The organism is Kitasatospora sp. NPDC058243 (assembly GCF_042882025.1).
GTDB lineage: Bacteria > Actinomycetota > Actinomycetes > Streptomycetales > Streptomycetaceae > Kitasatospora.
The window spans coordinates 56,107-108,083 of record NZ_JBHVWW010000022.1; the positions used below are offsets into that span (position 1 = coordinate 56,107).

A 51,977-nucleotide genomic window follows, 5' to 3' on the forward strand; every position below is an offset into this window, starting at 1 on the left:
TCCCACTTTGGGGGTTTAGACTTCGCTTTTCTGGCTAGCTGGGGGTGACTTGGGGGTCCCCCCACCCGGGGGCCCAACCCCCTCTGGGGGTTCGCCCCACGGTCGTCTCCGGAGGCGGCTTTTGCACTGCGTACCGCTACCGGTACGGTCGGTCCCGCCGGGTGACGACCTCCCGGCGGGCGCACCCCGCGCACCCCGCGCACGCGCGGCACACCGGAAGGGTCAGCGATGGCGATCGCCAAGGCAGAGCGGCTGATGAATCTCGCCCTGTGCCTGATGAACACCAGACGTCCGCTCTCCAAGAAGGAGCTGCGGGAATCCATCGAGGCGTACCGCGAGGCCTGGCAGAACAGCAGCGAGGACGCCTTCAACCGGATGTTCGAGCGGGACAAGGACGACCTGCGCGAACTCGGCCTGGTGATCGACGTCGACGAGAGCGCCCTGGACGGCGAACTCGGCTACCTGGCCCGCGCCGACCGCAACCGGCTGCCCGAGATCGCGCTGGACGCCGAGGAGGCGGCCGCGCTGACCCTGGCCGCCCGGGTCTGGCAGCAGGCCAAGATGTCCGGCGCGGCCAGCGGCGCGCTGCAGAAGCTGCGCGCCGCCGGGGTGCCGTTCGCCGAGCCCGAGGGCCGGACCGCCCTGGAGCCGCGCATCCCCGCCCGGGAGGCCGCGTTCGAGCCGCTGCTCACCGCCGCCCGGGACCGCCGCCCGGTCGGCTTCGAGTACCGCAAGGCCGGCGCCGCCGTCGGCGAGCTGCGCACCGTCGAGCCGTGGGCGCTGGAGTGCTGGCGCGGGCACTGGTACCTGGCCGGGTGGGACCGCGACCGCGGCGACGCCCGGGTGTTCCGGCTCAGCCGGATCACCGGCAAGGTCCGGGCCAAGGTCGGCGCCTTCCTCGGCACCGTGCCCGAGCACGTCGACGTCCGCGCCACCGTCGCCAAGTTCGCGGGCGAGGGCGCCACCGCCACCGCCACCGTCCGGGTCCGCCGGGGAGCGGGCTTCCCGCTGCGCACCAAGGCGCTGAGCAGCGCGCGGGTGGACGACGGCTGGGACGAGCTGGAGATCCCGTACGGCAACGGGCTGGGCGCCGACCTCGCCGAGTTCGGGCCGGACGTGCTGGTGCTCGGGCCCGAGGAGCTGCGGGCCGACGTGATCGACCGGCTGCGGGCCGTGGCCGGGCTGGACGTGGTGAACGGAAGCGGAGGGGTTCAGGCGTGAGCAACGCGATCGACCAGACGCGGCGGATGCTGTCGCTGGTCACCTACCTGCGCGAGCGCCCCGGCGCCGAGGTGGCCGAGGTGGCCCGCGCGTTCGGGATCTCCGAGCGCGAGCTGATCGGGGACCTCAACGTGCTGCCGATGTGCGGCACCAGCTTCCGCGGCGGCGACCTGCTCGACATCGACACCGACGGCGAGCGGATCTGGTGGCACAACGTCGACGACGTGGCCCAGCCGCTGCGCCTCGCCGCCGACGAGGCCACCGCGCTGCTGGTCGCCGCCCGCGCGGTGGCCGGGCTGCCCGGCCTGCGGGCCGGCGACCGGGAGGCGCTCACCCGGGCCGTCGTCAAGATCGAGAACGCGGCGGGCGAGAGCGCCGCCGGCAGCGCCCGGGTCGGCGTGACCTTCGAGGCGGAGGGCCACGTGTTCGCCGACATCGACCGCGCGCTCAGCGAGGGGCGCCGCCTGTGGCTGCGTTACTACTCGCACGGGCGCGGCGGGATGACCGAGCGCGAGGTCGACCCGATCCGGCTGCTCACCGAGGGCCACACCTACCTCGAGGCCTGGTGCCGTACCTCCGAGGACCACCGGATGTTCCGGCTGGACCGGGTCGCCGAGATCCGGGTGCTGGACGTCCCCGCCGACCCGCCGCGACGCGAGCCGCGCGATCTGAGCGGCGGGCTGGTCAACCCGTCCGCGGACGACCCCGAGGTGGTCGTCGAGGTCTCCTCCGGCGGGCGCTGGGTGGCCGAGTACTACACCCACGACCGGGCCGAGGAACTGCCCGACGGCGGGCTGCGGATCACCCTGCGCAGCGCCGACCCCTCCCAGCTGCGCCCGCTGGCGCTGCGGCTGGGCCGGGACGGCCGGATCGTCTCGCCGCCCGGGCTGGCCGGGCAGGCCCGTGCGGCCGCCCTGGAGGCGCTGGCCGCGTACGGGGAGCAGACCGTTGCCGACGGGGAGGGGCGGGTCTGATCGGTGGAGCCCGGGACCAGATTCAAGGTGTACTGCTCCGAGTGCCGGGAGAAGGTCGAGCTCCCGGCGGAGGAGTTCCGGCTGACCCTCGGTCGCACCCCGGCCCAGGCGCACTACAGCTTCGGCTGCCCGCTCTGCGGGGCGGCGGTGCGCAAGCCGGCCGGGGAGAAGATCGTCGCGGCGCTCGTCGGGGCCGGGGTCCGCACCATGCGGCTCGTCCCGGCCGAGGGGTAGCGGGCGCTCTCCCGCGGACCGGGCCGGGGGGCCGGGCCCGATAGGGTGGGGCGCATGTCCTGGATGCTCGTCGCCGCCGTCCTGCTCGCCACCGCGGGCCTGCTGGTCCTCGGGGTGCTCGCGATCCGGCTCTGGCTGGACGTGCGGGCGCTGGCCAAGGGCGTGGGCGCGGCCTCGCGGGCGCTGGCCGAGGCGGCGGGGGAGCTGGCGGAGGCCGTACCGGGGCGGTAGGGCCGTCCGGTGGCCCGTCCGGTGGTGTCCGCCGGGTGAGGCCGTTCGGTGGTGCCCGTCCGGTTGTTCCCGTTCGGTAGCGCCTGTTCGGTAGCACAGGAGGGCCGTCGGTGGTACGGGGGCTGCTGCGCGGAGGCGGGGGCGGGTTACGCTCTCAGATGGCTCCTGCAGATGGCTCCTGAACTGCGAACCGGGGCCGCTGTCCTGTTCGGGCGGCCGTCGTCGTGGCGTCATCCGCAGCGGTTACCATCCGCGGCGGGGGGCCCGACGGGTCGCCATGAGTGAAGGTGGTCGCGCAATGCGCATCTCGATGACCGCGATCGTGGTGGTCGTGATTTTCGCCGTCCTGCTGTTCGGCGCCAAGCGGCTGCCCGACCTGGCTCGCTCGCTCGGGCAGTCGATGCGGATCCTGAAGAGCGAAACCAAGGCCATGCGCTCGGACGGCGCCGAGGAGGACGCCGCCGCGACGCCGCCTCCGGCGCCCCGGGTCGACGGCGGTTCGGCGACGACCGCGGCCAGGACCATCCAGGCGGCTCCGGGCGCCTCGGGCACCGCCCGCCCGGTGGCCGAGCCCGCCGCCGGGCCGTCCGCGGCCGACGGCGACCGCCCGCGCTGAGCGCGGCGCACGTGACGAACGCGACCACGGAGGCCCGTCGACCGGCGGGCCTCGACGCACGAGTTGAGGACCGGGGTTGAGCAAGCTCTCCAAGGCGTCGAAGGCGTCCAAGGATCCTGAGGGGCGGATGGCCCTCACCGACCACCTGCGGGAACTGCGCAACCGCGTGGTCAAGTCGGTCCTGGCGATCGTGGTGATCACCATCGTGGCGGCGATCTACCACAGGCAGATCGAGAACTTCCTGCTGGAGCCGCTGCCGCGCTGCACACCGGAGACCGCCAACCAGTTCAAGGGCAAGTGCGCCCAGGTCTCCAACATCGGTCTGACCGCCGGTTTCACCTGGATGCTCAAGGTGTCGCTGACGGCCGGTGTGGTCGCGACCGTGCCGATCTGGCTCTACCAGGTCTGGGCCTTCGTGGCACCCGGTCTGCACCGGCACGAGAAGAAGTACGCCGTCATCTTCATGCTGTGCGGGGCGCCGCTCTTCCTGGCCGGTGTGGGCTGCGCCATCCTGGTGCTGCCGACCACCGTCGACGTGCTGATCTCGTTCACCCCGGACAAGACCACGCCGATCCTGCCGCCCGAGGACTACCTCGACATCGCCACCCGGATGGTGCTGGTCTTCGGCTTGGCCTTCGAGTTCCCGCTGCTGCTGGTGATGATGAACATGGTCGGCATGGTCACCGGCAAGCGGCTGCTCGGCTGGTGGCGCGGCATGGTCATGGGCATCACGGTCTTCGCCGCCTTCGCCACCCCGAGCGCCGATCCGGTGAGCATGCTCACGCTGGCCGCGCCGATCTGGGCGTTCTACTTCCTCGCGGTGGGCATCGCGATCTTCAACGACAGGCGCAAGGAGCGCCGCAACCCCGACGCCGGGCTGAGCGACGAGGAGGCCTCGGAGCTGGACCTCTCGGTGCAGCCGGTGGCCGGTACGGAGATGGTCCAGGCCTCGGCCGCGCCGACGGCGGGCGCCCCGGTGCCGGCCGCCCGTCACGAGCAGATCGACGACATCACCTGAGCCGGTAGCGCACCCTGAGGCCCCGGCCCGCCGCACGACGCGGTGGGCCGGGGCCTTTGCGCTGCTCCGGCCCGGTGGGCCGGGGCTTTTGTACTGCTCCGGCCTGGTGCGGGATTCGGCGGGTGGTCTTGGCAGGGTGGATGGCATGTGACATATTACTGAAGTGCTCAAGACCCAGAGACCTCCCCTGGATGTCGTCGTGGTCGGCGCCGGCGTGGTCGGCGCCGCCTGCGCCTACTACGCGGCCCGCGCCGGGCTCACCGTCGCCGTCGTCGACCGCGGACCGGTGGCCGGCGGCACCACCGGCGCCGGCGAGGGCAACCTGCTGGTCTCCGACAAGGAGCCCGGGCCCGAACTCGACCTCGCCCTGCTCAGCACCCGGCTCTGGCACGACCTCGCCGAACACCTCGGCGCGGCCGTCGAGTACGAGCCCAAGGGCGGCGTGGTGATCGCCGCCACCCCGGCCGGGCAGGACGCCCTGCGGGCCTTCGCCGTCGGCCAGGCCGCCGCCGGCGTCACCGCCGAGGAAGTCCCCGCCGAGCGGCTGCACGAGCTGGAGCCGCACCTCGCCCCCGGCCTCGCCGGCGGCTTCCACTACCCGCAGGACGCCCAGGTCCAGCCCGCCCTCGCCGCCGCCCACCTGCTGCGCGAGGCCCGCCGGATGGGCGCCGAACTGATCACCGGCGAGACCGTGACCGCCGTGCACCGGGGGCCGGACGGCGCCGTGCGCGGAGTACGCACCGACCGCCGCCGCCTCGACGCCCCCGCCGTCGTCAACGCGACCGGCACCTGGGGCGGCGAACTGGCCCGGCTGGCCGGGGTGCACCTGCCGGTGATGCCCCGCCGCGGCTTCGTCCTGGTCACCGAGCCGCTGCCGCGGATCGTCCGGCACAAGGTCTACGCCGCCGACTACGTCGCCGACGTCGCCAGCGGCTCGGCCGGGCTGCAGACCTCCGCCGTGGTCGAGGGCACCCCCGGCGGGCCCGTGCTGATCGGCGCCAGCCGCGAACGGGTCGGCTTCGACCGCACCCTCTCCCAGGAGGTGCTGCGGCGGCTCGCCGCCCAGGCCGCGGCGCTCTTCCCGGTGCTCGCGGACGTCACCGTGATGCGCACCTACCGGGGCTTCCGCCCGTACCTGCCGGACCACCTGCCGGCCATCGGCGAGGACCCCAGGGCGCCCGGGCTCTACCACGCCTGCGGGCACGAGGGCGCCGGCATCGGGCTGGCCCCGGCGACCGGCCTGCTGATCAGCGAGCAGCTGACCGGCAAGCAGCCGGAACTGGACCTCGCGCCGTTCCGCCCGGACCGCTTCCCGGCGGACGCCGGGGCCTGAGCCCGGGGCTGCTGCCCGTCTGTCGACCTCCTGCCTTGCCGACCGCCCTCGTTCGTCGACCAACCCCGGAACGGAGAAGCCGCCGATGCGCCGCACCCCCGCCGACCTGGTCCGGGCCGAACCCGGCCCCGCCCACCACATCGAGTTCGACGGCCGACCCGTCCCGGCCCTGCCCGGACAGTCGATCGCCGCCGCGCTCTGGGCCGACGGCGTGCTCGCCTGGCGCACCACCCGGGTCGGCGGCCGGCCGCGCGGGGTGTTCTGCGGCATCGGCGCCTGCTTCGACTGCCTGGCCACCGTCGACGGCCGCCCCAACCAGCGCACCTGCCTGCTCCCCGCCGAACCCGGCACCACCGTCACCACCCAGGAGGGCAACGGCCGTGCCGACCTCGCCGTCTGACCGGACCGCCGCCGAAGCGGCCCGACGCCCCGACCTCGCGGTGATCGGCGCCGGCCCGGCCGGGCTCGCGGCCGCCGTGACCGCCGCCGACCTCGGGCTGCGCTGCGTCCTGCTGGACGCCGGCCGCAGCACCGGCGGGCAGTACTACCGGCACCCCGCGCCCGGCCTCGGCGCCGCCCGCCCGGACCGGCTCCACCACGGCTGGTCCGTCTACACCGGACTGGCCGACCGGCTCGCCGCGCACGAGCGGGCCGGGCGGGTCCGCTTCCTCGGCGGCCACCAGGTGTGGGCGCTGGAGCGGACCGGCGACGGCTTCGCCGTGCACGTCACGCGCGGACCGGAGGCCACCGACCGGGCCACCGTCACGGCCGCGTCCGTGCTGCTCGCCACCGGTGCGTACGAGCGCCAGCTGCCGTTCCCCGGCTGGACCCTGCCCGGGGTGGTCACCGCGGGCGGCGCCCAGGCGATGCTCAAGGCCGGGCTGGTGCTGCCCGGACGGCGGATCGTGGTGGCCGGCAGCGGGCCGCTGCTGCTCGCGGCGGCGTCCTCGCTGGTCACCGCCGGGGCCGAGGTGCCCGCGGTCGTCGAGGCCACCGACTACCTCGGCTACGCCCGGCGCCCCGGCGCCTTGGCGGCCGTCCCTGCCAAGCTCGTCGAGGGCGCCGGCCACGGGAGCACGCTGCTGCGGCACGGCGTGCGGCTGCGCCCGCGCAGTGCCGTCGTCGAGGCGCACGGGACCGAGCGGGTCACCGCCGTCACGGTGGCCCGGCTGGACGCCGACTGGCGGCCGGTGCCCGGCACCGAACGCCGGATCGCCTGCGACGCCGTCGCCGTGGGCCACGGGCTGCTGCCGCAGATCGACCTGGCCACCGAACTGGGCGCGGCCACCAGGACCGCCCCGGACGGCGCGGCCGGGCTCCAGGTCGACGCCCGGCTGCGCACCACCGTGCCCGGCCTCTGGTCGGCGGGGGAGACCAACGGCGTCGGCGGCGCGGACCTCGCGATCGTGGAGGGCGAACTGGCCGCGCACGCCGTGGCCGACCGGCTGCCGAAGCCCGCACTGCTGCGCCGCCGGGCCCGGCTGCGGAACTTCGCCGACCTGATGGCCGCGGCCCACCGGCCCGGCCCCGGCTGGACCGGCTGGCTGCGCCCGGACACCGACGTCTGCCGGTGCGAGGAGGTGCCGGTCTCGGCGATCCGGGAGGCCGTGGACGAGCTGGGTGCGGGCGATCCGCGCACCGTCAAGCTGCTCACCCGGGCCGGGATGGGCTGGTGCCAGGGCCGGATGTGCGGTCCGGCCGTGGCCTGCCTGGCCGGCTCGGGTGAGCCGGGGCCGGACCGGCGGCCGCTGGCCTGCCCGGTGCCGCTGTCGCAGCTGGCGGCCGGGCCAGCCGGCGAGGACGGCGACACGGCCTAAGGTCCGTCGAACATGCGGGCCGGGGACTCTTGTCTCCGGCCCGCCTCCTCTAATAAAATGTCACACCTCACCAAGGAGCTCATCGTGTCCAACACCCCACACGACACCGCCCGGCCCTGGCGCGGCATCATGGTCGCCACCACGATCCCGCTGCGCCCGGACCTCTCCGTCGACTACGACGCGTACGCCGAGCACGTCCGCTGGCTGATCGAGTCCGGCTGCGACGGCGTCGTCCCCAACGGCTCGCTGGGCGAGTACCAGACGCTCACCGCCGAGGAGCGCGCCCGCGTCGTCGAGGTGGCCGTCGAGGCGGCCGGCGACGGCTCCCGGGTGATGCCCGGCGTGGCCGCCTACGGCAGCGCCGAGTCCCGCCGCTGGGCCGAGCAGGCCGCCGAGGCCGGCGCCGGCTCCGTGCTCCTGCTGCCGCCGAACGCCTTCCGGGCCGACCACGCGTCCGTCCGGGCGCACTACGCCGACGTGGCCAAGGCCGGACTGCCCGTCGTCGCGTACAACAACCCGATCGACACCAAGGTCGACCTCGTCCCCGCGCTGCTCGCCCAACTGCACGGCGAGGGCTCGATCGTCGCGGTCAAGGAGTTCAGCGGCGACGTCCGCCGGGCCTACGAGATCGCCGAACTGGCCCCCGGGCTGGACCTGCTGATCGGCGCCGACGACGTGCTGCTGGAACTGGCGCTGGCCGGCGCGGTCGGCTGGATCGCCGGCTACCCGAACGCCCTGCCGGAGGCCAGCGTCGCGCTGTACCGGGCCGCCGTGGCGCACGAGCTGGACACCGCGCTGCCGCTGTACAAGTCGCTGCACTCGCTGCTGCGCTGGGACTCCAAGACCGAGTTCGTCCAGGCCATCAAGCTGTCCATGGACATCGCCGGGCGCCCCGGCGGCCCCGTCCGCCCGCCGCGCCAGCCGCTGACCCCGGACATCGAGGCGGCCGTCCGCGCGGCCACCGAGAAGGCGCTGGCCGAGGGCCTGGCCTAACCGGGAGACCTCGTCACCAGGGCCGGCTGAGGGGGCAGCCGGCCCGGCCCCACCCACCCGATCCGGCGTACGGTCACCACCTCCGTACGCCCACTCCGACGGGAGTCGTCAGAGCCATGCGCAGCCGTCACGTGTTCCACGCCGTCGACTCGCACACCGAGGGCATGCCGACCCGGGTCATCACCGGCGGCTTCGGCGTCATCCCCGGCGCCACCATGGCCGAGCGCCGGGTGCACTTCCAGCAGCACCTGGACCACTTCCGCACCCTGCTGATGTACGAGCCGCGCGGCCACGCAGCGATGAGCGGCGCCATCCTCCAGCCGCCGACCCGGCCCGACGCCGACTTCGGCGTGCTCTACATCGAGGTCTCCGGCCTGCTGCCGATGTGCGGCCACGGCACCATCGGCGTCGCCACCGTGCTGGTCGAGACCGGCATGGTGCCGGTGGTCGAGCCGGTCACCACGGTGCGGCTGGACACGCCCGCCGGACTGGTGATCGCCGAGGTGCGGGTCGAGGACGGCGCCGCCACCGCGGTGACCATCCGCAACGTGCCGTCATACTCGGCCGCGCTGGACGCCAAGATCGAGGTGCCCGGGTACGGCACGATCGGCTACGACCTGGCGTACGGCGGCAACTTCTACGCCATCCTGCCGCTCGCCGAGTTCGGGCTGCCCTTCGAGCGCGAGCGCAAGCAGGACATCCTGGAGGCCGGACTGGCCCTGATGGCCGCCATCAACGCGAGCCCCGACCGCCCGGTGCACCCGGAGGACCCGTCCATCCACGGCTGCCACCACGTCCAGCTGCTCGCCCCCGGCTCCACCGCCGAACACTCCCGGCACGCGATGGCCATCCACCCCGGCTGGTTCGACCGCTCGCCCTGCGGCACCGGCACCTCGGCCCGGATGGCGCAGTTGCACGCACGCGGCGAACTGCCGCTGGGGCGCGACTTCCGCAACGACTCCTTCATCGGGACGACCTTCATCGGGCGCCTGGTCGAGGAGACCGAGGTGGCCGGGCGGCCAGCCGTGGTGCCCACCGTCACCGGGCGGGCCTGGGTCACCGGCACCGCCCAGTACTTCCTCGACCCGCGTGACCCGTTCCCGGCCGGGTTCCTGCTGTAGAGCTGTCTGAAGCGGTTTGAAGCTGTTTGAAGCCGTTTGAAAGAGGAGCCGGCCTCGGGGGAGGGGCCCGCTCAGACGTCCGCTGAACCACCTTCGAAGGGCTGCTGGTCGTGACCATCACCTCGTACAACCCCGCCGACCCCGCGGACCTCGTCGTCGCCGTCGAGGAACCCGGCGCCGAAGCCGTCCGGGCCGCCGTCGCCCGGGCCCGGGCCGCCCAGCCCGGCTGGCTCGCGGCCGGCGCGGGCGCCCGGTCGGCGGCGCTCGGCCGGATCGCCGAAGCGGTCGAGGCGCACGCGGACGAACTGGCCGGGCTGATCGTGCGCGAGGTCGGCAAGCCGCTCGCCGAGGCACGCGGCGAAGTCGCCCGAACCGCGGCGATCTGGCGCTACTACGCGCAGGCGCCGTTCGCGCCGTCCGGGGCGGTGCACGAGACCGCCGCCGGGCCCGGGCTGCTGCTCACCCGGCGCCGCCCGTACGGCGTCGCCGGGCTGATCGCGCCGTGGAACTTCCCGCTGGCGATCCCCACCTGGAAGGCCGCGCCGGCGCTGGCGGTCGGCAACACCGCGGTGCTCAAGCCGGCGCCCGAGGCGACCGCCTGCGCGCTGCGGCTGGCCGAACTGGCCGCCGGGGCCGGGCTGCCGGAGGACGTGTTCACCGTGCTGCCGGGCGGCGCCGAGGAAGGCGCGGCGCTGGTCGACACGGCCGACGTGGTCTCCTTCACCGGCTCGACCGGCGTCGGCCGGGCCGTGGTGCGGGCCGCCACCGAGCGCGGCGTCCCGGTGCAGGCCGAACTCGGCGGGCTGAACGCCGCGCTGGTGCTGCCGGACGCCGACCTCGCGCAGGCCGCCGCCCACCTCGCCGCCGCCATCGCCGGGTACGCGGGGCAGAAGTGCACCGCCACCAGCCGGGTGATCGCGGTCGGCGCCGCGTACGAGCCGCTGCGCGACGCCCTGGTCAAGGCGCTGGAACTGGTCGACGACACGGCCTGCGGGCCGGTCATCAACGCCGCCGCCCGGGACCGGCTGACGGCCGCCGTCGACTCGGCCGTCGCCGCCGGGGCCACCCTGCTCACCGGCGGCCGGGCACCCGAGCGGGACGGCTGGTACCTCGAACCGGCCCTGCTCACCGACGTGCCGGCCGAACACCCGCTGGCCCGCGAGGAGTTCTTCGGCCCGATCGCGCTGCTGCACGCCGCCGCCGACCTCGACGAGGCGATCACGCTCGCCAACGACACCCCGCACAGCCTCTCCACCTCCGTGCACACCCGCAGCCTGGACGTGGCGCTCGCCGCCGCCGACCGGCTGGACGCGGGCATGATCCGGGTCAACGCGCCGTCCAGCGGCGTCGACTTCCACCTGCCGTTCGGCGGCGCCAAGGGCGCCGCCCACGGCGAGCGCGAACAGGGCCAGGCGGCGCTGGACTTCTACACCGTCAGCCGCACGGTCAGCCTGCTGCCGGGCGGGGGCGCCTGATGCTCGTCCGCACCGTCGACTACCACGCGGCCGGTGAGCCGTTCCGGATCGTGCTGGACGGCGTGCCCGCGATCCCCGGCGACAGTGTCGCCGAACGGCGGGCCATCGCACTCGGCGCCGGCGGCAGCGCGACCGCGCCCCGGCCGAGCGCGCTGGACGACGCCCGGCAGCTGCTCAGCCGCGAACCGCGCGGCCACGCCGGGATGTACGGCGGGTTCCTGGTGCCGCCGGACGACGACGAGGCGCACTTCGGGGTGCTGTTCTGGCACAAGGACGGCTACTCGACGGCCTGCGGGCACGGCACCATCGCGCTCGGCGCCTGGGCGGTGGACTCCGGGCGGGTCGCGGCCCCCGCCGACGGCGTGGCCCGGGTGCGGATCGACGTGCCGTCCGGCCGGGTCACCGCGCTGGTGCACCGGGCCGGCGGGCGGACCACCGGCGTCACCTTCCGCAACGTGCCCACCCGGGTCGCCGCCCTGAAGTTGCCGCTGGCCACTTCGCGGGGCGCCGTGGAGGTCGCGGTGGCGCACGCGGGCGCCTGCTACGCCTCCGTGCCGGCGGCCGCCCTCGGCCTCGCGGTCGAGCCCGCGCAGCTGCCCGAACTCACCGCCGCCGGGCGGGAGATCAGGGAGCTGCTGGCCGGCGCGGCGGCGGTGGCGCACCCGAGCGACCCGCTGCTGTCGGGCGTGTACGGGGTCATCCTGTTCGACGAACTCGTCTCGGAGGACGGCGTGTTGAACCAACGGAACGTCACCGTCTTCGCGGACGGGCAGATCGACCGCTCGCCCTGCGGCTCCGGGACCTCCGCCCGGCTCGCCGTCCTCGCCGCCGAGGGCCGGCTCGCGCCGGGGGAGGAACTGCGGCACGAATCCGTCATCGGGACGGTCTTCACCGGCCGCGTCCTGCCCGGCGGCGACCCGCTGGACGGCGGCGTCGTCACCGAGGTCACCGGCAGCGCCCACCGCACCGGCGAGCACGCGTTCGTCCTGGAACCGGACGACGACCTGGGGGCGGGGTTCCTGCTGTGACCGCTCCTGCGAACCCGCCTGCGGACCCTGCTGCGCCGCCTCATGCGTCGTCTCATGTGCCGCCTCTTGTGCCGCCCGGTACGGCGGCTGAGCCGCTCCAGTACGCCGTGCCGGGCGTTGGCGGGGTCGGCCCCGCGGCCGCGGTGGCGGCGATCGAGCGGGTGCTGCTCGACGGGTTCGACCCGGAGCCGGCACCGGCCCGCTCGGCCGTCCCCGTCCCGGCCGGCGAACTGCTGATGATGCCGGCCGCCGCCGGCCCGTACGCCGGGGTGAAGATCGCCGGGGTCGCGCCCGCCAACCCCGGCCGGGGCCTGCCCCGGATCACCGGCAGCTACCTGCTGCTCGACGGGCCCACCCTGCAACCGCTCGCCCTGCTCGACGGCGCCGCGCTCACCGCGCTGCGCACACCCGCCGTCACCGCCGTCGCGCTGCGCCGGCTGGCCGCGCCGGACGCCGAACACCTGGTGCTGTTCGGCTCCGGGCCGCAGGCGTACGGGCACCTGGACGCGCTGCTGGCCGTCCGGCCGCTGACCAAGCTCACCGTGGTGGCGCGGGACGCCGGACGGGCCGGGGCCCTCGCCGCGTACGGGCGCGGCCTCGGGCTGGCGGCCGGGGTCGGCGGGCCGGAGGCCGTCGCCGAAGCGGACCTGGTGGTCTGCTGCACCACCGCGCGCACGCCGCTGTTCGACGGCGCCCTGGTGCCCGAGCACGCCGCCGTCGCGGCCGTCGGCTCGCACGAGCCCGACGCGCGGGAGGTGGACGAGGTGCTGGTCGGGCGGGCCGAACTGTACGTGGAGGCGCGGACGGTGGCGGCGCGCGAGGCCGGCGACCTGATCATGGCGGGGGTATCCGGCCGGCAGCTGTGGAACCTGGCCGAGCTGGTGCGCGGCGACGCGCTGGTGCCGGCGGGGCGGCCGCGGTTCTTCAAGAGCGTCGGCATGGCGTGGGAGGACCTGGCGGTCGCGGCGGAGGTGTACCGGCGGGGGTAGGCGCCGGGCGCTCCCGGCTGCCAGGGGCGCTCAGCCGCCGAGGGGGCGGGGCCGGCTGTCCGGGTGGGTGTCCGAATCGCGAAATGTTGCGCACTCAACGTAACGTGACATTGTACGCTGGTGTTCTGCACCCACCCGGAGGAACACCATGGCCGACCTCAAACCCCGCACCCTGATCTCCGTACAGGAGCGGCTTCGCGACCAGGTCGCCCACGCGCTCCGGGCGGCCCTGATCTCCGGCGAACTGCGCCCCGGCGTCGTCTACTCCGCACCCGCGCTCGCCGCCGACTTCGGCGTCTCCGCCACCCCCGTCCGCGAGGCCATGCTCGACCTCGCCCGCGAAGGCCTCGTCGAGGCCGTCCGCAACAAGGGCTTCCGGGTCACCGAGCTCACCGAGCGTGACCTCGACGACTACACCGAGATCCGCGCCCTGATCGAGGTCCCCACCGTCGGCCGGGTGACGCGCACGGCGACCAAGGAGCAGCTGGAGCGGCTGCGCCCGCAGGCCGAGGAGATCGTCGCGGCCGCGCGCAAGCACGACCTCATCGGGTACCTGGAGGCCGACCGGCAGTTCCACCTGGACCTGCTGGGGCTGGCCGGCAACGCCCGGCTGGTCGACGTCGTCAGCGACCTGCGGAAGCGCTCGCGGCTGTACGGCCTCAACCGGCTCGACGAGCGCGGCGAGCTGACCTCCTCGGCGGAGGAGCACCTGGAACTGCTCGACCTCATGCTGGCCGGCGACGCCGAGGCGGCCGAGGCCTGCATGACCCGCCACCTCAGCCACGTCCGCTCGCTGTGGGCGGGGCAGGACGAGGCGGCGGAGGAGGCCCGCCCGGCGCTGAAGCTGCGGGCGCGGTAGGGGCAGCCGGGGCTAAACCGCCCGTTCGGGTGAAGACTGGGGATCGGGCGGCGGAATGTGTTCGCGCCCTACGATGATGTTCTCGACATCGGCAGCCAGGAGGAAATCCATGTCCGCCGCAGCAGTGGAAGAGCCCATCGAGCAGCCGACGCTGCTCGAAGTCGCCGAGCTGATCTCCAACCAGTTCGCCGGGCACCGGGTCGAGATCGTCGGGAGCCAGATCACCGTGACGCCGCCTCCGAATGCTTCGCACGGCAAGTCGCTGAGTCGCCTCATGCGTGCGCTGTTCGCCGCCGGCCTCGACGGGGATGAGGTCGACGTCATTCAGGGCGTTGGCATCTGGCTGCCGGATGGGCCGTCGGACTACGCCGTTCCCGACCTGGCGATCGTCGATGCCGACATCGATGACCACTTGATCGAGTACAACTGTTACGACCCGGCGGTCTTCCGGCTCGTGTTGGAGGTCACGTCGTCCAACATCAGCGACGACCTGAAGCGGAAGCCCTTCGTCTATGCCGCCGCTGGAGTACCCGTCTACGTGATCGTGGACCGGACGAACCAGCGGGTCATGGTGCTCACTGACCCACAGGAGGGCGAGTACCGCGTGCACGCCGTCCACCATCCGGGGCAGTCGTTCACCCTGCCGGAGTCGATCGGGGCGTCGGTGACGTTGTCGGTGGACGACGTGCTGGCGGCGAAGAAGTAGCTCAGGCCGCTGCCGGCACTGTCAGGCGGCCGTCGTGGACTTCGGCGATCTGGTCGACGGCCGTCAGGTGGGTGCGGTCGTGGGTGACCAGGACGGTGGCGGTGGCGCGGCGGTGGGTGAGGTCGGTGATGAGGTCGAGGACGGCGGCGCCGCGTTCGTGGTCGAGGGCGCTGGTGGGTTCGTCGATCAGCAGGACGGTGGGGTCGTTCATCAGCGCGCGGGCGATGTTGACGCGCTGGCGCTGACCGCCGGAGAGCTGGTGCGGGCGGCGGGCGGCCTGGTCGCGCAGGCCGACGGCGGCCAGCAGGTCCAGGGCCCGGGGGAGGGCGGTGCGCGGGGAGCGGCCGTCCAGGTGGGCCATCACCTGGAGCTGTTCGACGGCGGTGAGCGAGGGCAGCAGGTTGGCCTGCTGGAAGACGATGCCGATCCGGGTGCGGCGCAGCGCGGTCAGTTCGGCGCGGCCGAGGCCGGTGGTGTCGGTGCCGTCCACCACGACCTGGCCGGTGTCCGGGGTGATCAGGGTGGCGGCGACCGCCAGCAGGCTGGACTTGCCGGAGCCGGACGGGCCGACGACGGCCGTGATCGAGCCCTTGGGGACGGTCAGCGACACGTCGTCCAGCGCCGTGAGCCGGCCGTCGCCGTCCGGGTAGGTGAGGGTGATGCGGTCGAGGGTCAGGCTCATCGGGCACTCCCCAGGGCGGTCAGCGGGTCGACGGAGGTGATCCGGCGGATGGACAGGGCGGCGCCGACCGCGCCGAGCGCGATCATGACGGCGGCGGGCAGCAGCAGGGTCGGGGCGTCGAGGACGAAGGGGACGGCGGAGCCGATCAGCGCGCCGGCGCCCAGGGCGAGCGCGGTGCCGGCGGCGGTGCCGAGCACCAGCAGCAGGACGGCCTGGCCGAGGGCGTCGCGCAGCAGGTAGCGGGTGGAGGCGCCGAGGGCCTTGAGTACCGCGACGTCGCCGCTGCGCTGGATCGTCCAGACGGTGAAGAAGGCGCCGATCACCAGGGCCGAGATGGCGAACAGGAAGCCGCGCATCAGCTGGAGCGAGCCGTTCTCGGAGGTGTAGGAGCCGATCGCGGCGAGGGCGTCGTCGCGGGTGCGGGTCTCGGTGCCGTGGCGGGCGTCGGCGCCGTGCAGGTCGGCGCCCTTGGCGGTGGTGAGCGCGATGACGGTCGCGTGGCCGGCGCCGCCGGGGGCGGCCTGCTGCCAGTCGGTGAGGCTGGTCCAGATCACCGGGGTGTGGCTGTACGCGGCGTCGCCGTCGACGGCCGCGACCCGGAGGCGGTGGCCGGCCAGGGTGAGGTCGGCGCCGGGGGCGAGGTCGCCCAGGTTCTTGGCGGCGGTCTTCGACAGGACGGCCTGGCCGGGGGCGATCCGGGCGCCCTGCGGGGCCAGCGCGGAGCCGTCCGGGACGCCGAAGGCGGACAGCGCGGTGGTGCGGGTGCCGGCGGCGGCCTTGGTGGTGGTGATGCCCAGGGGCTGGGCGGAGGTGACGCCCGGCTCGGCCGCCCAGGCCTGCCACTGCTCGGGGGTGACCTGGGAGTCGGTGAAGGAGAGCTTCTGCCCGTCGGCGGGCTCACCGAACACCAGGTGGTCGGCGGGCAGGCCGGTGATCGCGGAGATGTTCTGCCGGCCGAGTCCGGCGGTCAGTCCGGACAGCAGACCGACCAGTACGGTGATCAGCACGATGACGGTCCCCATCAGGGCGAACCGCCCCTTGGCGAACCCCAGATCCCTCCAGGCGACGAACACGGTGGGCCTTCCTGCTGAACGAGTGCTTCCGACGCTTCCACCGTCCCGGAGAAGGGGCCCCGCGGGCATCGCACCGCGGATTGCATCCTCGGCATCAAAGGGCAGAAGCGGAGTTCAACCTTTTGATTGATGCCGGGGCCCGGTCCGGAACCTAGGCTGGACGGATGGCGACCGAACGATCCCGCACCACCCCCGTCGCCCGCGTCCTCCAGGTCTGCCTGCACCTGCTCGTGGCGGGCCTGCTCGCCCTGGCCGTCGCCCGCGCCGCCGTCGGCCGGGACGGCGACCCGCTGCCCGTCGCCGCCGCGGCCACCGCGATGGCCGCCGTGTACGCCGTCGGCCCCCGGCTGGCCGCCGTCCGCCGCTCGCGCCGGGCCGCCGCGCTGTGGCTGGCGCTGCTCGGCGTCACCTGGGTGGGCGTGCTGATCGCCACCCAGGACGGGGTGTGGCTGGCGTTCCCGCTGTACTTCCTGGAACTGCACCTGCTCGGGCGGCGCGGCGGCCTCGCCGCCGTCGGGCTGACCGCCGCCACCGCCATCGCCGCCTGGTCCTGGCACCAGCACACCTTCAGCCTGCCCGCCGCGATCGGACCCGCGCTCGGCGCGGCCGTCGCCACCGCCACCGTGCTCGGCTACCAGGCGCTGTACCGGGAGAGCGAGGAGCGCCGCCGGCTGATCGACGAACTCACCGCCGCCCGCGCCGACGCCGCGGCCGCCCACCACACCGCCGGGGTGCTCGCCGAACGCGAGCGCCTCGCCCGGGAGATCCACGACACCCTCGCGCAGAGCCTCAGCTCCATCCAGCTGCTGCTGCGGGCCGCCCAGCGGGCCCTGCCGGAACGCACCGAGGCCGCCTCCGGGTACGTCGAGCAGGCCCGGCAGGCCGCCCAGGACAACCTGGACGAGGCCCGGCGGTTCGTCCGCGCGCTCACCCCGCCCGCGCTCGACGGCGACCCGCTGCCGGTCGCGCTGGAACGGCTGTGCGCCACCACGGCGGCGCACAGCGGCCTGCCGGTGAAACTGCACGTCTCCGGGGACCCGGTACGGCTGCCGGTGCCGCAGGAGGTCGCGCTGCTGCGGATCGCGCAGTCCGCGCTCGGCAACACCGTCCGGCACGCGCACGCCTCGCACGCCGAGGTGACGCTCAGCTACATGGAGGGCGAGGTGGCGCTGGACGTGTTCGACGACGGGGCCGGATTCGACCCGGTGGCGGTCGCCGGGCGCAGCGGAGGGGACGGCGGGTTCGGGCTGCCGTCGATGCGGGCCCGGGCGCGGGCGCTCGGCGGCACCTTCACGGTGGAGTCGGCGCCCGGCGGGGGCACGGCGCTCGCGGTGCAGCTGCCGGTGACGGAGGTCGGGGAGTGAACGGGCGGAGTGACGACGGGCGGAACGAGGGAGGCCGGGGCGTGAACGAGCACAGTGACGGCGGGCGCGGGAGCGGCGCGGTGATCCGGCTGCTGCTGGCGGACGACCACCCGGTGGTGCGGGCCGGGCTGCGGGCCGTCCTGGAGGGCGAGCCGGACTTCACCATCGCCGCCGAGGCCGCGACCGCCGAACGGGCCGTCGAACTGGCCGCGGCGGGCGGGGTCGACGTGGTGCTGATGGACCTCCAGTTCGGGCCCGGCTCGGCCATGAACGGCGCCCAGGCGACCGCCGCGATCACCGCCCGGCCGGGCGCGCCCCGGGTCCTCGTCGTCACCACCTACGAAACCGACGCCGACACCCTGCCCGCGCTGGAGGCCGGCGCCACCGGCTACCTGCTCAAGGACGCCCCGCCGGAGGAACTGGCCCAAGCCGTCCGGGCGGCCGCCGCGGGCCGCTCGGCGCTGGCACCGAGCGTCGCCGACCGGCTGCTGGAACGGATGCGGACGCCGTCGGCGGCGCTCAGCGCGCGGGAGACCGAGGTGCTGGGGCTGGTCGCGGACGGGCTGACCAACCAGCAGATCAGCCAGCGGCTGCACCTGAGCCAGGCCACGGTGAAGTCCCATCTGGTGCACGTCTACACCAAGTTGGCGGTGGACTCGCGGACGGCGGCGGTGCGGGCGGCGCGCGGGCGGGGGCTGATCCGCTGAGCGTAGGGTGGGCCGGGTCCGAACCGTATCCCGGAGTGGAGGACCCCGATGGCCGTCCGTCTCGATGAACTTTCCGTGCCGGTGATCGGCGCGCCGATGGCGGGCGGGGCGTCCACCCCGGAACTGGTGGCGGCGGTGAACCGGGCCGGCGGGCTGGGGTTCCTCGCCGCCGGGTACCGGAGCGCCGCCGCGATGGCCGAACAGGTCGCGCTGGTCAGGGAGTTGACCGGTGGGCCGTTCGGCGTGAACCTGTTCGTCCCGGCCCCGCCCGGCGATCCGGCGGCCGTCGCCACCTACCGGGAGCGGCTGCGGCCCGAGGCCGAGCGGTGGGGCGTGGTGCTGCCCGAGGAGATCGGGCCGGACCGGGACGACTGGGAGGCCAAGCTCGCCGTGCTGCTGGCGGACCCGGTCCCGGTGGTCTCGTACACCTTCGGCCTGCCGACGCCGCAGGAGGCGGCGGCGGTCCGCGCGGCCGGGTCGTTCCAGGTCGGCACCGTCACCACGCCCGCGGAGGCGCGGGCGGCGGAGGCGGTCGGGATGGACGCGCTGTGCGTGCAGGGCCCGGAGGCCGGCGGGCACCGCGCCACCCACCGGATCGGGGACGAGCCCGGCGACGCCCCGCTGCTGGAGCTGCTGCCCGCCGTCCGGGCGGTGACGGCGCTGCCGCTGATCGCGGCCGGCGGGCTGGGCGACGGACCGGCGGTGGCGGCGGCGCTGCGGGCCGGGGCGGCGGCGGTGCAGCTCGGGACGGCCCTGCTGCGCGCCGACGAGTCCGGGACCTCGGCCGCGCACCGGGCGGCGCTCACCGAACTCCCGGAGACGGCCGTCACCCGGGCCTTCACCGGCCGCCCGGCCCGCGGTCTGCGCAACGCCTTCATCGACCGCCACGGCCCGTACGCCCCGCCCGCCTACCCCGAGGTGCACCACCTCACCCAGCCGCTGCGCGCCGCCGCGACCCGCCGCGCTGACCTCCAGTCCATGCACCTCTGGGCCGGCACCGCCCACCGGAAGACCCGCACGGGCCCGGCGGCGGACCTGATCGCGGAGCTGTGGCGGTCCGCGCGGGGGTAGTGCGCCCGGCGCGCGCGAGGTCGGGGCGTGTTGTCCCTCGCAGGGGTGGATTAGGTCGGAAAGCGCGCGGTAACGTATAAGGGACAACTTAATTTTGCCCCATGTGGGAGATCACACTAGTTGGTCCGGTGAACGACTGGTTCCTGGACATCTGCGTCAAGGATCCGGACACCGCCAACCAGATTGCTGACGCGGTCACGCTGCTCGCCCGGAGAGGGCCGCTGCTCAGGCGCCCGATGGTCGACAGGATCCAGGGGAGCAAACTGCACAACCTCAAGGAACTCAGGCCCGGCTCGGCCGGGCAGTCCGAGATTCGGATGCTCTTCGTCTTCGACACCGAGCGGGAGGCGATCATCCTGGTCGCCGGCGACAAGAACGGGGAGTGGTCCCGGTGGTACGACGTCAACATCCCGCTGGCAGAGGCCCGCTATGAGCAGTACGTCAACGAGAAGGACGAGGGAGCGCGCGCATGAAAGGCCGTAGTTGGACCGAGGTGTGGGCCGAGGCGCAGCGTCTCAACCCCGCGTTGGCGACGCCGGAGGCGGAGGCTGAGCGGGCGCGGATCCGGCAGGAGACGCTGGCGCGGATCCGTGGGTACGAGCTGGCTGAGCTGCGGAAGGGGGCCGGGCTGACGCAGAAGGAGGTGGCCGCGCTGATGGGCGTGAGCCAGGCGCGGGTGTCGCAGATCGAGCACGGGCAGGTGGACAGCCTGGACAACCTGAGGGCGTACGCCGCCGCGATCGGCGGGGAGGTCGAGGTGGCCGTTCGGCAGGGGGAGCGGACGATCAAGGTGGCTTGATCGTCCGCCCGGTTCGCACGGTTCAATCCAGCAGGCTCGCCATCCAGGATTCGATGGCGGGGGCGGTGCGGGGGAGGGCGTGGGACATGAGGTGGGCGCCGTCGGGGGTGATGACGAGGTCGTCCTCGATGCGGATGCCGAGGCCGCGGAGTTCGAGGGGGAGGGTTTCGTCGTCGGGCTGGAGGTAGAGGCCGGGTTCGACGGTGAGGACCATGCCGGCCTCCAGGGTGCCGTCGAGGTAGCGGTCGGCGCGGGCCCTGGCGCAGTCGTGGTAGTCGAGGCCGAGCATGTGGCCGCTGCCGCAGAGGGTGTAGCGGCGGTGGAGGCCGTTGTCCTCGGCGAGGGACTGTTCGGCGGGGATGCGCAGGACGCCCCAGTCGGCGAGGCCTTCGGCGATGACCCGCATGGCGGCGTTGTGGAAGTCGCGGAAGCGGGCGCCGGGTCGTAGCGCGGCGATGCCGGCGCTCTGGGCGGCGAGGACGAGGTCGTAGGCCTGCCGTTGGACGGGGGTGAAGGTGCCGCTGAGCGGGAGGGTGCGGGTGATGTCGGCGGCGTAGAGGGTGTCGGTTTCGACGCCGGCGTCCAGCAGGAGCAGGGAGTTCGGGTCGAGGGCGCCGTCGTTGCGGATCCAGTGCAGGACGCAGGCGTGGGCGCCGGAGGCGGCGATGGTGGTGTAGCTGGTGCCGTTGCCCTCGGCGCGGGCGCGCAGGTCGAAGACGCCCTCGATCCAGCGTTCGCCGCGGGGGTGGCGCAGGGCGGTGGGCAGGGCGCGGACGACGTCCTGGAAGCCGGTGACGGTGTGGTCGACGGCGAGTTGTAGCTGGTCGATCTCCCAGGTGTCCTTGACCAGGCGCAACTCGGCGAGGACGGCGTCGAGTTCGCCGTCCCGTGCGGTGTGGGCGCCGGGGCGTCCGGTGCTTTCGTCGACGAGGGGGTCGGTGCCGGCGAGGACGCGGGTGGGCGGCTGGGGGCCGGTGAGGAGTTTGTCGAGGTCGTCGAGGTGTTCGGTGCGCAGTCCGGTGAGCGCGGCGGCTTCGGCGAGGTCGGGGCGGCGGCCGACCCAGAACTCGCCGTAGCGGCGGTCGCGGTAGAACTCGGCGCCGTTGGCGTGCCCCCCGCGGGGGGAGCGGGGGCGCAGGTACAGGACCGGCTCGTGGCCGTGGGGGCCGGTCGGTTCGAGGACGAGGACGTGGTCGGCCTGGTCCTCGCCGGTGAGGCCGGTGAGCCAGGCGTAGGCGCTGTGCGGGCGGAAGCGGTGGTCGAGGTCGTTGCAGCGGACCTTGAGCCGGCCGGCGGGGACGATCAGCCGTTCGCCGGGGAAGGCGGCGGAGAGGCGGGCGTGGCGGCCGGGGAGGCGGTCGTGGCCGGGGGCGCGCTGGTCGGCGGGGAGGGGGGTGGCGGCCCAGCGGGTGCCCATGAAGGCGTCGAGGGCGGGGGAGACGGGGAGGTCGTGGCTCCCGGTGTTGAGGCCGGTCTGGCGGTGGGTCACCGGTGAACTCCTAGGAGGGGCGGGGGTGGTGTGGCCCGGACACAGCTCGGTAACGGGAGGCGTCACCTCTTGTGCAGTGCAATTTCACATTACTATGTTACGGGTCACACCGCGGAGCGGCCAGACCTCGAAGGTCGCCTCCCGGTCGGGTCCCGGATCACCTCCCGGGGCGGACCACGGGCTTCACGGCAGGCCCCCCACAGCGGAGTTGCACATGACCAGGCGCACCCACGCCGCCCTCGCGGCGGCCCTCGCGGCGACCCTCACCCTCGGCCTCGGGGCCTGCAAGAACGACAAGAGCGACAGCGGCGCCGACGCGGCGGCGGGCAGCACCAAGGGCCCGGGGGCGGCGTCCGGTTCGATCGTCGGCGGCACCCCGGTCAAGGGCGGCACCCTCACCGTCCTGTCCAACCAGGACTTCGCCCACCTCGACCCGGCCCGCAACTGGACCATGCCGAACATGGACTTCGGCATCCGGCTGCTCTACCGCACCCTGGTCACCTTCAAGGCCGAGCCGGGCGCCGCCGGCAGCGAGCTCGTCCCCGACCTCGCCACCGACCTCGGCCGCTCCTCCGACGGCGGGAAGACCTGGACCTTCACCCTCAAGGACGGCGTCAAGTACGAGGACGGGACGCCGATCAAGTCCGCCGACGTCAAGTACAACGTCGAGCGCTCCTTCGCCCCGGACCTCACCGGCGGCCCCGACTACGCCCAGCAGTACCTGGCCGGCGGCGAGAACTACAAGGGCCCGCTGAACGGCGAGCACCTGGCCAGCATCGAGACCCCGGACGAGAAGACCGTCGTCTTCCACCTGAAGCGCCCGGTCGCCGAGTTCTCCTCCACCGCGACGCTGCCGACCTTCGCCCCGGTGCCGCAAGCCCAGGACAAGGGCACCCAGTACGACCTGCGCCCGTTCTCCTCCGGCCCGTACAAGATCGAGACCTACGACCGCGGCAAGCAGCTGACGCTGGTCCGCAACACCAACTGGGACCAGTCCACCGACCCCGTCCGCAAGGCCTACCCGGACAGGATCGTCGTCGTCGAGGGGCTCAAGGCCGGTCAGATCGACGACCGGATCATCGCGAGCGAGGGCGAGGACGCCTCCACGATCGAGTGGGCGACGCTGCGCCCGGAGTCCATCTCCAAGGTGCTGCCGAAGCCGGACGTGAAAAGCCGGCTGATCGCCGAGCAGCAGGGCTGCACCGACATGCTCTACCCCAACACCTCCAAGGCGCCGTTCGACGACCCCAAGGTGCGCGAGGCCCTGATGTACGCGGTGGACCGGGACGCCCAGGTCACGGCGTTCGGCGGCCCGGCGACGGCCGACGTGGCCACCTCCTACCTGCCGCCCGCGCTGACCGGCGGCACCAAGCAGGACACCCTGAAGATCGCCCCGACCGGCGACCCGGAGAAGGCCAAGCAACTGCTCAAGGACGCCGGCAAGACCGACCTCAAGGTCTCGCTGACCGTCTCCTCCGGTGACAAGACCCGGGCCGAGGCGCTCCAGCAGTCGCTGGCCAAGGTCGGCATCCAGGTCACCATCACCACCGCCGACCCGTCGGTCTACTACGACACCATCGGCGACACCAAGAACGCGCCCGACCTCGCCATCCTCGGCTGGTGCCCGGACTACCCGTCGGGTGCCACCTTCCTGCCCCAGGTCTTCGACGGCCGCACCATCAAGGAGAAGGGCAACCAGGGCAACGTCGAGCAGTTCCGCGACCAGGCCACCTCGGACCGGATCGACCAGATCAACGCGATGAGCGACGTCGCCGAGGCCGACAAGGCCTGGATGCAGCTCAGCGACGACCTGCTGAAGAAGGCGCCCACCGTGCCGCTGCTCTGGCTGCGCCGCCCGCTGCTGGCCGGCACCAACGTGGCCGGCGCCTTCGGCCACCCGGTCTGGACCGGCCAGTGGGACTTCGCCACCATCGGCCTCAAGGACCCCTCGAAGAGCAAGGGCTGAGGGGCCGTCCGCGATGAGCACACGCACTGAGCCCGCCGCCGCGCCGGTCGCGGCGGCGGGCCCCGCGAAGGCCGCCGGCCGCGGGCCGTGGCGGCTGGTCTGGGACCAGCTGTGGGCCAGGGGCTCGGCCCGCTTCGGCCTGGTCACGGTCGCCCTCCTGGTCCTGCTGACCGCCCTGGCCGGACCGCTGAGCGCGCTCGGCGGCTGGACCCCCGACGAGTTCGACAAACGCGCGATCGACCCCTACCTCGGCGGCCTGCCGATCGGCGACTTCGGCGGGATCGGCACCCGGCACTGGCTGGGCGTCGAACCCGCGACCGGGCGCGACCTGTTCGCCCGGGTCCTGCACGGCGGCCAGACCTCGCTGCTGATCGCGTTCACCGCCACCGTGCTGGTCGTGGTCGCCGGCACCCTGACCGGCATCGCCGCCGGCTACTTCGGCGGCCGCACCGACGCCGTGCTCTCCCGGCTGATGGACCTCACCATGTCCTTCCCGTCCCTGATCTTCATGATCTCGATGATGTCGGTGGCCAAGGACGTCAACCGGATCCTGCTGATGACCCTGGTGATCGGCCTGTTCGGCTGGCCCGGCATCGCCCGCGTGGTCCGCGGCCAGACCCTCTCGCTCAAGCACCGCGAGTACGTCGACGCGGCCAAGGTCGGCGGCGCCCGCTCCTGGCGGATCCTCACCCGGGAGATCCTGCCGAACGTCTCCGGGCCGATCATCGCCTACACCACGCTGCTCGTCCCCGGCATGATCGCCACCGAGGCCGCGCTCAGCTACCTCGGCGTGGGCGTGCGCCCGCCGACCCCGTCCTGGGGTCAGATGATCGCCGAGAGCATCGTCCACTACGAGACCGACCCGACGTACTTCCTGATCCCGACGGTCTTCCTGTTCCTCGCCGTGCTCGCCTTCACCCTGCTCGGCGACGCGCTGCGCGACATCCTCGACCCCCGAGGAGGCCGGTCGTGATCCTCTCCCCCGACCCCCGAGGAGGCCGGCCGTGATCCTCTACCTCGGGCGCCGACTGCTCGCCGCGGCCGGCATCCTGCTGGCCGTCTGCGCGATCACCTTCACCATCTTCTACCTGCTGCCCTCCGACCCGGCGGTGGCCGCCTGCGGCAAGACCTGCAGCCCCGACCGGGTCGCCGAGGTCAAGGCGGCGATGGGCCTGGACAAGCCGGTCTGGGAGCAGTTCGCCACCTACCTCACCGGTATCTTCGCCGGGCGCGACTACGGCAGCGGCGCCAGCGCCACCCACTGCGGCTTCCCCTGCCTCGGCTACTCCTACGAGTACTCGCTGCCGGTCTGGGACCTGCTCACCGACCGCCTGCCGGTCTCCGTCTCGCTCGCCATCGGCGCGGCCGTGCTCTGGCTGGTCCTCGGCCTGGGCGCCGGCGTCACCTCGGCGCTGCGCAAGGGCGGGCTCACCGACCGGACGCTGATGGTGGCGTCGGTCGGCGCCGCGTCGCTGCCGGTCTACTTCACCTCGATCATGCTGATCTGGGGCGTCGTCCGGACGGCCGGCCTGCTGCCGTACCCCGCGTACCACGCGTTCACCGACGACCCGGTCGCCTGGGCCTCCAACCTGCTGCTGCCGTGGATCGCCCTGGCCCTGCTGTACGCGGCCATGTACGCCCGGCAGAGCCGCAACTCGATGATCGAGGCGATGGCCGAGCCGTACATCCGCACCGCCCGGGCCAAGGGCCTGCCGCCCGCCACCGTCGCCGTCAAGCACGGGCTGCGCTCCGGGATGACGCCGATCCTCACCATCTTCGGCATGGACCTCGGCGGCCTGCTGGCCGGCGCCGTCATCACCGAGTCCATCTTCGGCCTGCCCGGCGTCGGGCGGCTGTTCTACGACGCGCTGGTCCGCTCCGACCAGCCCGTCATCCTCGGCGTCACCCTGCTCGCGGCCTCCTTCATCGTCGCCGCGAACCTGCTGGTCGACCTGCTCTACGCGTACGTCGACCCGAGAGTGAGGTACTGATGACTCTGTTGGAGGTCGACGACCTCAGGGTCTCCTTCGACACGCCCCGGGGCGTCGTCCGGGCGGTGGACGGCATCTCCTTCGCCGTCGAGGCCGGGCGGACCCTCGGCCTGGTCGGCGAGTCCGGCAGCGGCAAGTCCGTCACCTCGCTCGCCGTCATGGGCCTGCACCGCGGCGCCGCCGTCACCGGCTCGATCCGGCTCGACGGGATGGAGCTCAACGGGCTCGGTGAACGGGCGTTGGGCGCCGTCCGGGGCCGCCGGATCGCGATGATCTTCCAGGACCCGCTGTCCAGCCTGCACCCCTTCTACACCGTCGGCGAGCAGATCGCCGAGCACTACCGGGTGCACTTCAAGGCCAACCGCAGGGCGGGCCGCGCGCGGGCGCTCGAAATGCTGGCCGAGGTCGGCATCCCGGAGCCGGCCCGGCGGGTCGACGAGTACCCGCACCAGTTCTCCGGCGGCATGCGCCAGCGCGTCATGATCGCCATGGCCCTCGCCTGCGAGCCCGAACTGCTGATCGCCGACGAACCCACCACGGCCCTCGACGTCACCGTCCAGGCGCAGATCCTCGACCTGATCGCCCGCATCCAGCAGGAGCGCGGCCTCGGCGTCGTCATGATCACCCACGACCTCGGCGTGGTCGCCCGGGTCGCCCACGAGGTGCTGGTCATGTACGGCGGCCGGGCCGCCGAACAGGCCTCGGTGGACCGGCTGTTCGCCGCCCCCGGGCACCCGTACACCCGCGGCCTGCTGGACTCGCTGCCGCGCCTGGACGACACCGACGACGCCCCGCTGCGGGCCATCCCCGGCAGCCCGCCGTCGCTGATCGCCCCCGCCCCCGGCTGCTCCTTCGCCCCGCGCTGCGCCCGCACCGACGCCGCCACCGCCGAGGAACACGCCCGCTGCCTGGCCGAACGACCAGAGCTCGGCCCGCTCGCCCCCGGCCACCAGGCCGCCTGCCACCTGCCGCTGGTGCCGGAAGGAGCCCGGCCATGACCGAAACCCTGTTGTCCGTAAGGGACTTGGTGAAGACCTTCCCCGGTCGACGCGGGCGCACCGGCCGCCCCGGCGCCCCGGTCCGCGCCGTCGACGGCGTCAGCTTCGACGTCGGCAAGGGCGAGACGCTCGGCCTGGTCGGCGAATCCGGCTGCGGCAAGTCCACCACCGGGCGGATGATCGTCCGCCTGCTCGACCCGACCTCCGGCACCGTCACCTTCGACGGCACCGAGATCGGCGGGCTCTCCCAGGCCCGGCTGCGACCGCACCGGCGGCACCTGCAGATGGTCTTCCAGGACCCGTACTCCTCGCTCAACCCCCGGCAGACGGTGGCCCGGATCATCTCCGAGCCGCTGCTGCTCCAGGGGTTCGGCGCGGCCGACGCGCGCCGGCGGGCCGGCGAGCTGATGGAACTGGTCGGGCTGATCCCCGAGCAGATCGACCGCTACCCGCACGAGTTCTCCGGCGGCCAGGCGCAGCGCATCGGCATCGCCCGCTCGCTCGCCACCTCGCCGAAGCTGGTCATCGCCGACGAGCCGGTCTCCGCGCTCGACGTCTCCATCCAGGCCCAGGTGGTCAACCTGATGGAGCGGCTCCAGCAGGAGCTCGGCCTGGCGTACGTGTTCATCGCGCACGACCTCTCGGTGGTCAAGCGGGTCTGCGACCGGGTGGCGGTGATGTACCTCGGGCGGATCGTCGAGATCGGCGACAAGGCCGAGGTGTACGGCAGCCCGGCGCACCCGTACACCAGGGCGCTGCTGTCCGCCGTTCCGCTGCCCGACCCGGCGGCTGAACGTGCGCGGGAGCGGATCGTGCTGCTCGGTGACCCGCCGAGCCCGGCGAACCCGCCGTCCGGCTGTTCCTTCCACCCGCGTTGCCCCAAGGCGCAGGAGATCTGCCGCACGGACCGTCCGCTGCTGCGGATCGCCGGGCCGGGCGGCCGGGAGGCGGCCTGCCACTTCCCGGAGGCCTGATTCCCGGAGGCCTTCGCGGGCCTTCGGGGGCCTTCGCTGGCCTTCGAGGGCCTTCATGAGCCGGCTGAGGCCGGCTGACCAGAGCCGCCGTACCGCCCAGTTGCCCCCACGCCGGGCGGTACGGCACCCAACGGGCGAGGGACGCGATCCCTCGCCGCAGACGCCCGGTCGGGCGCGGCGGGGAACCTCACGAGGGCCGCGTCCGACCGGGTTCCACCGTGTTCACGGTCCGGCCGTTCTCATGGTCCGACCGTGTTCACGGTTCGGTCGTTCTCAGGGCCCGGCCGTTTTCACGGTCCGGACGGCCCGCCCGCCTCGCTCGCCGTGCCCGGCAGCAGCCGACGCGGGCCGGGCCCCTCGGCGGCCAGTTCGTCCCCGGGGTTGAGCACCCGGCAGCGGCGCAGCGACACGCAGCCGCAGCCGATACAGCCGGTCAGCTCCTCCTCCAGCCGCTCCAACTCGGCCCGCCGGGAGCGCAGTTGTTCGGCCCAGCGCCGCGAGATGCGGTCCCAGTCGTGCTTGCCCGGCATCCGGTCCTCGGGGAGCCCGGTGAACACCTCGGCCACCTCGGAGAGCGGGATGCCGAGCCGTTTGGCGACCAGGATGAGCGAGATCCGGCGCAGCACGTGCCGCCGGTAGCGGCGCTGGTTGCCCGGCGACCGCTCGGAGGAGATCAGCCCCTGGTCCTCGTAGAAGCGCACCGCCGAGGTGGCGATCCCGGCCCGCCGGGCCACCTCGCCGACGCTCAGCAGGTCGACCGGTGCGGTGTCCATGCCTGCTCCTCGACTTCTTGACTTCTTGACTTCTTGACTTCAAGTCCTGTTGAAGATCCAGCGTACCGGACGTGGTCGTACCAGTCGCTGCGCAGAGCGTTACTGCCCTTTCTGAGCAGGACAGTTACCCACTGGAGTCGGTGCCGAACGGCCTCGTCGGAGGTCGGCGTGAACCGTCCTCCGGGCGCGGTGAGGCCCATGAGCCGGCCCCGGGCCCCTTTTCGTCGGGGGGCCCGGGGCCTTCGCTGGGGGTTCCTACGAGGCCGGGCCGACCCGGACGGTGGTGATCCGCCCGCCCTGGGACTCCCGGACGACCTCGATCCTGGTGTTGGTGTCCGGCACCTTCACCGCGAGCTGCGGGAGGGCCGGGTCGGTGTACGTGCCGGTGTGGTCGTTGAAGACCGGGACGGCCGGCTCGGACGGGATCCGCACCGCGACGCCGCCCTTGTGCAGCGTGAACGCCGTGGTCGGCCTGAGCGAGAACGGCGCGTCGTAGGTCTGCGCCCGCCCGTTGACCAGGGTGCCGTCGGCGAAGCGGACCGCCGCCGGGTGGGCGTCGATCGGCAGGATCAGCCCGCCGCCGGGGTGGTCCTTGGTGTTGTTGTCGCCGTACGCGGTGTCCCACAGCCAGAGCAGGACGCCCTCCTGGTACGGGTAGGTGTCGACGACGTCGGCCTTGCCCGCGACGCCGCTGTACCCGAAGTTGTACGGGCCGGTCTTCAGGAACGCGCCGTAGCCGGTGTAGCGGCGGTTCTCGGCGAGGTAGGCGCGCGGGTGCTGCTTGACGGCGGTGCGGCCGGTGATGACGGTGAAGCCGGTGGCGGTCCAGCCGTTGGCGCCGTTCTCGGCGCCGTCGGCGAAGAGCTCGGTGCCGCCGGCGGTGATCTTCACGGCGTCGACGAGCACGCCCCGGCCGTGGGTGTTGCCGTCGGAGGTGGCGTGGAAGCGCAGCCGGACCTGCTGGCCGAGGTAGCCGTCCAGCGGGAGGTGCAGCTTCCGGTAGGTGCCCGAACTGCCGCTGAGCCCCGGAGTGTTTGCGCTGGTGTTGCCGATCGGCGCGCCGTCGACGGTGCCGCCCAGGGCCGTCCAGTGCTTGCCCTGGTCGGTGGAGGCCTCGACGGTGAGGAAGTCGTAGTCCTGCTCGGTGTCGTACCAGGCGGCGGCGTCCAGGGCGGCCGGGCCGGTGGCGGTGCGCAGGTCGACGTCCCGGCTGAGGGAGTTGTCGAGGTTGTCGCCGGTGTCGCTCCACCACTGCCTGGCGCCCTCGTACGGGTCGGCGAGGTCGGTGCTGGTGGTGCTGTCCGGCAGGTGGACGAGCAGCGCCTGGGCCTGGTCGGTGTTGTAGCCGCTCACCCCGAGGGCGTGGCTGGAGCGGGTGGCGGCCTGCGCCTCGTCGTAGTCGAGCCAGCCGAACTGGAGCTTGCTCCAGGCGTCGAGGTCGCCGGGGTAGCCGCCGGTGGTGTTCGGCCCCTTGCCGAGGTAGGAGCCGGAGGACATCAGCGACCAGAAGTTGACGCTGTTGTCGCCGCCGTTGGTGCTGTACAGGTCGGGCAGGCCGAGGTTGTGGCCGTACTCGTGGGCGAACAGGCCGACGCCGCTGTTCTCGCCGGCCTGGACGTAGTCGTAGACGTAGAGGCCGGTGTCGCCGACCGGCGCGCCGCCGATCTTGTTGCCCTCCGGGCCGGTCCGGCCGGTCGCGTCGGGGAAGGTCCAACTGCGGTGCGCCCACAGCGCGTCGGCCCCCTGGGCGCCGCCGCCCCAGGTCTCGTCGACGCCGGCGTGCACCACGATGACGTTGTCGAGGTAGCCGTCGGGCTGGTTGAACTCGCCGGTCTTGGTGTGGTCGTAGCGGTCGTAGACGTCGTACTGGGCGAGCTGCGCCTTGATGTCGGCCACGCTGCGGCCCTTGGCGATCTCGCCGTCGTACCAGGCCTTGACGGCGTCCCGGATGAACTCCTGGCCCTGGGTCCAGGCGCCGGAGCCCTGCGGGCCCTTGTTGCTGCCGTAGCGGGCCTCGTTGTACGGGACGGTGACCCAGTCGCTGACGGTGCCCTGGACGTCGTAGCGGCCGGAGGACTGGGTGCGGTAGTAGTTGCGCATGGACACGGTGCCGGGCGTGTCGTCGAAGAACATCTTCTGGTAGTAGTCGCGGCCGAAGTCCGGCTCCCACAGCGTGTGGTTGTCGCCCTTGCCCGGCTTGGGGATCTGGTCGTGGCGCGGGCCGGGGGTGCCGCCGTAGCGGGGCTGGCCGTTGTACTGGGTGGTGTTGTCGACCTCGTCGCCGAACTGGGCGAGGATCACGAAGACCTTGTCCGTGCGCTGGTGCGCCAGTTGGACGTAGTCGTTGCCGACCTTCACCTTGGCGGGGGCCCGCTTGCCGGCGGTCTTGGCGACGGCGCCCTGGTTGAGCTGTTCCAGGGCCTTGGTGCGGAGCGCCTGGCGCTCGCGCTCCTGGGGGGCGAGCGGTGCGGGCGGGGCTTCGGCGCCCTGCTCCGCAGGGGCGGCGGCGATCGTGGTGGGGGCGGTCGCGGCCGGAGCGGCCTGGGCGGGGGTGCCCAGCAGGGTGGCGGCTATCGCGCTCGTGGTGAGCGCGGCCGCAAGAGCGGCGGACAGTCTGCGCAACTGACCGGTCCTTTCCGGGGGATGGGGTTTGGGGGTGGAGTAATCGTTCAGTGAAGCGCAGGTAATATTTCACATGTCACGGGTCACGTGGAAGAGGCGAGGGCAAGGCGAAGGGCGCCGCACCACCGGTGCGACGCCCCTGTCCGGAATCCGGCGAATCAGCCCAAGGATGCCCGCAGGAAGGCGAGTTCAGCCTGGGTGACCTGCTCGTTCACCCCGCCCGGGGTCATGTGGGTGACGCCCGGCAGCGGCAGCACGCTGTGCGGGCGGCCGGCCTTGGTGAGCGCCTCGGAGAGCAGCAGGGTGTGCGAGGGGTGGACGTTGTCGTCGGCCAGCCCGTGGATCAGCAGCAGCGGCCTGGTCAGCCCGGGCGCGTCGGTGACCAGGCAGTCGTCGGCGTAGCCCTCCGGGTTGTCCTGCGGCAGCGCGAGGTAGCGCTCGGTGTACGCGGTGTCGTAGTGCCGGAAGTCGGTGGGCGGGGCGCCCGCGCAGGCGGCGTGGAAGACGTCCGGGCGGCGCAGCACGGCGAGCGCCGCGAAGTACCCGCCGTACGACCAGCCGCGCACGCCGACCCGGTCGAGGTCGAGGTCGGGGTGCTGTCCGGCGAGCGCCCGCAGGGCGTTCACCTGGTCGTCCAGCGCCACCTGGGAGAAGCGGCGGAAGATCGCCCGGGTGAACTCCGGCGAGACGAACGGGGTGCCGCGGTTGTCGGTGGTGACGACGGCGTAGCCCTGGTCGGCCCACCACTGGCGGAGCTGCCAGCGGCGCGGCTCGGCCGCCACGGCCTGGAAGCCGGGCCCGCCGTAGACGTCCAGTAGCACCGGCAGCCGGCGGCCGGGGACGTGGTTGCGCGGGTACACCACGGCGGTGGGCAGGCCGAGTTCGGTGACTCGGGCGAGCCGTGGCCGCACCTGGTAGGGCAGGGCGGCGCTCAGGTCGGTGAGCGGCAGCGCGGGGCCGTCGGGCGAGGCGTCGAACGAGCCGTCGCGCAGCAGTCGGCGCCGGATGCCGTCGGCGTCGGCGGTGGTGAGCAGCAGGGTGCGGCCGGCGGCGAGTGCGGAGTGCACGCCGGGGCCGGTGGTGACGGGTTCGGGTGCGCCGCCGTCCGGGTCGATCAGGTGGACGTACTGGTCGGCCGGGTCGCCCTGGCCGGTCTCGCAGAGCAGCCGGCCGTCCAGGTGCCCGACCACCCGGCGGATCTGGAGCCCGGTGGTGTCCAGCGGCTTGCCGTCCAGGGCGAGGCCGCGGGCCTGCGGGGTGTCGTGGGCGGTGAGCAGTCGGCCGTCGGCCAGCCGGGCGGGGGTGCCGGGCAGGTCGTCGACCCAGAACTCGTCGGTGGTGCGGGAGAGTTCGCGGGTCTCGCCGGTGGCCGGGTCGGCGGTCAGCAGCAGGACGTGCTGCTGGAGCCGGTCGGCGACGGTGAGCAGCAGCTCCTGGTCGGAGGCCCAGGCGGCGGCGCAGAGGTACGGGAACGCGGCGGCGTCCCAGCGGAGCCGTACCCGGCTGCGGTCGAGGCCGAGCACCCAGAGCTGGACGTCCGCGTTGGGGCCGCCGGCCTGCGGGTAGGCGAAGTCCTCGGCGGGCTCGTCGGGGTGGGCGGGGTCGGCGAAGTAGCGCCGGGGGAGGGCGGATTCGTCCACCCGGGCGGCCAGCAGCGCGCCGCCGTCGGGGCGCCACCAGTGGCCGCGGGAGCGGCCGAGCTCCTCGGCGGCGGCGAACTCGGCGACGCCCCAGCGGGCGCCGTCGGCGGGGGAGAGCGGTTCGAGGTCGGGGGTGACGTACAGGGCGTCGTCGGCGACGTAGGCGACGCGTTCGCCGGCGGCGTCCGGCCGGGGGTCGAACGCGGGCCCGGCGACGGGCAGTTCGGTGCCGGCGCCGGTGGCGGTGTCGATCCGGAACAGCCGGCCGTCGAGGACGAGGACGGCGGTCGCGAGGTCGGCGGTGGCCGCGTACGTGCCGATGCCGGCGGCGACCAGACGGGTGCGTTCGCGCAGCCGTCGTTCGACGGTGGGCAGGTCGTCGCGGCGGCCGGTGCGCCCGGGGGCGAGGACGGCCGGGTCGGCGACCAGTCGTTCCTCGCCGGTGGCGGCGTCGAGCAGGTGCAGGCGGTCGACCGGATCCTCGGAACCGGTCGAGCGGAGCAGCAGCAGCCGGGTACCGTCCTCGGCGAGGGTGAACGCGCGCGGCGCACCGAAGGTGAACCGGCCGGTGCGGGCGCTGAGCGACAGGAAGGGGTCGGTGATGGTCACGGCCCGATCGTCGTATCGGAGCGCGCCACCCGACCAGTACCCTGTCATGTGAAATGTCACACACCACAATGGGGAGGATGCCGTGATCGAGGACCTGTGGACCGTCGAACCCCCGGCCCCGCTGCCCGCGGCCGACGGGCTGTTCGGCATCTCGCCGGACGCGGCGCACCTGAACCACGGTTCGTACGGCGCGGTGCCCGTCCCCGTGCAGCGCGCGCAGCAGCGGCTGCGCGCCGAACACGAGCTGGACCCGGACGGCTTCTTCGCCGACCTGCCTGCCCGGGTCGGCGCGGCGCGCACCAGGATCGCCGCCGACCTGGCCGTCGACCCGGACCGGCTCGCCCTGGTCTCCAACGTCACCGAGGCGGTCGCGATCGCCCTGGACACCATCCCGTTCGCGCCCGGCGACCGGATCCTGGTCACCGACCACGGTTACGGCGTGGTCACCCGGGCCGCCGAGCGCCGGGCCGCCGAGACCGGCGCCGAGGTGGTCGAGGTCGAACTGCCGCTGGACACCCCCGACGAGCAGGCCGTCCGGGAGGCGGTGCTCGCCGCCGTCGACGAGCGCGTCACCGTCGCGGTGCTGGACCAGATCACCTCGCCCACCGCCCGCCTGATCGCAGGCCCGGGCCTGCTCGCCGACCTGCGCGAACGCGGCGTGACCACCGTCGTGGACGGCGCCCACGCCCCCGGCATGCTGCCCGCCCCGGCCGACCCGAACGCCGACTTCTGGTTCGGCAACCTGCACAAGTGGGCCTTCGCCCCGCGCGGCACCGGCGTGCTCGCCGTCCGCCCGGAGTGGGTGGACCGGGTGCGCCCGCTGACCTTCTCCTGGGAGCACGACCGGGGCTTCCCGTGGAACGTCGAATGGCGCGGCACCTGCGACTACACGGGCTGGCTCGCCGCCCCGGCCGGCTTCGAGCTGCTGCGCGAGCTCGGCCCCGAGGCGGTGGCCGCGCACAACGCCGCACTCGCCGGGTACGGCCAGCGGGTGCTCGCCGAGCGGGCCGGCCTGTCGCCGCTGCCCGCGACGCCCGGGGTCTGGATGCGCTCCGTCCGGCTGCCGGCCGGGTGCGTCGAGGCGGAGCAGGACGTGAAACCGCTGCGGGACGAGGTGTGGCAGCGGCTCGGCACCCGGATCGCGATCCGGCCGTGGGCCGGCGGCGGGGTGCTGCGGGTCAGCGCGCAGCTGTACAACCGGCCGCGGGAGTACGAGCGGCTGGCGGACGGGCTGGCCGACCTGCTGAAGGGCTGACCGGCGCGCGGGGGCCGGCCTGCGCGCGCGGTTATTCCGGGCCGGCTCCGGGCGGTTCCCGGTCCGCACGCGGCTACTCCGGGCCGGCCCGCTCGGAGCTGCCTCGGTCGGATCCGGCTCGCTCGGAGCCGGCCCGTTCGGAGCTGGCCCGCAGCTCGGCGAGCAGCAGGTTCTGGTCGGCGAGCAGCCCGGTGAGGATCCGCCGGGCCGCTCGCAGCAGGTCGGCGACGTCGCCGCCGGCCAGCGCGTACACCACCGTGCTGCCCTCCCGGGTGGCGGTGACGATGCCGGACCGGCGCAGCACCGCGAGCTGCTGGGAGAGGCTGGAGGGTTCGACCTCCAGCTCGGCGAGCAGCCCGCGGACGGGCGTCGGTCCGGCCTGGAGCAGTTCCAGCACCCGGATCCGGACGGGATGGCCGAGCATCCGGAAGAACTCGGCCTTGGCCTGGTAGAGCGCTACCGCCACGAGTCCCCCCTTCCCTGGGGTCGGTCCGCTCAGATCTCCAGCGAGAGTTCGATCCGCTTGAGCTGGTGGCGGGCCATCGCGAGGTTGGAGCGGCCGCGGTTGAGCGCCAGGAAGAGGAAGAGGCCGCGCCCGGTGGGCGTGGTGATCGGTCGGACCAGGTGGTACTGGTTGGTGAGGCTGATCAGGATGTCCTCGATCTCGTTGTCGTGCAGGTTGAGCATCTCCATCGCCCGCATCTTGGCGCGGACCACGTCGGTGTTCCCGGCGGCGGCGACGTTGAGGTCCAGTTCGCCGCCGTCGCCGAGGCTGCCGAGCGCCATGCCGCTGCCGTAGTCGACCAGGGCGACGCCGATCGCGCCGTCGATCCCCATGGCCTCTTTGAGGGACGTCTCCAGGTTCGCCATCGTCGGTGTCCTCCCGTGAGTTGGTGGCGGTGGCTCCGCCGTGGCAACGACGGTAGGGAGACCGGCGGCCGTCCACCGGGGATGACCGGAGACGTCCGAAGCTGGTCGGACTCTGATCACTTGAAGATGTTTGCAACTATGGATGTGAGAGGGAAGCGATCCCGGAATGATCCAGTGGCCGATCCTGCGGCCGATCCCGTCCCATGGAAGCCGTGCGGAAGCCGTACGGAAAGTCGCACGGAAAAACGGTGCTATCGATGTCAGTGCCGCCGGGTAACCTCTCGCTGAGATGCGAGATCACACCAACCACACCCGGACGGCGATGAACACCCCTGAGCCCCAGCCCCACGACGACCAGGAGCTCAGCCCCGCCGAGGCGTACGCGGCCAGCCGCCGCCGGGCCAAGGAGCAGGCGACCGCGCTCCACGGCTTCCAGCAGCTGTACGACTTCCCGCTGGACGATTTCCAGCTGGAGGCCTGCGAGGCGCTGGAGGCCGGCTCGGGCGTCCTGGTCGCCGCGCCCACCGGCTCGGGCAAGACCATCGTCGGCGAGTTCGCCGTGCACCTGGCCCTCCTGGGCGGCCGCAAGTGCTTCTACACCACGCCCATCAAGGCGCTGTCCAACCAGAAGTACGGCGACCTGGTCAAGCGCTACGGCGCCGCCAAGGTCGGCCTGCTCACCGGCGACAACACCGTCAACGGCGACGCCCCCGTGGTGGTCATGACCACCGAGGTGCTGCGCAACATGCTCTACGCGGGCTCCAGCACCCTCGACGGCCTCGGCTACGTCGTCATGGACGAGGTGCACTACCTCGCCGACCGCTTCCGCGGCGCCGTCTGGGAGGAGGTCATCATCCACCTCCCCGAGTCGGTCACCCTCGTCTCGCTCTCCGCGACCGTCTCCAACGCCGAGGAGTTCGGCGACTGGCTGGACACCGTGCGCGGCGGCACCCGGGTGATCGTCTCCGAGACCAGGCCCGTGCCGCTGTGGCAGCACGTGATGGCCGGCAACCGGATGTACGACCTGTTCGCCAACCCCGACCGGGACGGCCGCCCCAAGGACGGCCCGCGCAACCCGGGCAAGGCCGTCAACCCCGAGCTGGTCCGGCTCGCCCGCTCCGAGCTGGACCGCAACCCGCGCGACCGGTTCGGCCGCGGCCGGGGCCGCAGCATGCCCAACGGGCGCCCCGGCCGGGTCTGGACGCCGGGCCGGGTGGACGTCATCGACCGGCTCGACGCCGAGGGCCTGCTGCCCGCGATCACCTTCATCTTCAGCCGGGCCGGCTGCGAGGCCGCCGTCCAGCAGTGCCTCAGCTCCGGCCTGCGGCTCAACAAGGACGCCGACCGCGCCGTCGTCCGGGCCTTCGTCGAGGAGCGCTGCGCCGACATCCCCGACGAGGACCTGCACGTCCTCGGCTACTTCGAGTGGCTGGACGGGCTGGAGCGCGGCATCGCCGCCCACCACGCCGGGATGCTGCCGCGGTTCAAGGAGGTGGTCGAGGAGCTGTTCGTGAAGGGCCTGGTCAAGGCCGTCTTCGCGACCGAGACCCTGGCGCTCGGCATCAACATGCCCGCCCGCTCGGTGGTCATGGAGAAGCTGGTCAAGTGGAACGGCGAGACCCACGCCGACATCACCCCCGGCGAGTACACCCAGCTCACCGGCCGGGCCGGGCGCCGAGGCATCGACGTCGAGGGCCACGCCGTGGTGCTCTGGCAGCGCGGCCTCGACCCGGAGGCGCTGGCCGGCCTGGCCGGCACCCGCACCTACCCGCTCAAGTCCTCGTTCCGGCCGTCCTACAACATGGCCGTCAACCTGGTCTCCCAGTTCGGCCGGCACCGCTCGCGCGAACTGCTGGAAACCTCCTTCGCCCAGTTCCAGGCCGACCGCTCGGTGGTCGGCATCGCCCGCCAGGTCCAGCGCAACGAAGAGGGGCTGGAGGGCTACCGCGAGTCGATGACCTGCCACCTCGGCGACTTCGACGCGTACATGGACCTGCGCCGCCGACTCAAGGACCGGGAGAACGAACTCGCCCGCGAGGGCAGCGGCCAGCGCCGCGCGGCCGCCGTCGAGTCGATCGAGCAGCTCAAGCCGGGCGACGTCATCCACGTCCCCACCGGCAAGTTCGCCGGCCTCGCACTGGTCCTCGACCCGGGCCTGCCGCCGGTCAGCCGCAACGGCCGGGTCGGCCGCCACCCCGACTTCCAGGACGGGCCCCGCCCGGTGGTGCTCACCGCCGAGCGGCAGGTCAAGCGGCTCGCCATGATCGACTTCCCGTACCCGGTCGCCGCCGTCGAGCGGGTGCGCATCCCCAAGTCCTTCAACCCGCGCAGCCCGCAGTCCCGCCGGGACCTCGCCTCCGCGCTGCGCACCAAGGCCGGCCACCTCGAACCCGAGCGGTTCCGCCGGGGCCGCGCGGCCGCCGCCGACGACCAGGAGATCACTCGGCTGCGCACCGAACTGCGCCAGCACCCCTGCCACGGCTGCGACGAGCGCGAGGACCACGCCCGCTGGGCCGAGCGCTACCACCGCCTGCACCGCGACACCGAGGCGCTGGAACGCCGGATGCGCTCCCGCACCCACACCATCGCCCGCACCTTCGACCGCGTCTGCGGGCTGCTCACCGACCTCGGCTACCTGAGCGGCGACACCGTCACCGACGACGGCAAGCGCCTCGGCCGGCTCTACGGCGAACTCGACCTGCTCGCCTCCGAGTGCATCCGCGAAGGCGTCTGGAGCGGCCTGGACGCCGCCGAACTCGCCGCCTGCGCCTCGGCGCTGGTCTACGAGGCGCGCCAGTCCGACGACGCCACCGCCCCCCGGGTGCCGGAGGGCGGGGCCAAGGAGGCGCTCGGCCAGATGGTCCGGATCTGGGGCCACCTGGACGCCCTGGAGGAGCAGCACCGGATCAACACCGCCGAGGGCGTCGGCCAGCGCGAGCCCGACCTCGGCTTCGCCTGGGCCGCCCACCGCTGGGCCCTCGGCCACAGCCTGGACCAGGTGTTGCGCGACGCCGACATGCCGGCCGGCGACTTCGTCCGCTGGACCAAGCAACTGATCGACGTCCTCGGCCAGATCCAGGACGCGGCCGGCGAGGACGCCGAACTGCGCCGGACGGCCCGCAAGGCCGTCGACGGCCTGCGCCGCGGCATCATCGCCTACTCCTCGGTGGGCTGACCGCCGAACGCCAGGGGCCCGCCCGTTCACCCCGAACGTGCGGGCCCCTGGCGTACCCGGCGGCTTCCTACCCCCCACCCCCGTGCGGCTTCGGCGGGCCGGAGCGGCACCGGAATTGTGAGCGGCTGCACGAGAAGTCGATCAGGTCGACTTCTCGTGGAGAAGGGGCAGCCGAAACGGGCGAGGCGATGCCGATGGTCAGGGCGTGGGAGGCGCCGGGGCGAAGTAGTCGCGGAGCATCTCCGTGGTCCACGTGGGCTGGCGCACTTCTCCGCGCGGTCCGAACTCCTCGAACCAGGGCTTCACTTCGAGGACCGGGGTGCCGTCGATGGCGTCCAGGTCCTCGACGTGCAGGTCCAGGCCGTCGACCTTGAGGAGGCGGCAGCGGGAGGACCCGAGCCAGTTGATGCGCCGCATGTTCCGGTGGCCGAACACGCCGACCTCGGGCCAGTCCGGGTTGTCCCGGGGGCGGCGGGCACCGAAGTTCAGATCGGCCGGGTCGGTCCTGTGGAACCGGAAGATCACGTCGAGGTGGGAGAACTCCTCCAGTCCCTTCGTCGCGTCGGGCGGAAACCTGTCGCCGTCCAGCCGGATGATGGCGCGGGTCCCTCCCCAGCGGTCGTCGGTCGGTTCCGTACGGCCTCCCACAACATGGCCCAGTGCTTCCACGCTGAAGACGTCACCCACGTGTTTCCCCTCCTGAGAACGGACCGCGCCAGAACGGCGGGTCAGATGGTGGCTGCCAGATAGTCGGCGGCGCGCCTGTCGACGGCGTCGATGTGCTGCACCTTCCGTCCGCGATAGGGCGAAAGCGCACTGCGAATTTGTAGAGCGACCTCGCGGGTGCGGGCGGAGCGGACGGTCTGCATGGCGTCGAGCGACCGGGACCAGATCGTGCAGGCTTCCTCGATGGAGTGCTGCCCGGCCTTCACGAGGCCCAGGTGGCCGAGGGTGACCGCGTGGGTCCTGGTGAACGTGGAAGCCTTACGGGTCGCGACGCTGCGCTCGAACTCCTTCGCTGCGCCTTCCAGGTCGCCGAGGTCGCGGAGCGCCGACGCGGTCTCGTGCGCCAAGGAAGCCTCGCCGAAGAAGAACACCCGGGGTGGTTCGTCGTCACCGGGCGAGGCTGCCGACAGATCGCGTTCGGCCTGGAGCAGCGCGGCGTTCGCCTCAGCAGTGCGCCCCGCAGAGGCCAGGGTACGTGCATGGACGACGCCGAGCAGGGACCGTTCGCGAGGGCCGGCGAGCCGGTACCGGTCGCCGGCCATCGATGCCTCGGCGACCCTGACGGCATGGTGCGGTTTCCGGAGGTCGACCGCTTGGTGAGCCATGGCGCGCAGAATGTGCCCGGCCATCGCGGGGTCGTCGGCCTCGGCCGCCAGTTTCACGGCGACGGTGTAGTAGTGCTGGGCGGCGGGGTGCTCGCCGTTGTCGAACGCCGTCCACCCGGCCAGGTAGGCGAGTTCGGATGCTGCGGAGAACATGTCCCGCCGAATCAGGTCGGAGGAGAAGGTTCCTTGGAGGAACTCTCCGACATCCGTGAGGAGGTACTGCGCGACCGCCGTACGCCCGTGCCCGCCGCCACGGCGCTGGTCGACCTGGGAGAACAGCCTTGCCATCTCCCGGACGGCGTCCACATCGGCCTGACCGGCACGGCGTTGCGTGATGCCGCGACTCTCCGTTCGGGCCATCTGCTCCCACCAATGGTCGGGAGGGATGCTCAGCGTCCCGAGCGAGTACGTGAGCGTGCGGAGGAGCTGTCTGCGTTCCACGTCAACGCTGATCCGTCCGAGAGCCGCCAGGGCTTTCAGCGTATCCAAACCCCAGTCACACAAGTCCGGTTGCTCGTCCCCGAGCCCCGTCGCCGCCAGGGTGATGTCCTGGTTCAGCCAGTTGGTGAGTACCGCGGCGAGGTACTGCGGGATGTTCCCGGAAGGCTTCACGCCCTGGCGGACCCACTGCGCGTGGCGGTCGAATTCGCCAGCCTCGATTGTCTGAAGCGGGTCGGCGACGGCGGAAACCCACGCAGAGGTCACAGGGCCCGATGCTGTTCTTCGAGGACCTCGAAGAACGGCATCACCCGCCAGACCGAGTCGGGGAGTAGGCCGTGCGGGATGTGCCAGTCGCGCATTTCGTTCGCCCCGAACTCTCGGCAGGGGGAATCGGCTCGACCATTGCGGAGCTGGCAGTCGGGTTCTTGTGGTCAGCGGCGCTGCAACGGGCACGGTGGGGGTGTCTCGTTGGTCGGGTTGAAGGTTCGGGGGCACGACACGGCCGAGACCGCTCGGAGTTGCTGGCCTGGGGTCCAGTACGTCCACACCACGTCGTGTGGGAACGTGTCGAGCGAGGTCCGGGCTCGTTCCAGCCGGGTCGTCGGGTCAAGGTCGGTCTCCAGCGCCGGGGAGTCGGCGAGTTGCTGGCCCAGCCACTCCAGCGCCTCGGCCGGGTCGTTCGTCGTGAGCTTGATCTGTGCCGTCGACTTGGCGAGCCAGTGCATGACCTCCAACGGCGGAAGGGGGCTCGACCACTCGGGTCTCACGCCGTTCTGCCCTGTGGCGGGTCGTCGTTCGGAGTCGTCCGGTCGTTTGTTGCCTGCCCAGGCGTAGCAATGCCAGTGCAGGCCGGGCCTGTTCCAGTGATCCATGAGCGCCCTGCCATGATGAGGAGCGGGCCCCGTTCCCAGTTGCGTTGGGAGCGGGGCCCGCCTGTTCGGTGTGCGTCAGGCGGCGGTGGTGGTGAAGCGGGCCGGGTCGATGCCCGCCGCGCCCAACTCCGCCGTGGTGAAGCGGAGCTCCCGGTTGGGGGCCTTGGTGTCGCCCATGATCCAGAGGCCGCCGGCCACGCCGGGCACTTCGCGGAGGGTCATGCACGACTCGCCGTCGTCGCCCCCGCCCTGGTTCCCACCGCAGGCTTTGTGGGTGGCGGATCCGACCGGGATGTCGATCTCGTACAGGTCGCTCATGGCGCTGCCTTCCTGTTCGACGTTTGTGGGGAATCCGTCCCCGCGCGGTGGTGCACCCGCAACCGGCCGGACTCCGAACGGCCGGCTGTGGGGGTCTCGGGCCCGCCCTGCGTCAGCGGTACGGGGGGTTGGTCGCGCACGCCCGGGCCGTCAGCCCCGTTCGCTGACGACGATTCCCGGGGCGTCACTCAGCACCCGGCACCATCCGGGTTCAGGCACTCTCCGGATGCCTCGTGCCGTAGGCGCAGGACCCGCGCGTTCGTCAGCTTGGAGCGGTCCACGCTCTCCGGAGCTTTGCAGGCCTCCCGCTCCATGGCGTCGAACCACTGGCAGGACGGGCACTTGTCTGCATCAACGGTGGGTTGGCCGGGCCCGCGCCGAGCGATTTCACGCAAGGACATCGCCGACCGCCTTCCAGTGCTGCTGGTCGGTATCGACGCTCACGCCGAGGTGTGGACCAGCCGTCAACCGCTGCGAGTTCGTGATCATCGCTCAACTCCCGTGCCGATCGGAGCCATCGGCAGGACGTTAAGCGGCCGAGATTCGCCGGCGGGAGCATGATTCTCGAATATTCCAGCTCCGGCAGCTGGGGGCGTGGGAATTCTCAGGCAGAACCGAGTGCCCTGCGGCACCGCGTGATGATGCGGTGGGCGTCCGGTCCGTAGACGGCCGCGCCGGCCAGCGTCTCCCACACACGCAGGTACAGCGTCACGTTGTCGGGCTGGTCCAACCACAGCTCCGCGTGCCAGTCCTCGACGATGACGAGCCGTTCGTCGTGAATCCAAAATCCGTTGGCAGGAGGCAACCCGAGTGAGGCTTCGAACGGCACGATGCCCAAGGAGACGGTATCCAGTCCGACCACACCGCTGAGTCGGTCAAGTTGCGCGGCTAGCACGGCCGGTGGGCACACCAGGGCGCGTAGTGCGGATTCCCACATGACGATGTGGTATCGCTTGCCTGGCCGGTACAGGCTTTCCTGTCGCTGGACGCGGGCTCGAACGGCGTCCTCTACATCGCGCGGCGACTGGTGGAGGCTGACGTACGCGCTGAAGATGTGCCGGGCGTAGTCGGCCGTCTGGAGCATGCCGACGATCATGGAATTCTGCCACGCGCGCATGACGCGTGAACGCTCGTGCTCGGCGGTCAGCGTGTCCTGCACCGGTTTGTGTCCGGCGGCCAACTGCCGTCGCCAGGTGCGGGTCCCCGACTCGAAGGCCCGTAGCCTGGCCGACAGTTCGGGCGCTGTGTGGGGTTGTCCGACGCCCTCGGCCCAGGCCTTGAGGTCCTCGTGGGTGGCCGTCTGTCGGCCGGTCTCCAGCTTGCTGACCTTGGATTGCGTCCAGCCCAGACGGTCGGCCAGTTGCCTGCCTGTGAGACCGCCCTCGGTGCGCAGCTCACGGAGCCGCAGACCGAGGGCGATTCGTGCTTGTTGGAAGTCGGTGCTCACATGGCGGACGGTACCTCAGCGCCGAATTCGCGGCTCGGCGTGGCGAAGTGCCAGGCAGCGTCCCGTACCTGGCAGGCGCGGGCCACCTGCACCGGGTCGGTGATCAGTTCGATGTCGGTCAGGTCGTCGTCGGTGTCGAAGTGCAGCAGGGCGATGACGCGCGAGTCGAACAGCCAGGCGTCCTCCTGCGGAAGACCCAGGCGTTCGGCGTCGGCCCGCCAGAGGTACCGGGTGTCCTCGCCGACGGCGTTGTTCCGTTCGGCGTTGTCGAGCAGGTACCGCTGCCCCAGGGTGGGCGGGTTGTCCATGATCCGCACCCGCTCGAACCGTTTGCCCAGGGCCGCCTGTTCGCGGCGCGAGCGGCACCAGGGGTCGTCCAGGTCCCATCCGGGCGCCATCCCGGCAGCGAACCGGCGGTAGGTTTCGGTCTGCTCGTCGGAGCGGTACCGGCGGCGGGTCTCCAGCCGGAAGGCCGTGTGCTGGAGGGTCCTGAACATGTTCTCGAACTTGTCGTAGCCGATCAGCACGCGTTCCCGGTCCACGTCGCGCGGCGCGAAGTCGGCGAGCAGCGCGCGGGGCACGATCACGAACCCTTCGCCGGGCTTGATGTTGCGGAGTTGGGCGATCTCGTCGGGGTCGGTCACGACATCGCCCTGCACCAGCACCTCCCCGGTGTCGACGTCCTCGTAGAGCGTCGGGCATCCGTCGCTCCCTGAGGTGCTTCCGATGTACCGCAGTCGTCGGCTCACAGCCGCTCCCCTCGCCGTCGGTCAGGCGGAATCAGGATGCCCGGGGACCGACCCGAGGGGAGTGCCGATTCGCGAATATTCTCCTGGCGCGGCGGAAAGGCCCCACCGGGTGGTGCTCAGCGGGTGGCGAGGGATTCCAGGAGGCGTTTGAGGGAGGTGCCGAGGCCCCAGCGGGTGGCGAGGTCTTCGAGGGTCATCGGGTCGAGCGGCTCGTGGGGGAGGGCCGGGTCGAAGGTGGGGAGGGGGGCGTCGGGGGCGACGCGGACGACGGTGGGGGCGACGTCGAGGTAGGCGGCGCCTTCGACGAGGTTGCGGCGGCGGGCCGGGGTGAGCTTGGAGGAGAGGTCGAGGGCGGCGGCGCGGATCGCGGTGAGGTCGCCGTACTCGTTGATCAGCTGGGCGGCGGTCTTCTCGCCGATGCCCTTGACGCCGGGCAGGCCGTCGCTCGGGTCCCCGCGCAGGGCGGCCATGTCGGCGTACTGGGCGCCGCGCACGCCGTACTTCTCCAGGAGCAGCGCGTCGTCGGTGATCTGCAGGTTGCCCATGCCCTTGACCGGGTAGAGCACGGTGATCTCGCGGGCGTCGTCGACCAGTTGGAACAGGTCGCGGTCGCCGGTGACGATCTGTACGGGCCCCTGGGCGCGGGCGGTGAGGGTGCCGATCACGTCGTCGGCCTCGTAGCCGGGGGAGCCGACGCGGGCGATGCCGAGCGCGTCCAGCACCTGTTCGATCACCGGGACCTGCGGGGCCAGCGTGTCCGGCACCTCCTCCTCGCCGTCCTGGGCCGCCTCGGCGACCCGGTGGGTCTTGTACGAGGGGAGGAGGTCCACCCGCCACTGCGGGCGCCAGTCGGCGTCCATGCAGGCGACGAGCTGGTCGGGGCGGTGGTCGTGGACCAGCCGGGCGATGAAGTCCAGCAGGCCGCGGACGGCGTTGACCGGTTCGCCCTGCGGGGAGCGCAGGGTGTCCGGCACGCCGTAGTAGGCCCGGAAGTACAGGCTGGCGGAGTCGAGGAGCATCAGTCGCGGTGCGGTCACGTGTCAGATCATGCCGCACCGCGACGACAGGAGGGCGGCTTCAGTGCTCGTGCGGGCCGGCGCGGTGGACCGGGCCGTGCGCGTCGGCGCAGTGTTCGGTGGACTGTTCGCCGGGGGCGGCGATCTGGAGCAGGGCGCCGGCCGCGTCTTCGCCGACGTGGTCGACCTGGAGCGTGCTGTGGGTGATGCCGTACTCGTCGGCCAGTCCGCGCTGGAGCTCGCGCCGGACGGCGTGGCAGTCGCCGCCGGGGGTGACGAGGATGTGTGCGGACAGGGCCGGCTGGTTGGAGGTGATCTCCCAGATGTGCAGGTCGTGGATCTCCTCGACCAGCGGCTGGGCGACCATCCGGTCGGCCACCGCGTCCGGGTCGATGCCGGCCGGGGCGGCCTCCAGGAAGATCCGCCCGGAGTCGCGGACCAGGCCGATGCCGGCCTTGAGCATCAGCGCGACCACGACCAGCGAGGCGATCGCGTCGGCCCGGACGAAGCCGGTGGTCAGCATGACGGCGCCGGCGACGGCGGTGGCGATGAACGCGTACAGGTCGGTGAGCACGTGCTGGAAGGCGCCCTCGACGTTGAGCGAGCTGCGGTTGGCCTTCGACATGCACCAGGCGGCGGCCAGGTTGACGACGATCCCGATCAGCGCGGTGACCAGCACCAGCGAGCCGGCGACCTCCGGCGGTTCGAACAGCCGGGTGACGGCCTCGTAGCCCAGCCAGGCGGACAGCACCAGCAGGGTGACGCCGTTGGCCTGGGCGGACAGGATCTCGGCGCGCTTGAGGCCGTACGTGTAGCCGCCGCGGGCCGGGCGGGCGGCGAGGCGCATCGCGACCAGCGCGAGGACGATCGAGGCGGCGTCGGTGAGCATGTGCGCCGCGTCGGAGATCAGGGCCAGTGATTTCGCGGCGAAGCCGACGACGACCTCGCCGGCCATGAAGACGACGATGAGCGTGAGGGCGCTGAGCAGCCAGCGGCGGTCGGCGTCGGCGGCGACACCGTGCGAGTGGCCGCCGTGGCCGCCGAGTCCGCCGTGCCGGTGTCCGCCGTGGTCGTGCGCGTGCTTGTGGTCATGCGCATGATCAGTGTGGGAATGCTCGTGCCCGGCCATCGAAGTCCTCTCTGGACGCACGGGTGGGGAGGGGAGGGGCGCGATCGCCCTGCACCCGAAGTGAACCGCAGAACGGACAAAGATCCAAAGGCTGTACTGGTGACCGTTGTCGTTGCCGTTGAGCGGTCCGTTCCGCCCGGGCGGGCGGGCCCCGGCTACCCGATCAGCGCGGTGTCCAACTGCGCCGCGGTGGCCGCCCGCACCAGGGCCCGCATCACCCGCAGGTCCTCCCCCTGCTCCGGGTGCCACTGCACGCCCAGGGCGAACCCCGGGCCCTCGACCGCCTCGACCGTCCCGTCCGGCGCGTGGGCCGAGACCCGCAGGCCCGCCCCGACCCGGTCGACGGCCTGGTGGTGGAAGGTCGGCACCTCCACCTCGCTCTCCGGGAGCAGCCCGCCGAGCAGCGTCCCCGGCACCGGCCGCACCAGGTGTGTCCCGTAGCCGCCGTCCGCGCCGCCGTGGACGTCCACCGGCACGACGTCCGGCAGGTGCTGGACGAGGGTCCCGCCGCAGACGACGTTGAGCACCTGCATGCCCCGGCAGATCCCCAGCAGCGGCATCCCGGCCGCCAGGGCCGCCCGCAGCAGGGCCGACTCCCACCGGTCCCGTTCGGGGGAGTCGACCTCGGTGCGCGGGTGGGCGGGCTGACCGTAGTAGGCGGGGTCGATGTCGGGCCCGCCCGCGATGACGAGGGCGTCGAGCCGGGCGAGCACCTCGGGTGCGCGGTCGGGGGAGTCGGGCGGGAGCAGCACCGCGATCCCGCCGGACTCCTGGACGTATGCGGTGTACCGCTCGGGCACCAGGGCCACCCGGCGGCCCTGCCAGTTGCTCCAACTCGCGTCGACCAGGTAGGTGCTGACGCCGATGAAAGGCCTGCGATCCATGGCGGGCATTCTCCCCCCGCACCGCCTGATCCCCCGTCAACCACGCATGTCGGCGCGCCACACCTGTCCGCCCTCTTCCGCGCCGTCCGCCGCAGGCCGTACGGTTCGCTGTGACCGCTTGAACTCGAAGAGTGATCGTGGAGGGTTCCGTCATGCCCGAGAACGCCGCCGCGGGCGTGCCGCCCCGGGCGCCGCTGACCCTGGACGAACTGCGCACGCTGGTGGACACCGGCGAGGTCCACACCGTGGCGCTGGCGTTCACGGACATGCAGGGGCGCCTGCAGGGCAAGCGCTTCGCCGCCCGCTTCTTCCTGGACGAGGTGGTCGAGCACGGCGCCGAGGCCTGCGACTACCTGCTCGCCGTGGACGTCGACCTGAACACCGTCGACGGCTACGCCTTCTCCTCCTGGGCCACCGGCTACGGCGACTTCGCGATGCGCCCCGACCTCGGCACCCTGCGGCTGACCCCCTGGCAGCCGGGCACCGCGCAGGTGACCGCGGACCTGGCCCGGCACGGCGGCCACCCGGTGGACGCGGCCCCCCGCCAACTGCTGCGCCGCCAGATCGCGCGCCTGGCGGAGTACGGGCTGGCGGCCGACATCGGGACCGAGCTGGAGTTCCTGGTGTTCCGGGACACCTACGAGCAGGCCTGGCTGGGCGGTTACCGCGGCCTGACGCCGGCGAACCTGTACAACGTGGACTACTCGATGCTGGGCACCGCCCGGGTCGAGCCGCTGCTGTCCCGGATCCGCAACGAGATGGCGGGCGCCGGGCTGGTGGTGGAGTCGGCCAAGGGCGAGTGCAACCTCGGCCAGCACGAGATCGCCTTCCGCTACGCGGACGCGCTGACCACCTGCGACCAGCACAGCGTCTACAAGACGGGCGCGAAGGAGATCGCCGCGCAGCAGGGGTGCGCGCTGACCTTCATGGCCAAGTACAACGAGCGCGAGGGCAACAGCTGCCACATCCACCTGTCGCTGCGGGACGCGGTGGGCGCGCCGGCCTTCGCCGACCGGGACGGCCGGATGACCGACACCATGCGGCACTTCCTGGCCGGCCAGCTGACGGCGCTGCGCGAGTTCAGCCTGCTGTACGCGCCGAACATCAACTCCTACAAGCGCTACCGCCAGGGCTCGTTCGCCCCGACGGCGGTGGCCTGGGGCCGGGACAACCGGACCTGCGCCTACCGGGTGGTCGGCCACGGCCAGGGCCTGCGGATGGAGAACCGGGTGCCGGGCGGGGACGTCAACCCGTACCTGGCGGTGGCCGGGATGATCGCGGCCGGCCTGCACGGGCTGCAGCGGAAACTGGAGCTGCCGGCGCCGTGCCTGGGCAACGCCTACGCCGTCGAGGAGTACGCCCGGGTGCCCGGTTCGCTGCGCGAGGCCGCGGAGTTGTGGGGCGACAGCGAGCTGGCCCGGGTGGCCTTCGGCGACGACGTGGTCGAGCACTACCTGAACATGGCCCGGGTGGAGCAGTGCGCCTTCGACGGCACCGTCACCGACTGGGAGCGCTACCGATCCTTCGAACGGATGTGAGGCCGATGACCGACCCCACCGACCCCACCGACCCCACCGTCAGCACCGTCCGCAATCCCGCCACCGGCGAGGTGCTCGCCACCGTCCCGGACACCACCGCGGGGCAGGTGGACGCGGCGGTCCAGCGCGCGTCGAAGGCCCAGCCGGCCTGGGCGGCGCTGGCACCGGGCGAACGGGCCCGACTGCTGCGCCGGTTCGCCGACCAGGTCGAGGTGCACGTGCCGGAACTGGCCGCACTGGAGGTGCGCGAGGCCGGCCACACCGTGGGCAACGCCCGCTGGGAGGCCGGCAACGTCCGGGACCTGCTGGAGTACGCGGCCGGGGGAGTGGAACGCCTGACTGGCCGCCAGATCCCGGTGGCCGGCGGCCTGGACGTGACCTTCCACGAGCCGGTCGGCGTGGTCGGGGTGATCGCGCCGTGGAACTTCCCGATGCCGATCGCCGCCTGGGGCTTCGCGCCGGCCCTGGCGGCGGGCAACGCCGTCCTGCTCAAGCCCGCCGAGGCGACCCCGCTCACCGCGCTGCGGCTGGCCGAACTCGCCCTGGCGGCAGGGCTGCCGGAGGGCCTGTTCCAGGTGCTGCCGGGCCCGGGCACGACGACCGGCCGGGCCCTGGTGGACCACCCGGCGGTCCGCAAGATCGTCTTCACCGGCTCGACCGTGGTCGGCAAGGAGGTGTCCGCCCGCTGCGCGGCCCGGGCCAAGCGGGTCACCCTGGAGCTGGGCGGCAAGAGCCCCAGCATCGTCTTCGCCGACGCCGACCTGGCCCGCGCCGCGGACCCGATGTCCTTCGCCGACAACAGCGGCCAGGACTGCTGCGCCCGCAGCCGGATCCTGGTCCAACGCGAGGCGTACGACGACTTCCTGGCGCTGCTGCTGCCCGCCGTCGAGGCGCTGCGCACCGGCGACCCGGCGGACCCGGAGACCCGGCTGGGCCCGCTGATCTCGGCCGCCCAGGTGCGCCGGGTCGCCTCCTACGTCACCCCGGACCTGCCGGTGCTGGCCCGCGGCGCGGTGCCGGACGGGCCCGGCTACTGGTACCCGCCGACGGTGATCGCGCCGGCCGACCCGGAGGTGCCGGCCGTCACCGAGGAGATCTTCGGCCCGGTCGCCGCCGTCCTGCCGTTCACCGACGAGGCGGACGCGCTGCGGCTGGCCAACGCCACCCGCTACGGCCTGTCCGGCTCGATCTGGACCAGGGACCTCGGCCGGGCGCTGCGGCTGGCCCGCGGCGTCGCGGCGGGCAACCTGTCGGTCAACTCGCACTCCTCGGTGCGGTACTGGACGCCGTTCGGCGGCTACGGCGAGTCCGGGGTCGGCCGGGAGCTGGGGCCGGACGCGCTGCGCCACTTCACCGAGACCAAGAACGTCTTCATCCACAGCGAGGAGTAGCAGCCGATGACGGAGAACGACGCCCCGGTGTGCCGCCGCCTGGTCGGCCGCACCGCCGTGATCACCGGCGCCGGCAGCGGGATCGGCCTGGCGGCCGCCCGCCGGCTCGCCTCGGAGGGCGCGAAGGTGGTCTGCGCGGACCTGGACGAGCAGTCCGGGCGGGCGGCCGCCAAGGAGGTCGGCGGCCTGTTCGTGCACACCGACGTCACCGACCCGTACATGGTCGAGGCGCTGTTCGACGAGGCGTACGAGACGTACGGGAGCGTGGACGTCGCGTTCAACAACGCGGGCATCTCGCCGCCGGAGGACGACTCGATCCTGACCACCGGCCTGGACGCCTGGCGCAAGGTCCAGGAGGTCAACCTGACCTCGGTGTACCTGTGCTGCAAGGCCGCGCTGCCGTACATGCGGCGGCACGGGCGGGGCTCGATCATCAACACGGCCAGCTTCGTGGCCCGGATGGGCGCGGCCACCTCGCAGATCTCGTACACCGCCTCCAAGGGCGGGGTGCTGGCGATGTCCCGGGAACTGGGCGTGCAGTTCGCCCGGGAGGGGATCCGGGTGAACGCGCTGTCGCCGGGGCCGGTGGACACCCCGCTGCTGCGGGAGCTGTTCGCCACGGACCCGGAGCGGGCGGCCCGCCGACTGGTGCACATCCCGCTGGGCCGGTTCGCCCGGGCCGAGGAGATCGCCGCCGCGGTGGCCTTCCTGGCGAGCGACGACTCGTCCTTCATCACGGCGAGCGAGTTCCTGGTGGACGGCGGCATCTCGGGCGCCTACGTGACCCCGCTGTAGCCCCGGGCGTGCCCGACGGTCCTGAGCGTGCCCGTCGCGCCCCTTCTCACCGTAATCTCATCGAAAACCACCGGAATTCGAGGCCGCGCTGATTTCGCGCTTATCCGCGTGCCTTTAGATTCTCTGTTGTGAGCGAGCAGATTCCCGCCGGGTGGTACCCGGACCCGAAGGACACCGGCGGCGACCCGAGGCCGCAGCGCTGGTGGGACGGCAGGGGTTGGACGGCCAGCACCCGGCCCGCACCCTCGGACGCCCCGGAGCCGGTGCCCCCGGCGACCGGGGCTCCGGGGCCGGGGCCGGCCGACGAGCCCACGGTGCTGCAGGGGGAGGTGCTGGACAGCGGGCCGACCGTCCGCTACCCGGAGCCGCCGCCCTTCGGCACCGCCTACGGCTCCGAGGCACCGCCGCCGCGCAAGCCCCGGCGCCGGCCGTCCCCGATGATGATCGCCGCCACCGTCGCGGCGCTGCTCGGCCTGGGCACCGGCTCCGGGATCACCTTCCTGGCGATGGACGGCCAGAGCGACAACCGCCCGCAGCGCAGTGCCCGGCAGGCCGTGCCGAACGGCGAGAACGGCCCCTGGAACGGCTTCCCGGGCCTCGGCGGCAACGGGAACGGCGGCAGCGGGAACGGCGGGAACGGGAACGGCAACAACGGCAACGGCGGGAACAACAACGGCGGTAGCGGCGACGGCAGCAACGGGACCGGTGGCAACGGCGGGCCCGGTGGAAACGGCGGGAGCGGCGGGAACGGGAACGGCGGCAGCGGCAAGGCCAGGCCCGGCGCCGGCAACGCGATCGACCTGGTGAACGGGCTCACCCTGCCCGTCCCCTCCGGCTGGCAGGGCGGCTACACCAACGACGGCTACGCCTCGGTCGTCGTCGGCTCGTACCAGTGTCCGGACGGCAACGGCTCGTGCAGCCTCGGCGGGGTGACCACCGGCCGGATCGACGGCGGCGGCACCGACGCCCAGGCGGCCGCCAAGGCCGACATCGAGAAGGCGGCCAAGGACTCGTACGGCGCCATCACCGGGCACCAGGAGCTGAAGTCCGAGGCGGTCAAGGTCAACGGCCAGGACGGCTACCTGGTCCGCTGGAAGGTCGACGCGCCCAAGGGCAACAACGGCTACGTGCAGACGGTGGTCTTCCCGTCCACCGACGGCAAGTCGCTGATCTCCGTGCACTTCGGCTTCGACATCGCCGACAAGGCGCCGGACGTCGGCCTGATGGACACCATCGTCAACGGCATCGCCGACTTCAAGGGCAAGCTGCCGTCCCTCCCGGGCGGCGGGCTCCCCGGCGGCGCCACCGGTGGCACCGGAGGCACCAGCACCTGAGCGGCACCAGCACCTGAGCCACCCGCTCCTCACACGGCGGCGGCCCACCCGGAGAGCAC

Annotated in this window: 49 protein-coding genes; 32 read left to right on the plus strand and 17 right to left on the minus strand. The window is 73.0% G+C overall.

What is annotated here, in order from left to right; translation table 11 throughout:
- The first annotated feature begins 228 nt into the window (after positions 1-228).
- From ACFVX9_RS17075 to ACFVX9_RS17150, 16 genes are all read left to right on the plus strand, one after another.
- On the plus strand, positions 229-1,221 hold the full coding sequence (locus ACFVX9_RS17075; RefSeq protein ID WP_380376189.1) for a helix-turn-helix transcriptional regulator: 993 nt from the start codon (positions 229-231) through the stop codon (positions 1,219-1,221).
- Between the two features lie 26 nt (positions 1,222-1,247).
- The gene (locus tag ACFVX9_RS17080; RefSeq protein WP_350878052.1) at positions 1,248-2,195 is read left to right on the plus strand and encodes a WYL domain-containing protein; all 948 of its coding nucleotides are present in this window, start codon (positions 1,248-1,250) and stop codon (positions 2,193-2,195) included.
- A gap of 3 nt (positions 2,196-2,198) precedes the next feature.
- Positions 2,199-2,429 carry a hypothetical protein gene (locus ACFVX9_RS17085; RefSeq protein WP_063346907.1) on the plus strand — a complete coding sequence of 77 codons (231 nt, stop codon included), beginning with the start codon at positions 2,199-2,201 and terminating at the stop codon, positions 2,427-2,429.
- Between the two features lie 54 nt (positions 2,430-2,483).
- Positions 2,484-2,660, plus strand: a complete 177-nt coding sequence (locus ACFVX9_RS17090) for a hypothetical protein (RefSeq protein WP_380482191.1) — start codon at positions 2,484-2,486, stop codon at positions 2,658-2,660.
- Between the two features lie 298 nt (positions 2,661-2,958).
- Complete coding sequence (tatA, locus tag ACFVX9_RS17095) at positions 2,959-3,276, plus strand: Sec-independent protein translocase subunit TatA (protein WP_063346906.1); 318 nt, start codon at positions 2,959-2,961, stop codon at positions 3,274-3,276.
- 127 nt (positions 3,277-3,403) lie between these two features.
- Complete coding sequence (gene tatC, locus ACFVX9_RS17100; protein ID WP_380345068.1) at positions 3,404-4,294, plus strand: twin-arginine translocase subunit TatC; 891 nt, start codon at positions 3,404-3,406, stop codon at positions 4,292-4,294.
- 163 nt (positions 4,295-4,457) lie between these two features.
- The gene (locus tag ACFVX9_RS17105; protein ID WP_387982275.1) at positions 4,458-5,627 is read left to right on the plus strand and encodes an NAD(P)/FAD-dependent oxidoreductase; all 1,170 of its coding nucleotides are present in this window, start codon (positions 4,458-4,460) and stop codon (positions 5,625-5,627) included.
- 85 nt (positions 5,628-5,712) lie between these two features.
- A complete protein-coding gene (locus ACFVX9_RS17110) occupies positions 5,713-6,027 on the plus strand; it encodes a (2Fe-2S)-binding protein (protein ID WP_063346903.1) in 315 nt (104 codons plus the stop codon).
- Positions 6,008-7,444, plus strand: a complete 1,437-nt coding sequence (locus ACFVX9_RS17115) for an NAD(P)/FAD-dependent oxidoreductase (protein ID WP_387982276.1) — start codon at positions 6,008-6,010, stop codon at positions 7,442-7,444. Before ACFVX9_RS17110 ends, ACFVX9_RS17115 begins: the two co-directional genes overlap by 20 nt.
- A gap of 129 nt (positions 7,445-7,573) precedes the next feature.
- A complete protein-coding gene (locus ACFVX9_RS17120) occupies positions 7,574-8,437 on the plus strand; it encodes a dihydrodipicolinate synthase family protein (protein ID WP_380345070.1) in 864 nt (287 codons plus the stop codon).
- A 116-nt stretch (positions 8,438-8,553) separates the two neighbouring features.
- Entirely contained in the window at positions 8,554-9,558 is a 1,005-nt protein-coding gene (locus ACFVX9_RS17125; protein ID WP_063346900.1) for a proline racemase family protein, read from the plus strand.
- A 104-nt stretch (positions 9,559-9,662) separates the two neighbouring features.
- On the plus strand, positions 9,663-11,033 hold the full coding sequence (locus tag ACFVX9_RS17130; protein WP_363377977.1) for an aldehyde dehydrogenase family protein: 1,371 nt from the start codon (positions 9,663-9,665) through the stop codon (positions 11,031-11,033).
- A complete protein-coding gene (locus tag ACFVX9_RS17135; RefSeq protein WP_387982278.1) occupies positions 11,033-12,061 on the plus strand; it encodes a proline racemase family protein in 1,029 nt (342 codons plus the stop codon). The genes ACFVX9_RS17130 and ACFVX9_RS17135 overlap by 1 nt, the downstream gene beginning before the upstream one ends.
- A 68-nt stretch (positions 12,062-12,129) precedes the next feature.
- Entirely contained in the window at positions 12,130-13,050 is a 921-nt protein-coding gene (locus tag ACFVX9_RS17140) for an ornithine cyclodeaminase family protein (RefSeq protein WP_387982279.1), read from the plus strand.
- A gap of 148 nt (positions 13,051-13,198) precedes the next feature.
- Positions 13,199-13,909: a GntR family transcriptional regulator gene (locus ACFVX9_RS17145; RefSeq protein WP_063346897.1), complete on the plus strand. Its 711-nt coding sequence runs from the start codon at positions 13,199-13,201 to the stop codon at positions 13,907-13,909.
- A gap of 109 nt (positions 13,910-14,018) precedes the next feature.
- On the plus strand, positions 14,019-14,615 hold the full coding sequence (locus ACFVX9_RS17150) for a Uma2 family endonuclease (RefSeq protein WP_380345042.1): 597 nt from the start codon (positions 14,019-14,021) through the stop codon (positions 14,613-14,615).
- A gap of 1 nt (position 14,616) precedes the next feature.
- On the opposite strand, the gene ACFVX9_RS17155 is transcribed toward ACFVX9_RS17150, so the two are convergent.
- The gene (locus ACFVX9_RS17155; protein WP_380482201.1) at positions 14,617-15,297 is read right to left on the minus strand and encodes an ABC transporter ATP-binding protein; all 681 of its coding nucleotides are present in this window, start codon (positions 15,295-15,297) and stop codon (positions 14,617-14,619) included.
- Positions 15,294-16,370 carry an ABC transporter permease gene (locus tag ACFVX9_RS17160; protein WP_380345045.1) on the minus strand — a complete coding sequence of 359 codons (1,077 nt, stop codon included), beginning with the start codon at positions 16,368-16,370 and terminating at the stop codon, positions 15,294-15,296. Before ACFVX9_RS17160 ends, ACFVX9_RS17155 begins: the two co-directional genes overlap by 4 nt.
- Before the next feature lie 164 nt (positions 16,371-16,534).
- Between ACFVX9_RS17160 and ACFVX9_RS17165 the strand changes: the two genes are divergently transcribed.
- From ACFVX9_RS17165 to ACFVX9_RS17185, 5 genes are all read left to right on the plus strand, one after another.
- Complete coding sequence (locus ACFVX9_RS17165; protein WP_380482205.1) at positions 16,535-17,734, plus strand: sensor histidine kinase; 1,200 nt, start codon at positions 16,535-16,537, stop codon at positions 17,732-17,734.
- Positions 17,735-17,775: 41 nt separating this feature from the next.
- The gene (locus tag ACFVX9_RS17170; RefSeq protein ID WP_380482207.1) at positions 17,776-18,441 is read left to right on the plus strand and encodes a response regulator; all 666 of its coding nucleotides are present in this window, start codon (positions 17,776-17,778) and stop codon (positions 18,439-18,441) included.
- Between the two features lie 48 nt (positions 18,442-18,489).
- Positions 18,490-19,512 carry a nitronate monooxygenase gene (locus ACFVX9_RS17175; protein ID WP_387982282.1) on the plus strand — a complete coding sequence of 341 codons (1,023 nt, stop codon included), beginning with the start codon at positions 18,490-18,492 and terminating at the stop codon, positions 19,510-19,512.
- A 128-nt stretch (positions 19,513-19,640) separates the two neighbouring features.
- Positions 19,641-19,985, plus strand: a complete 345-nt coding sequence (locus tag ACFVX9_RS17180; RefSeq protein ID WP_363377945.1) for a type II toxin-antitoxin system RelE/ParE family toxin — start codon at positions 19,641-19,643, stop codon at positions 19,983-19,985.
- On the plus strand, positions 19,982-20,311 hold the full coding sequence (locus ACFVX9_RS17185) for an XRE family transcriptional regulator (protein ID WP_371516288.1): 330 nt from the start codon (positions 19,982-19,984) through the stop codon (positions 20,309-20,311). Before ACFVX9_RS17180 ends, ACFVX9_RS17185 begins: the two co-directional genes overlap by 4 nt.
- A gap of 22 nt (positions 20,312-20,333) precedes the next feature.
- Here ACFVX9_RS17185 and ACFVX9_RS17190 read toward each other — a convergent pair whose 3' ends face one another.
- Complete coding sequence (locus ACFVX9_RS17190; RefSeq protein ID WP_380491683.1) at positions 20,334-21,800, minus strand: aminopeptidase P family protein; 1,467 nt, start codon at positions 21,798-21,800, stop codon at positions 20,334-20,336.
- A gap of 214 nt (positions 21,801-22,014) precedes the next feature.
- Here ACFVX9_RS17190 and ACFVX9_RS17195 point away from each other — a divergent pair, with 214 nt between their 5' ends.
- From ACFVX9_RS17195 to ACFVX9_RS17215, 5 genes are read left to right on the plus strand one after another with little or no spacing between them, the layout of a single operon-like run.
- Entirely contained in the window at positions 22,015-23,766 is a 1,752-nt protein-coding gene (locus ACFVX9_RS17195) for an ABC transporter substrate-binding protein (protein WP_387982285.1), read from the plus strand.
- Positions 23,767-23,779: 13 nt separating this feature from the next.
- Entirely contained in the window at positions 23,780-24,739 is a 960-nt protein-coding gene (locus tag ACFVX9_RS17200) for an ABC transporter permease (RefSeq protein WP_063346889.1), read from the plus strand.
- A gap of 31 nt (positions 24,740-24,770) precedes the next feature.
- Positions 24,771-25,757: an ABC transporter permease gene (locus tag ACFVX9_RS17205; protein WP_387982286.1), complete on the plus strand. Its 987-nt coding sequence runs from the start codon at positions 24,771-24,773 to the stop codon at positions 25,755-25,757.
- Positions 25,757-26,755 (plus strand): ABC transporter ATP-binding protein, encoded by a 999-nt coding sequence (locus ACFVX9_RS17210; RefSeq protein WP_380376160.1) that lies wholly within the window; start codon positions 25,757-25,759, stop codon positions 26,753-26,755. Before ACFVX9_RS17205 ends, ACFVX9_RS17210 begins: the two co-directional genes overlap by 1 nt.
- Positions 26,752-27,729 carry an ABC transporter ATP-binding protein gene (locus ACFVX9_RS17215; RefSeq protein ID WP_380345059.1) on the plus strand — a complete coding sequence of 326 codons (978 nt, stop codon included), beginning with the start codon at positions 26,752-26,754 and terminating at the stop codon, positions 27,727-27,729. The genes ACFVX9_RS17210 and ACFVX9_RS17215 overlap by 4 nt, the downstream gene beginning before the upstream one ends.
- Positions 27,730-28,019: 290 nt before the next feature.
- Here ACFVX9_RS17215 and soxR read toward each other — a convergent pair whose 3' ends face one another.
- From soxR to ACFVX9_RS17230, 3 genes are all read right to left on the minus strand, one after another.
- On the minus strand, positions 28,020-28,502 hold the full coding sequence (soxR, locus tag ACFVX9_RS17220) for a redox-sensitive transcriptional activator SoxR (protein ID WP_387982288.1): 483 nt from the start codon (positions 28,500-28,502) through the stop codon (positions 28,020-28,022).
- A 255-nt stretch (positions 28,503-28,757) separates the two neighbouring features.
- The gene (locus ACFVX9_RS17225) at positions 28,758-31,124 is read right to left on the minus strand and encodes an immune inhibitor A domain-containing protein (RefSeq protein ID WP_387982290.1); all 2,367 of its coding nucleotides are present in this window, start codon (positions 31,122-31,124) and stop codon (positions 28,758-28,760) included.
- Positions 31,125-31,282: 158 nt separating this feature from the next.
- Entirely contained in the window at positions 31,283-33,373 is a 2,091-nt protein-coding gene (locus tag ACFVX9_RS17230; protein ID WP_387982292.1) for a prolyl oligopeptidase family serine peptidase, read from the minus strand.
- A gap of 82 nt (positions 33,374-33,455) precedes the next feature.
- Between ACFVX9_RS17230 and ACFVX9_RS17235 the strand changes: the two genes are divergently transcribed.
- Positions 33,456-34,628, plus strand: coding sequence for an aminotransferase class V-fold PLP-dependent enzyme (locus tag ACFVX9_RS17235; protein ID WP_387982293.1), 1,173 nt, complete (start codon positions 33,456-33,458; stop codon positions 34,626-34,628).
- 73 nt (positions 34,629-34,701) lie between these two features.
- On the opposite strand, the gene ACFVX9_RS17240 is transcribed toward ACFVX9_RS17235, so the two are convergent.
- Positions 34,702-35,094 (minus strand): helix-turn-helix transcriptional regulator, encoded by a 393-nt coding sequence (locus ACFVX9_RS17240; protein WP_063346883.1) that lies wholly within the window; start codon positions 35,092-35,094, stop codon positions 34,702-34,704.
- A 29-nt stretch (positions 35,095-35,123) separates the two neighbouring features.
- Positions 35,124-35,498 (minus strand): hypothetical protein, encoded by a 375-nt coding sequence (locus ACFVX9_RS17245; protein WP_063346882.1) that lies wholly within the window; start codon positions 35,496-35,498, stop codon positions 35,124-35,126.
- A gap of 322 nt (positions 35,499-35,820) precedes the next feature.
- Here ACFVX9_RS17245 and ACFVX9_RS17250 point away from each other — a divergent pair, with 322 nt between their 5' ends.
- Positions 35,821-38,673 (plus strand): RNA helicase, encoded by a 2,853-nt coding sequence (locus tag ACFVX9_RS17250; RefSeq protein ID WP_063346881.1) that lies wholly within the window; start codon positions 35,821-35,823, stop codon positions 38,671-38,673.
- Between the two features lie 198 nt (positions 38,674-38,871).
- Here the strand turns inward: ACFVX9_RS17250 and ACFVX9_RS17255 are convergent, their stop codons facing one another.
- The 9 genes from ACFVX9_RS17255 to ACFVX9_RS17295 form a co-directional block, all read right to left on the minus strand.
- Positions 38,872-39,360, minus strand: a complete 489-nt coding sequence (locus ACFVX9_RS17255; RefSeq protein WP_387982296.1) for an SAM-dependent methyltransferase — start codon at positions 39,358-39,360, stop codon at positions 38,872-38,874.
- A gap of 41 nt (positions 39,361-39,401) precedes the next feature.
- A complete protein-coding gene (locus ACFVX9_RS17260) occupies positions 39,402-40,709 on the minus strand; it encodes a Tat pathway signal protein (protein WP_387982298.1) in 1,308 nt (435 codons plus the stop codon).
- A gap of 167 nt (positions 40,710-40,876) precedes the next feature.
- Entirely contained in the window at positions 40,877-41,170 is a 294-nt protein-coding gene (locus ACFVX9_RS17265) for a hypothetical protein (RefSeq protein ID WP_387982299.1), read from the minus strand.
- 222 nt (positions 41,171-41,392) lie between these two features.
- Positions 41,393-41,635, minus strand: a complete 243-nt coding sequence (locus tag ACFVX9_RS17270; RefSeq protein WP_380376148.1) for a DUF397 domain-containing protein — start codon at positions 41,633-41,635, stop codon at positions 41,393-41,395.
- 604 nt (positions 41,636-42,239) lie between these two features.
- Positions 42,240-43,082 (minus strand): helix-turn-helix domain-containing protein, encoded by an 843-nt coding sequence (locus ACFVX9_RS17275; RefSeq protein WP_387982302.1) that lies wholly within the window; start codon positions 43,080-43,082, stop codon positions 42,240-42,242.
- Entirely contained in the window at positions 43,079-43,831 is a 753-nt protein-coding gene (locus ACFVX9_RS17280) for a DUF6879 family protein (RefSeq protein ID WP_387982304.1), read from the minus strand. The genes ACFVX9_RS17275 and ACFVX9_RS17280 overlap by 4 nt, the downstream gene beginning before the upstream one ends.
- Before the next feature lie 116 nt (positions 43,832-43,947).
- Positions 43,948-44,850, minus strand: a complete 903-nt coding sequence (locus ACFVX9_RS17285; protein WP_387982314.1) for a 5'-3' exonuclease H3TH domain-containing protein — start codon at positions 44,848-44,850, stop codon at positions 43,948-43,950.
- 58 nt (positions 44,851-44,908) lie between these two features.
- A complete protein-coding gene (locus tag ACFVX9_RS17290) occupies positions 44,909-45,976 on the minus strand; it encodes a cation diffusion facilitator family transporter (protein WP_380376144.1) in 1,068 nt (355 codons plus the stop codon).
- 155 nt (positions 45,977-46,131) lie between these two features.
- Positions 46,132-46,860: a gamma-glutamyl-gamma-aminobutyrate hydrolase family protein gene (locus ACFVX9_RS17295; protein WP_380376142.1), complete on the minus strand. Its 729-nt coding sequence runs from the start codon at positions 46,858-46,860 to the stop codon at positions 46,132-46,134.
- Positions 46,861-47,012: 152 nt separating this feature from the next.
- On the opposite strand from ACFVX9_RS17295, the gene ACFVX9_RS17300 reads away from it, so the two are divergent.
- The 4 genes from ACFVX9_RS17300 (at position 47,013) to ACFVX9_RS17315 (ending at position 51,918) form a co-directional block, all read left to right on the plus strand.
- On the plus strand, positions 47,013-48,398 hold the full coding sequence (locus ACFVX9_RS17300; RefSeq protein WP_363378760.1) for a glutamine synthetase family protein: 1,386 nt from the start codon (positions 47,013-47,015) through the stop codon (positions 48,396-48,398).
- Between the two features lie 5 nt (positions 48,399-48,403).
- Positions 48,404-49,789 carry an aldehyde dehydrogenase family protein gene (locus ACFVX9_RS17305; RefSeq protein WP_387982307.1) on the plus strand — a complete coding sequence of 462 codons (1,386 nt, stop codon included), beginning with the start codon at positions 48,404-48,406 and terminating at the stop codon, positions 49,787-49,789.
- A gap of 6 nt (positions 49,790-49,795) precedes the next feature.
- Positions 49,796-50,584, plus strand: coding sequence for a 3-oxoacyl-ACP reductase (locus ACFVX9_RS17310; RefSeq protein ID WP_063346866.1), 789 nt, complete (start codon positions 49,796-49,798; stop codon positions 50,582-50,584).
- Between the two features lie 128 nt (positions 50,585-50,712).
- Positions 50,713-51,918: a DUF2510 domain-containing protein gene (locus ACFVX9_RS17315; protein WP_387982309.1), complete on the plus strand. Its 1,206-nt coding sequence runs from the start codon at positions 50,713-50,715 to the stop codon at positions 51,916-51,918.
- The last annotated feature ends 59 nt before the right edge of the window (positions 51,919-51,977 follow it).

What these genes read in the sequence shown, in the direction of transcription:
- ACFVX9_RS17270 (WP_380376148.1), bottom strand. Translation starts at nt 41,635, where the DNA reads ATGAGCGACCTGTACGAGATCGACATCCCGGTCGGATCCGCCACCCAC.
- ACFVX9_RS17300 (WP_363378760.1), top strand. Translation starts at nt 47,013, where the DNA reads ATGCCCGAGAACGCCGCCGCGGGCGTGCCGCCCCGGGCGCCGCTGACC.
- tatA (WP_063346906.1), top strand. Translation starts at nt 2,959, where the DNA reads ATGCGCATCTCGATGACCGCGATCGTGGTGGTCGTGATTTTCGCCGTC.
- ACFVX9_RS17150 (WP_380345042.1), top strand. Translation starts at nt 14,019, where the DNA reads ATGTCCGCCGCAGCAGTGGAAGAGCCCATCGAGCAGCCGACGCTGCTC.
- ACFVX9_RS17185 (WP_371516288.1), top strand. Translation starts at nt 19,982, where the DNA reads ATGAAAGGCCGTAGTTGGACCGAGGTGTGGGCCGAGGCGCAGCGTCTC.
- ACFVX9_RS17295 (WP_380376142.1), bottom strand. Translation starts at nt 46,860, where the DNA reads ATGGATCGCAGGCCTTTCATCGGCGTCAGCACCTACCTGGTCGACGCG.
- ACFVX9_RS17175 (WP_387982282.1), top strand. Translation starts at nt 18,490, where the DNA reads ATGGCCGTCCGTCTCGATGAACTTTCCGTGCCGGTGATCGGCGCGCCG.
- ACFVX9_RS17195 (WP_387982285.1), top strand. Translation starts at nt 22,015, where the DNA reads ATGACCAGGCGCACCCACGCCGCCCTCGCGGCGGCCCTCGCGGCGACC.
- soxR (WP_387982288.1), bottom strand. Translation starts at nt 28,502, where the DNA reads ATGGACACCGCACCGGTCGACCTGCTGAGCGTCGGCGAGGTGGCCCGG.
- ACFVX9_RS17110 (WP_063346903.1), top strand. Translation starts at nt 5,713, where the DNA reads ATGCGCCGCACCCCCGCCGACCTGGTCCGGGCCGAACCCGGCCCCGCC.
- ACFVX9_RS17215 (WP_380345059.1), top strand. Translation starts at nt 26,752, where the DNA reads ATGACCGAAACCCTGTTGTCCGTAAGGGACTTGGTGAAGACCTTCCCC.
- ACFVX9_RS17285 (WP_387982314.1), bottom strand. Translation starts at nt 44,850, where the DNA reads ATGCTCCTCGACTCCGCCAGCCTGTACTTCCGGGCCTACTACGGCGTG.
- ACFVX9_RS17080 (WP_350878052.1), top strand. Translation starts at nt 1,248, where the DNA reads ATGCTGTCGCTGGTCACCTACCTGCGCGAGCGCCCCGGCGCCGAGGTG.
- ACFVX9_RS17165 (WP_380482205.1), top strand. Translation starts at nt 16,535, where the DNA reads ATGGCGACCGAACGATCCCGCACCACCCCCGTCGCCCGCGTCCTCCAG.
- ACFVX9_RS17210 (WP_380376160.1), top strand. Translation starts at nt 25,757, where the DNA reads ATGACTCTGTTGGAGGTCGACGACCTCAGGGTCTCCTTCGACACGCCC.
- tatC (WP_380345068.1), top strand. Translation starts at nt 3,404, where the DNA reads ATGGCCCTCACCGACCACCTGCGGGAACTGCGCAACCGCGTGGTCAAG.
- ACFVX9_RS17075 (WP_380376189.1), top strand. Translation starts at nt 229, where the DNA reads ATGGCGATCGCCAAGGCAGAGCGGCTGATGAATCTCGCCCTGTGCCTG.
- ACFVX9_RS17305 (WP_387982307.1), top strand. Translation starts at nt 48,404, where the DNA reads ATGACCGACCCCACCGACCCCACCGACCCCACCGTCAGCACCGTCCGC.
- ACFVX9_RS17250 (WP_063346881.1), top strand. Translation starts at nt 35,821, where the DNA reads ATGAACACCCCTGAGCCCCAGCCCCACGACGACCAGGAGCTCAGCCCC.
- ACFVX9_RS17200 (WP_063346889.1), top strand. Translation starts at nt 23,780, where the DNA reads ATGAGCACACGCACTGAGCCCGCCGCCGCGCCGGTCGCGGCGGCGGGC.
- ACFVX9_RS17120 (WP_380345070.1), top strand. Translation starts at nt 7,574, where the DNA reads ATGGTCGCCACCACGATCCCGCTGCGCCCGGACCTCTCCGTCGACTAC.
- ACFVX9_RS17090 (WP_380482191.1), top strand. Translation starts at nt 2,484, where the DNA reads ATGTCCTGGATGCTCGTCGCCGCCGTCCTGCTCGCCACCGCGGGCCTG.
- ACFVX9_RS17245 (WP_063346882.1), bottom strand. Translation starts at nt 35,498, where the DNA reads ATGGCGAACCTGGAGACGTCCCTCAAAGAGGCCATGGGGATCGACGGC.
- ACFVX9_RS17310 (WP_063346866.1), top strand. Translation starts at nt 49,796, where the DNA reads ATGACGGAGAACGACGCCCCGGTGTGCCGCCGCCTGGTCGGCCGCACC.
- ACFVX9_RS17125 (WP_063346900.1), top strand. Translation starts at nt 8,554, where the DNA reads ATGCGCAGCCGTCACGTGTTCCACGCCGTCGACTCGCACACCGAGGGC.
- ACFVX9_RS17290 (WP_380376144.1), bottom strand. Translation starts at nt 45,976, where the DNA reads ATGGCCGGGCACGAGCATTCCCACACTGATCATGCGCATGACCACAAG.
- ACFVX9_RS17155 (WP_380482201.1), bottom strand. Translation starts at nt 15,297, where the DNA reads ATGAGCCTGACCCTCGACCGCATCACCCTCACCTACCCGGACGGCGAC.
- ACFVX9_RS17145 (WP_063346897.1), top strand. Translation starts at nt 13,199, where the DNA reads ATGGCCGACCTCAAACCCCGCACCCTGATCTCCGTACAGGAGCGGCTT.
- ACFVX9_RS17265 (WP_387982299.1), bottom strand. Translation starts at nt 41,170, where the DNA reads ATGCACTGGCTCGCCAAGTCGACGGCACAGATCAAGCTCACGACGAAC.
- ACFVX9_RS17135 (WP_387982278.1), top strand. Translation starts at nt 11,033, where the DNA reads ATGCTCGTCCGCACCGTCGACTACCACGCGGCCGGTGAGCCGTTCCGG.